This is a genomic window from Aliidiomarina taiwanensis (genome assembly GCF_003987015.1).
In the GTDB taxonomy this organism is placed as follows: domain Bacteria; phylum Pseudomonadota; class Gammaproteobacteria; order Enterobacterales; family Alteromonadaceae; genus Aliidiomarina; species Aliidiomarina taiwanensis.
Map to the genome: position 1 here is coordinate 1 of NZ_PIPQ01000011.1, position 43,057 is coordinate 43,057.

At 49.2% G+C, this 43,057-nt stretch carries 35 protein-coding genes and 1 tRNA gene; 21 read left to right on the forward strand and 15 right to left on the reverse strand.

All coding sequences use genetic code 11. The features are described from left to right. Positions 1-175: 175 nt before the first annotated feature. Entirely contained in the window at positions 176-1,252 is a 1,077-nt protein-coding gene (locus CWE15_RS11010) for a pepsin/retropepsin-like aspartic protease family protein (protein WP_126758146.1), read from the forward strand. A 238-nt stretch (positions 1,253-1,490) separates the two neighbouring features. On the opposite strand, the gene CWE15_RS11015 is transcribed toward CWE15_RS11010, so the two are convergent. Continuing rightward, positions 1,491-1,567 (reverse strand) — tRNA-Arg (locus tag CWE15_RS11015). Positions 1,568-1,740: 173 nt separating this feature from the next. Next, complete coding sequence (locus CWE15_RS11025) at positions 1,741-3,222, reverse strand: amidase (RefSeq protein ID WP_126758147.1); 1,482 nt, start codon at positions 3,220-3,222, stop codon at positions 1,741-1,743. A gap of 142 nt (positions 3,223-3,364) precedes the next feature. Here CWE15_RS11025 and nagB point away from each other — a divergent pair, with 142 nt between their 5' ends. The 3 genes from nagB to CWE15_RS11040 all read left to right on the forward strand — a co-directional run bounded on the left by nagB (position 3,365) and on the right by CWE15_RS11040 (position 7,115). Beyond that, positions 3,365-4,120: a glucosamine-6-phosphate deaminase gene (nagB, locus tag CWE15_RS11030; RefSeq protein WP_126758148.1), complete on the forward strand. Its 756-nt coding sequence runs from the start codon at positions 3,365-3,367 to the stop codon at positions 4,118-4,120. A gap of 100 nt (positions 4,121-4,220) precedes the next feature. After that, positions 4,221-5,498: an acetyl-CoA hydrolase/transferase family protein gene (locus CWE15_RS11035; RefSeq protein ID WP_126758149.1), complete on the forward strand. Its 1,278-nt coding sequence runs from the start codon at positions 4,221-4,223 to the stop codon at positions 5,496-5,498. A gap of 30 nt (positions 5,499-5,528) precedes the next feature. Then, entirely contained in the window at positions 5,529-7,115 is a 1,587-nt protein-coding gene (locus CWE15_RS11040) for a leucyl aminopeptidase family protein (protein ID WP_241971897.1), read from the forward strand. A gap of 61 nt (positions 7,116-7,176) precedes the next feature. Here the strand turns inward: CWE15_RS11040 and CWE15_RS11045 are convergent, their stop codons facing one another. Next, positions 7,177-7,632 (reverse strand): Hsp20 family protein, encoded by a 456-nt coding sequence (locus CWE15_RS11045; RefSeq protein ID WP_126758150.1) that lies wholly within the window; start codon positions 7,630-7,632, stop codon positions 7,177-7,179. 190 nt (positions 7,633-7,822) lie between these two features. On the opposite strand from CWE15_RS11045, the gene CWE15_RS11050 reads away from it, so the two are divergent. Together CWE15_RS11050 and CWE15_RS11055 are read left to right on the forward strand one after the other, a co-directional pair. Beyond that, positions 7,823-8,233, forward strand: a complete 411-nt coding sequence (locus CWE15_RS11050) for an OsmC family protein (RefSeq protein ID WP_126758151.1) — start codon at positions 7,823-7,825, stop codon at positions 8,231-8,233. A gap of 16 nt (positions 8,234-8,249) precedes the next feature. Next, positions 8,250-8,927 (forward strand): alpha/beta hydrolase, encoded by a 678-nt coding sequence (locus CWE15_RS11055; protein ID WP_126758152.1) that lies wholly within the window; start codon positions 8,250-8,252, stop codon positions 8,925-8,927. Here the strand turns inward: CWE15_RS11055 and CWE15_RS11060 are convergent. Genes CWE15_RS11060 through purE form a run of 8 tightly spaced genes read right to left on the reverse strand, consistent with a single transcriptional unit; the run spans position 8,922 to position 18,170 of the window. Next, a complete protein-coding gene (locus CWE15_RS11060) occupies positions 8,922-10,160 on the reverse strand; it encodes a phosphopentomutase (protein ID WP_126758153.1) in 1,239 nt (412 codons plus the stop codon). The two genes, CWE15_RS11055 and CWE15_RS11060, sit on opposite strands and share 6 nt — an antisense overlap. Positions 10,161-10,172: 12 nt before the next feature. After that, a complete protein-coding gene (gene deoA, locus CWE15_RS11065; RefSeq protein ID WP_126758154.1) occupies positions 10,173-11,501 on the reverse strand; it encodes a thymidine phosphorylase in 1,329 nt (442 codons plus the stop codon). Beyond that, positions 11,502-12,314 (reverse strand): deoxyribose-phosphate aldolase, encoded by an 813-nt coding sequence (gene deoC / locus CWE15_RS11070; RefSeq protein WP_126758155.1) that lies wholly within the window; start codon positions 12,312-12,314, stop codon positions 11,502-11,504. It lies immediately after the preceding gene. Between the two features lie 12 nt (positions 12,315-12,326). Continuing rightward, positions 12,327-12,719, reverse strand: a complete 393-nt coding sequence (locus tag CWE15_RS11075; RefSeq protein WP_126758156.1) for a cytidine deaminase — start codon at positions 12,717-12,719, stop codon at positions 12,327-12,329. 33 nt (positions 12,720-12,752) lie between these two features. Further along, a complete protein-coding gene (gene glpK, locus CWE15_RS11080) occupies positions 12,753-14,240 on the reverse strand; it encodes a glycerol kinase GlpK (RefSeq protein ID WP_126758157.1) in 1,488 nt (495 codons plus the stop codon). 58 nt (positions 14,241-14,298) lie between these two features. Next, a complete protein-coding gene (locus CWE15_RS11085; protein WP_126758158.1) occupies positions 14,299-16,545 on the reverse strand; it encodes a sensor domain-containing phosphodiesterase in 2,247 nt (748 codons plus the stop codon). A 51-nt stretch (positions 16,546-16,596) separates the two neighbouring features. Beyond that, positions 16,597-17,682: an ATP-grasp domain-containing protein gene (locus CWE15_RS11090; RefSeq protein ID WP_126758159.1), complete on the reverse strand. Its 1,086-nt coding sequence runs from the start codon at positions 17,680-17,682 to the stop codon at positions 16,597-16,599. Next, positions 17,679-18,170, reverse strand: a complete 492-nt coding sequence (purE, locus tag CWE15_RS11095; protein ID WP_126758160.1) for a 5-(carboxyamino)imidazole ribonucleotide mutase — start codon at positions 18,168-18,170, stop codon at positions 17,679-17,681. The genes CWE15_RS11090 and purE overlap by 4 nt, the downstream gene beginning before the upstream one ends. 250 nt (positions 18,171-18,420) lie before the next feature. Here purE and CWE15_RS11100 point away from each other — a divergent pair, with 250 nt between their 5' ends. Further along, positions 18,421-20,406: a S46 family peptidase gene (locus CWE15_RS11100; protein WP_157980759.1), complete on the forward strand. Its 1,986-nt coding sequence runs from the start codon at positions 18,421-18,423 to the stop codon at positions 20,404-20,406. On the opposite strand, the gene dinB is transcribed toward CWE15_RS11100, so the two are convergent. Further along, positions 20,403-21,476, reverse strand: a complete 1,074-nt coding sequence (dinB, locus tag CWE15_RS11105) for a DNA polymerase IV (RefSeq protein ID WP_126758162.1) — start codon at positions 21,474-21,476, stop codon at positions 20,403-20,405. The two genes, CWE15_RS11100 and dinB, sit on opposite strands and share 4 nt — an antisense overlap. Before the next feature lie 166 nt (positions 21,477-21,642). On the opposite strand from dinB, the gene CWE15_RS11110 reads away from it, so the two are divergent. Both CWE15_RS11110 and CWE15_RS11115 read left to right on the forward strand, forming a co-directional pair. Beyond that, complete coding sequence (locus tag CWE15_RS11110) at positions 21,643-22,074, forward strand: c-type cytochrome (protein ID WP_420807759.1); 432 nt, start codon at positions 21,643-21,645, stop codon at positions 22,072-22,074. 191 nt (positions 22,075-22,265) lie between these two features. Continuing rightward, complete coding sequence (locus CWE15_RS11115; RefSeq protein ID WP_241971898.1) at positions 22,266-24,890, forward strand: sensor domain-containing phosphodiesterase; 2,625 nt, start codon at positions 22,266-22,268, stop codon at positions 24,888-24,890. An 11-nt stretch (positions 24,891-24,901) separates the two neighbouring features. Here the strand turns inward: CWE15_RS11115 and rep are convergent, their stop codons facing one another. Then, positions 24,902-26,926, reverse strand: coding sequence for a DNA helicase Rep (gene rep, locus CWE15_RS11120; protein WP_126758163.1), 2,025 nt, complete (start codon positions 26,924-26,926; stop codon positions 24,902-24,904). A gap of 117 nt (positions 26,927-27,043) precedes the next feature. Between rep and CWE15_RS11125 the strand changes: the two genes are divergently transcribed. Genes CWE15_RS11125 through CWE15_RS11155 form a run of 7 tightly spaced genes read left to right on the forward strand, consistent with a single transcriptional unit; the run spans position 27,044 to position 33,896 of the window. Then, complete coding sequence (locus CWE15_RS11125; protein ID WP_126758164.1) at positions 27,044-27,301, forward strand: accessory factor UbiK family protein; 258 nt, start codon at positions 27,044-27,046, stop codon at positions 27,299-27,301. Further along, entirely contained in the window at positions 27,298-28,575 is a 1,278-nt protein-coding gene (locus CWE15_RS11130; RefSeq protein WP_126758165.1) for a paraquat-inducible protein A, read from the forward strand. Before CWE15_RS11125 ends, CWE15_RS11130 begins: the two co-directional genes overlap by 4 nt. After that, complete coding sequence (pqiB, locus tag CWE15_RS11135; protein WP_126758166.1) at positions 28,565-30,214, forward strand: intermembrane transport protein PqiB; 1,650 nt, start codon at positions 28,565-28,567, stop codon at positions 30,212-30,214. Before CWE15_RS11130 ends, pqiB begins: the two co-directional genes overlap by 11 nt. After that, entirely contained in the window at positions 30,214-30,810 is a 597-nt protein-coding gene (locus tag CWE15_RS11140; RefSeq protein ID WP_126758167.1) for a PqiC family protein, read from the forward strand. Before pqiB ends, CWE15_RS11140 begins: the two co-directional genes overlap by 1 nt. Then, positions 30,803-31,786: an exo-alpha-sialidase gene (locus tag CWE15_RS11145; RefSeq protein WP_126758168.1), complete on the forward strand. Its 984-nt coding sequence runs from the start codon at positions 30,803-30,805 to the stop codon at positions 31,784-31,786. The genes CWE15_RS11140 and CWE15_RS11145 overlap by 8 nt, the downstream gene beginning before the upstream one ends. Beyond that, the gene (locus CWE15_RS11150; protein WP_126758169.1) at positions 31,783-33,186 is read left to right on the forward strand and encodes an ATP-binding protein; all 1,404 of its coding nucleotides are present in this window, start codon (positions 31,783-31,785) and stop codon (positions 33,184-33,186) included. Before CWE15_RS11145 ends, CWE15_RS11150 begins: the two co-directional genes overlap by 4 nt. Beyond that, on the forward strand, positions 33,183-33,896 hold the full coding sequence (locus CWE15_RS11155) for a response regulator (RefSeq protein WP_126758170.1): 714 nt from the start codon (positions 33,183-33,185) through the stop codon (positions 33,894-33,896). Before CWE15_RS11150 ends, CWE15_RS11155 begins: the two co-directional genes overlap by 4 nt. On the opposite strand, the gene CWE15_RS11160 is transcribed toward CWE15_RS11155, so the two are convergent. Beyond that, entirely contained in the window at positions 33,891-34,037 is a 147-nt protein-coding gene (locus CWE15_RS11160) for a lmo0937 family membrane protein (protein ID WP_126758171.1), read from the reverse strand. The genes CWE15_RS11155 and CWE15_RS11160 overlap by 6 nt on opposite strands. Before the next feature lie 252 nt (positions 34,038-34,289). On the opposite strand from CWE15_RS11160, the gene CWE15_RS11165 reads away from it, so the two are divergent. From CWE15_RS11165 to CWE15_RS11185, 5 genes are all read left to right on the forward strand, one after another. Next, positions 34,290-34,865, forward strand: a complete 576-nt coding sequence (locus CWE15_RS11165; RefSeq protein WP_126758172.1) for an EF-hand domain-containing protein — start codon at positions 34,290-34,292, stop codon at positions 34,863-34,865. 1,437 nt (positions 34,866-36,302) lie between these two features. Then, entirely contained in the window at positions 36,303-36,671 is a 369-nt protein-coding gene (locus tag CWE15_RS11170; RefSeq protein WP_126758173.1) for a hypothetical protein, read from the forward strand. A gap of 80 nt (positions 36,672-36,751) precedes the next feature. Then, positions 36,752-38,971: an FtsX-like permease family protein gene (locus tag CWE15_RS11175; protein WP_157980760.1), complete on the forward strand. Its 2,220-nt coding sequence runs from the start codon at positions 36,752-36,754 to the stop codon at positions 38,969-38,971. Then, complete coding sequence (locus tag CWE15_RS11180) at positions 38,968-40,233, forward strand: efflux RND transporter periplasmic adaptor subunit (protein ID WP_126758175.1); 1,266 nt, start codon at positions 38,968-38,970, stop codon at positions 40,231-40,233. Before CWE15_RS11175 ends, CWE15_RS11180 begins: the two co-directional genes overlap by 4 nt. Further along, complete coding sequence (locus CWE15_RS11185) at positions 40,230-40,904, forward strand: ABC transporter ATP-binding protein (protein ID WP_126758176.1); 675 nt, start codon at positions 40,230-40,232, stop codon at positions 40,902-40,904. The genes CWE15_RS11180 and CWE15_RS11185 overlap by 4 nt, the downstream gene beginning before the upstream one ends. A 394-nt stretch (positions 40,905-41,298) precedes the next feature. Here the strand turns inward: CWE15_RS11185 and CWE15_RS11190 are convergent. Continuing rightward, positions 41,299-42,860, reverse strand: a protein-coding gene (locus tag CWE15_RS11190; RefSeq protein ID WP_126758177.1) for an IS3 family transposase whose coding sequence is annotated in 2 segments (ribosomal slippage) — positions 41,299-42,392 and positions 42,392-42,860 — 1,563 coding nt in all. Because the reading frame shifts where the segments join, the coding sequence is not laid out codon by codon here. Positions 42,861-43,057: the final 197 nt, after the last annotated feature.

A 43,057-nucleotide genomic window follows, 5' to 3' on the forward strand; every position in this document is an offset into this window, starting at 1 on the left:
CAGTAATTTCTTGAGCGTAGATGCTTTACGCTCCTCTGAATAACGCGGCATACATCAACCTAAACCGCCCACTGTTTATTGAATAATGGCAAAATCGCCAACTGGACAACTAGGCTGACATAGTGGGTTTGTTTCGTTAAATCAGTTAATTTTAGATATTGGTCAAGAAAGCCGAATGACGGCTCTTTACTTAGACTTTATATGGGAACACCTGGCGTTACCTGAGGCTGACGTAGTAGACATTTACGACTTTATCCCCAGCTGCAATCCACGAGACTCAGATGTCATGGTCTCACTTCAATCTGCATATGCTGATTACAATATTCAGTCGCAACAGTTTTACTTTCCAACGACTGACTACTTTTTACAACAGTGGAGAGAAGGCGATATCCCTGATATTTCAATTTGTGATGAATATAGTGAAGAAGCTTTTCCATTTTATACATGTCTTGCTAATTATCTTGATGTGCTTGAGCTGTATCGATATGCCGAGAATGCTTCAGACCTATTGAGTGGCTTTCCCCTAGAATTCGCACCTCGAATACAGCATCTGACAATCGAAACGGATTATCGTCCAGAAAAAATATCGCCAAATTTTCAAACGCAAAGGTTCTCTTATGACGAGTCTACAGGGTTATACAAAAATGAATTAGGTTATATTGGAGATACTGCATCAGCACTCAATGTAAATGTTGAAAGTGAGTGCATAGAATTCCAACAAGAAGATAGGCCTAACACTGTAACTGTTGGACTCTACTCAGATCAAAGTGAATTTGAATTTTGTAAGTTTTCCCCAATGTATGGTGGCCTATGGGCAAGCGATAAAGTTGATGCCTCGATTCTTGGAAACTCTGTAGTTCTGTCACCCGGCACTAGCTTTGTGAATCATAATCTTAATGGCGCGAGTTCTTTATCTTTCAGTGTTCCTTATATTTTTCAAGGCGGTCTTCCGATAATACAAATGTTCAACCTAGATGGTGTGCGGTTGAACGCCTGCATTGACTCCGGGAGTGCGAGTAGCTTTTATTCACGACGATATGATAGGCGGCTACTTCCTCGTGATCATGGTATTGAGCTTTATTTCTCTGGGCTTGATAGTAGTCCATCAATAGTACTTGGCAGCTTAGGATCCACACATGATGGCCTATTACAATGTGACTTAATATTGGGTGCGGATACTCTATCTAAATTTAACTCGGTTAAAATCGGAGATATGACAATAGAAATAATTATGCCTCGAAAGAGTGATTAACTTCCTCAACCCTCTGGCATTGTAATCCCTGTCTTTGCCCATAAACGCTGAGTCGCAATGGTTTATTAGGCACCCGCAGCCATAGTGCGTCTCTGGGGTATGGCTTCGGAACAGTTATTTTAAAATTAAGGGACAATATGAGATCGAAGGTAAAGGTCAAAGGTGATTTTAAGACGACTTCAACTCATAAAAGTAAAGCAGGGTTTAACTAAGTGAGGGCTGCTCTGAAAGCCTTGTATGGCGCACCCGAGAGGATTCGAACCTCTGGCCTCCGCCTCCGGAGGGCGGCGCTCTATCCAGCTGAGCTACGGGTGCATATCTTTAAATCTGACTTCTGCCTCAAACACTCATTTTGCGATTGACCTCTGCCTCCGGAGGGCAGCGCTCTATCCAGCTGAGCTACGGGCGCGTGGTGTACAAACGAGTGTTTGTCAGCAGGCGAGGATTCTATGGAATTCGGCGGCGCTTGTCTAGGGCCGCCGTGCTTTTTATGCAAAATTAGTGGGTGGGGTGAAGGCGTAGCCTAGGCTTTCGAGTTGTTTGCCTATGGCGAACAGGCTGGCTTCGGCGTGGTGGGGTGCGGCTATAGACACACCTATAGGTAAACCGTTTTCACTGAGGCCGGAAGGCACGGTCAGCACCGGGTGGCCGGTAAGGTTATACAGCACTACGAAGGGTAGGCAGTAGTCGATGTAGGGCATGTGTTCGCCGTCGAGGGGGATGGGCGCATGTTTGGGGTTGTGTGGAAACGCCGGGCCCATGGAAGTGGGGCTGAGTATGGCGTCGTAGGGCGCTAATAGGGCGTTTATTTCGGCGATGAGCTGTTGTCGCTCGGCCATGGCTTCGCTAAATACGTGGTAGTTAAGCGACAAGCCTTTCTTTAAGTCTTCTTTCGCGGGCAGTTGTGACTGGGACAAGGCTTTTCTGAACGACAAGTAAAACAGTTTGCGCATGGGCCAGCTTAAGTTTTGGCCCATCATAAACCCAAATAACCGAGCCCACAGTTTAAACATACGTTCAGTGAGCGGTTTGGGAAGCTCTATTTTTTCCACTTTCGCACCTTGGCCTGCAATGCGCTGGACCATTTTTTCTAGTCCGTAGCGGGCTTCACGACCTGCTTGCATGCCATGTAAACCGTCAAAGTAAGCGAAGCTATAGTCGCCTAAATTTGGGCTCGAACAGTGTTTGCGTTGCACGGGCATGTACTGAAGTTGCTGCCAGTCTGGCTGATAAAGTACGTGGTAGGCGCGCTCGAGGTCTGCCACACTGCGGGCCAAAGGGCCGGTATTGTTTAGCACACTGATACCTGGGGTGCGGCCGCTGACGCTCTTAGGTAAAGGCGGAAAATGTCCGTCGCTTGTGGTTCCGTTTTCAGTTGGCTTTAAGCCAAAGAGCCCACAGAAATTACTGGGGTTGCGAATAGAGCCGCCAATGTCACTACCTAGTTCAAGGGTGCTCAGACCTGCGGCGAGTGCGGCCGCGCCACCGCCGGTACTACCGCCAGGTGTGCGGCTCATGTCGTAGGGGTTGTTGCTGGTGGGGTACAAGGGCCCAGCCGTTTGGATATCGGCCAGCAAGGTTGGCACGTTGGTTTTTCCTAAAATAATGGCGCCTGCGTCGAGAAGTCGCTGCACCAGTACCGAAGTGTTGGTGGCAATGAAGTTTTTCATGGGTGGGTAGTTCAGCGTGGTGGCTGTGCCCACCCAAGCAAAACTTTCTTTAATACTAATAGGAACACCAAACAAAGGGCCGAGTTCTGCGGTGGAAAGCCCCTTTTTTTTGTAGTCGGCTAATATGCGGTCGCACTCTTTCGCTTTACTTAAAGCACCCTCTTTGTCGATAAATACATAGGCATGTAAGTGATTGTTGTATTTGCTAATACGGTTCAAATAGTGGTTGGTCACTTCAGTAGAAGAGGTGTCACCATGAAGAATAGACTCGGCCACCTGGCTGGCTGTTAACCTGTGCATAGCAAACTCCGACTAGATATTTGTACGGGTTGATTGTAAAGTAAACGTGAAATTATAAAGAACGCATAAAGAAAATGTATACTATTTGATTAATATTTGCTCGGGTATTTTTATATCTGCTTAAACTGAAAGTGAATTCCATATGTTTTATGTTTTACCAAATCCACATGCCATTGCCGAGTATTTAAGTAATTTACTGGTACAGAAAATTCAAGAAAACCCGAAGCTTGTTTTAGGCTTAGCCACGGGCAGCACCATGGAGCCTATTTATGCTGCTTTTGTTGTTCAAGCGAAACAATTAGGGCTTAATTTAAATGACATCGTAACCTTCAACCTTGACGAATACATAGGATTAGCGCCAGAGCACCCACAAAGTTACCACCATTATATGCAAACACATTTGTTTAAGCCGGCGGGCATTCGTCAAGAGCAGGTGTCGCTACCGAGCGGCATGTGCCGAGATGTTGAATTAGAGTGTGTGAACTATTCGAAAAAAATTCAAGCAGCGGGTGGGCTGGACTTTCAGCTTCTGGGCATTGGCACCAATGGCCATATTGGTTTTAACGAGCCAGGTACGCCTTTTTCTAGTTTAACCCATGTGGTGGACTTGTCTGAAAACACTCGCCGCGACAATGGCCGCTTTTTTGAAGATAAAAGCCAAGTACCAACCCAAGCAATTACTATGGGTATTGAAGACATTATGTCGGCCAAAGAAGTGGTGTTGGTTGCAACTGGAAGCCATAAAGCCGAAGTGATGGCCAAGCTGTTTGAGACGGCCATTGACGAAGATATGCCCGCTTCAATTATTAAAAGCCACGATAACTTTAAGATTATTGTCGACCAAGCGGCTGCCGAACTGTTGCCAGCCCAAGCGGAGCAAACACGCATCGCCTGCTAGAATGTGCGTTTAAGTTTATGCCAGATCAAGCCACTATAATGCGAAAGCCGTTATAGTGGCTTTTCTCTTTGTACACTTTGCACTTATAAAGGAATAAGTCATGCAGTTTGCAACCGCTTTCGAGGCCGTACAAGGCATTCAAGACAATGAATATATTTGGTGCCACTCTATGGCTGCCACCCCGTACCTGCTACTAGAAGCCTTATGCGAATTAGCACCGCAGCGGAAAAACCTCACCTTAATGCAGTTGCATACAGAGCGCAGCGAAATGCTACAAGACCCTGCTCTGGACGGGCATTTACGCCAACGTGCGTTTTTCGTTGGCAGCGCAACGCGTAAAGCCGTAAATGAAGACCTGGCCGACTATGTGCCTATTTTATTGTCTGAGGTGCCAAAGCTTTTCCGTGAGCGTGTGCAGCAAGTGGACACGGCCCTTATTCAAGTGTCGCCACCAGACCAGCATGGCTTTTGTAGTTTAGGGGTTTCAGTGGAAGCCACGCGAGCCGCGGTGGAAAATGCCCGTCGTGTGATTGCCTGGGTGAATCCTTCAATGCCTCGAACTCATGGTGACTCGGCGGTGCATATAAGCAAAATAGACGCCTGGTTTGAGCATGACGAGCCCTTAAATGCACATACGCCACCTGCGCTAGACGAAACAACGCGCGTGATTGGAGCACATGTGGCCAGCCTTATTAATGACGGTGACTGCCTGCAAATGGGCATTGGCGCTATTCCAGACGCAACCTTAGCCTGTTTAGGCAACCATAAGCACCTGGGTGTTCACACGGAAATGTTTTCCGACGGCTTGCTGCCTTTAATTGAGTCGGGCGTGGTGGACAACTCGCGCAAGAAAACTCACCCAGGGCGCATTGTTACAACCTTTGCAATGGGCAGCCAGAAGCTGTACGACTTTGTGAATGACAATGCGCAAGTGGCGTTTTTAGACGTGGAATACACCAACGACACAGCGGTTATACGAAAAAACAAGCAGGTGATGGCCATTAACAGCGCACTGCAAATTGACCTGAGTGGCCAAGTTTGTGCCGACTCTTTGGGTACTCGCATTTATTCGGGCGTGGGTGGGCAAATGGACTTTGTCCGTGGTGCGTCGCTTTCAGAAGGCGGTCGGTCGGTTATTGCTTTACCCGCCACCGCTGCTGGTGGCAAAATCTCCCGAATAACGTCACTCTTGGCCCCAGGTGCGGGTGTCGTTACCACGCGCGCGCATGTGCATTATGTTGTAACCGAATTTGGTATTGCAACCATGCGTGGGCGCTCTATGCGCGAGCGGGCAAAGTCGTTAATTGAAATTGCTGCGCCACAGTTCAGAGAGCAGCTAGAACAAGACTTTGCGCGCGATTGGGGCATCCGTTTGTAATGGGTTATAACTCAACTGACAGGAAGAAACATGCATTTACCTAAATCGATAAAAACAATAACGCTGGCGGCTATGTTGGGGCTGTTCAACCCGCTTATGGGCTGTGCCAGTGCACATGTAGAAGCTAACTTTGTTGAATCATACTTATCAACTCAAACTCAGCTGGTCACCAACTTTAACGAGCTAGGCGACACCCTTGTTGTGGTGGTGCCAGAAGGCGCACAAGTGAAGCTTGCGGGATGGTCAAACGACACCGCAAACCACGTTCAGCGTGTTATGGATATTGCCAAGTTTGAAGGCAAAGTAGGTCAGACACACACTATAGTGGCCCCGCTAGGGCTGACGGTAGACCGCCTTATTTTAGTAGGTGTTGGTAACCCAGCTGACGCGGCGCGCCATAAAGTGGAAGAAGCGGGTGCTTCATTAGCGGCTATGTTCAACAGCCTTTCAGCGGAAACTGTGTCCATTGACGGCTCGCTCATTGAAAATAGCAACGACAACAGCCGTATTCTAGCTCAGCTGTCCCACGGTATTGACTTAAGAAACTACCGATTTGATCGCTTTAAGAGCGACCCAGCGCCTCGCCCAAGTCAGAACATGCGCTTTTTAGTCAGTGACCGCAGCCAGGCGTCGAAAGAGTTTGCCGACTACCGTGCGCTTGCTGAAGGTGTATTTTTAGCCCGTGAATTGACCAACTTACCAGGCAGTAACGGCTACCCAGCCGCGTTTGCCGAGTATGCTCGCCAAGCTTTCGAGTCGCTTGATGTAGAAGTAACCATTTTAGGTCCTGAAGAAGTGAAAGCCATGGGCATGGGAGCTTTATACGGCGTGTCCCAGGGCAGCCAGCACCAAGCGCACTTACTTGTAGCTCACTACAAAGGCAATAACGACCAGCCCATTGCCTTGGTCGGTAAAGGCATTACCTTCGACACGGGCGGTTACAACATTAAAACCGACTCCAGCAGTATGCGCCGTATGCACACGGACAAAGCGGGTGCCGCAGCTGTGATTGGGTCGGTGCTTACCTTAGCCAGCCAAAAGGCAGACGTAAACGTTGTTGCCGTGGCGCCACTTGCCCACAACATGGTGAGCGACAAAGCGCAACTTCCAGGCGACGTGGTAACCACAGGCTCTGGTTTAACCATTGAAGTTGGGCACACTGACGCGGAAGGCCGCTTGGTACTTTCAGATGGCCTTTGGTATGCACGTGAACATTTCCAGCCTCGTGTAATGGCCGATATTGCAACCCTGACAGGGGCGAAAATACGTGCTATTGGTAACGACTTCTCGGCTGTATTCTCTGACCATGAAGAAGTGTACGAGAGCCTGCGTGCGGCGGCAGAAGCCACCAACGAACGCGTATGGCGTTTGCCACTTGACCCAGTGTTTGAAAGCGCTATTGAAAGCCGCATTGCCGATGTCATTAATACGGGCTCGCCAGGCGCAAGTGCTGGAGCCATGTTGTTACAACGCTTTGTAGGTGACACGCCATGGATTCACATTGATATGGCCGGTAATGCACTGGTTGGTAGCGACAAGGGTATTCACCCGCGTGGCTCCACCGGTTACGGTGTGCGCATGCTGACCGAGTGGGCGAAGAGTAACCCACTGAAGTAATGAGAAAATAAGCATTAAAAAAGCCACCCTCGGGTGGCTTTTTAGTACCGTAAAGAAGCGATTAGTCAGCTTTGTTTTCTAATGCCGGCTCGCTTGTTTTAATGGCAATCGAGCGAGGCTTCATCGCCTCTGGAACTTCTTTCACCAAGTGAATGTTCAGTAAGCCGTTACGCAGTTCAGCGCCGGTTACTTCCACATGCTCAGCAAGGTTGAACTTGCGTTCAAACGCACGGGCTGCAATGCCTTGGTATAGGTATTTGCGCTCGGTTTCTTCGGCTTCTTTTTTGCCGCGAACCGTGAGTACGCCGCGCTCTGTGAGCAGTTCCAGCTCAGACTCTTCAAAGCCAGCTACAGCAATGGTAATGGTGTAGTGGTTTTCGTCTGTGGCTTCAATGTTGTAGGGCGGGTAGCCGCCACCTGCGCTGGTGTCGCCACGTAGGGCATTATCAAGCAGGGAAGCAATGCGGTCAAAACCAACACTGTTACGGTATAATGGTGTTAAATCGATACGTGTCATAGGTATATCCTCCATTGAGCGATATGAAAGTTACGTAGTTCAAGCGCTCTCAGTGAGACACGCCTGCTACAACTTAATATATGGGGACGGCACAAACTTATTTCAAGGGCTATGTGTACTTTTTGCGCTTATGGCTGAATTAAGTTAGCGTGGCTTTTGAAGTTATTCGGACTTTCGAGGAGCATTAACTATGCAAGCAGCAGTGCAGCCAGGCGAAGTGCAGGTAGAAGAAAAACTAGCCCCTTATACGCAGCAAGTGACCACCCATCAGCACATGTGGCTGGCAGATGAACCCACCAGCATGGGGGGCGCTGATGAAGGCCCGGCACCTATGGAAATGGTATTAGCCGGTTTAGGTGCTTGCACGTCCATGACACTCCGCATGTATGCTGAGCGAAAAGAATGGCCCTTAGAAAAAGTGACCGTGAACCTACGGCATGTGAAAGGCAAGCAAGGTGATGAACAGTTAGAGCGGACTATTACCTTGGAGGGAGACTTAACGACCGAACAAAAAGAACGGTTGTTGGCGATAGCCAATAAATGCCCGGTACATAGAACCTTAACCAACCCAGAACTCACCATACCAACAGACATTAAATAAGCAGTAAGGATAAAGCATGACACAGCAATACCTTCCTTGTGTGGAAGTAGAGCCAACCACAGGTACCGCGAACGCAAGTGTAATTTGGCTTCACGGCCTGGGTGCCGACGGCCACGACTTTGAACCTATTGTGCCGCATATTCAATTGCCAGCAGAGCTGCATACGCGCTTTGTATTTCCACACGCACCGAAAATGCCAGTCACCGTAAACGGCGGTATGACCATGCCGGCTTGGTACGACATTTTAGAAATGAGTATAGAACGCAGCGTTGACGAGCAGCAATTGCGCCAGTCGGCGGACTGGGCGAAGGCCTTGATTGCCCGTGAACTAGAGCGGGGTATTCCGGCGGAGCGTATTGTGCTGGCAGGGTTTTCTCAGGGCGGTGCAGTGGCGTATGAAGCGGGCCTCACCTACGAGCATAAACTCGCGGGTATTATGGCGTTGTCCACTTATTTAGCCACCAAAGACACGCTTGCACCCCATACGGCACAAGCAAACACGCCTATTTTGGTACAGCATGGCAGCCAAGACCCAATTGTTCCTGTTAGCCTTGGCGAGCAGGCAAAAGTCTGGTTAGAGCAGCGCGACTATAGCGTGAGCTACCAAACTTACCCTATGGCCCACCAAGTGAGCGGGCCGCAAATTGCTGATATTTCAGCGTGGTTAGGCAAGGTACTTTCGGCAGGGCTATAAAAAGCTTTTACCGTATGCAAGTGGCGCCAGTCCTAAGTGGCTGGCGATACTTTGGCCTATGTCGGCAAAGCTTTCCCGTCGGCCTATATTCTTCCCTTCCAGTCCTGGGCCAAAGCACAGGGCCGGCACATATTCACGGGTATGATCCGTGCCTTCCCAAGTAGGATCACAGCCATGGTCGGCGGTTATAAATACCCGGTCGCCAGGTTGTAACTGCGTTTCTAATTCCGGTAAGCGAGCGTCGAGGGCTTCCAGAGCCCGAGCGTAGCCTGCCACGTCACGGCGGTGGCCGTATTCCATGTCGAAGTCGACAAAGTTTGGAAAAATAATACTGCCGTCAGGAGCGTTCTGCATGGCTTCGAGGGTGGCGTCGAACAGGGCCATATTGCCCGTTGCTTTGACGGACTGAGTAATACCCTGATGTGCGTAGATGTCGGAAATTTTACCAATGCTAATGACTTCGTTGCCCGCTTCTTGGTTACGTACCAATAAGGTAGGCGCGGGTGGTAGCACGGAGTAGTCACGGCGATTACCCGTGCGCTTAAAGTTGCTGGCGTTGCTGCCAACGAAAGGGCGTGCAATAACTCGGCCGACGTTCAAACCTTGCTGATCAAGCAATGCGCGCGCTTGTTCGCACAAACGCAGCAAACGCTCTAGCCCAAAGGTTTCTTCATGGGCGGCAATTTGCACCACAGAGTCAGCCGAGGTGTACAGAATAGGTTTGCCCGTTTGCATATGTTCTTCGCCAAGCTCGGCAATAATAGTGGTGCCGGAAGCATGGCAGTCACCTAAAACACCAGGCAGTTCAACGGCTTGTGTAAGCGCACTGACAAAGCTATCCGGAAAGCTCGGCACAGTTTTCGGAAAGTAGTGCCAGTCAAACAGCACAGGCACCCCTGCCATTTCCCAATGGCCACTGGGTGTGTCTTTGCCGTTGCTTATTTCTTGCGCGTATCCATACAAGCCTTCAGGAGTGCCCTGCAAGTCAAGTCCATGAAAGTTGTTGGTGTGCTTCAGGTCAAGACCCGAAGCTTCCGCGCCTAAATGGGCTAAGCCGAGTCGCACCAGGTTTGGAATATGCAATGGCCCGCTGCGTCCTTCGTCTGCTTCGCCTGCAGCGCAGGCACGCGCAATATGGCCAAAGGTGTTGGCACCTTGGTCGCCAAACAGGTGAGCGTCGGCAGACGCGCCTACGCCGAAGGAATCGAACATTAAAATAATTGCACGGGCCATACCTTACTCCAATTAGTTGTTGCTGCTTGGTTCTAGCAAGTCGTGAATAACCGGTGGGGGGGTTACCGCCTGCTCGCTTATGTTGAAAGCTGCCTGTACGCGGGCTGCTGCAGCCTCAGCGTCTGCCTCTGTGCGTGCGTAAACCTTGGCAATAGGTTGGTCGGCTGCCACGGCTTGGCCAAGACTGGCAAACTCAGTAAAGCCCACACTGTGGTCCACGCCTTGCGAAGGCTCGGTGCGGCCACCACCTAAACTAACAACCGCCAAGCCGACTTCGCGGGTGTCTATATGCTGCACATATCCTGCTTGGTTGGCAAATACAGGCAAGCACACAGGGGCAAGCTTCACATGCTGGCGGGCATTTTCGACCAAGTCGGCTGGGCCACCTAAGGCATGTACCATGGCGCTAAATTTCTCGGTAGCGGCGCCTGAGTCGAGCGCATGGTTTAGTTTTTGCTGCGCTTCTTCTTTGGTGCTGGCTAAACCGCTTAACAATAGCATTTGCTCTGCTAAGGCCATAGTTACAGCGTGTAAGCGCGGGTTGCGGTACGCGCCTGTCAGGTAGTCAATGGCTTCGAGCATTTCCGTGGCGTTACCTGCGGTCGAGCCTAGCGGCTGACTCATATCGGTAATGGTCGCAGAGGTTGGTACACCTGCTTGGTTCGCCACTGCCACAATGCTTTGCGCCAAAGCACGGGCGTCGTCGAGTGTTTGCATAAAGGCACCATTGCCGGTTTTTACGTCCATGGCCAATGAACCAAGACCCGCCGACAGCTTCTTCGAAAGAATGGAGGCGGTGATCATTGGAATGGAGTCCACGGTGGCGGTGACATCGCGAATGCTATAAATGCGTTTGTCGGCTGGCGCAATTTCGTCGGTTTGGCCAATAATAGCCACGCCAATGTCGTTTACTATCTGCTTAAAGTCAGCTTCTGAGGGCATAATGTTGTAGCCCGGTATGCTTTCAAACTTATCTAAGGTGCCCCCCGTATGGCCTAAACCACGGCCGGCTATCATAGGAACGTAGCCACCACAGGCGGCTACTAACGGCCCCAGCATTAAGCTAACCGAGTCGCTGACACCCCCGGTCGAGTGTTTGTCGACCACAGGCCCTGGCATGTCTGGCCATTGCAATACATTGCCAGAGTGCATCATTTCTTCTGTGAGAGCGACACGCTCGTGCATTTCCATGCCCTGAAAGAATACTGCCATGGCAAAGGCAGCAATTTGACTGTCGGTAACAGTGCCCGTGGTCACGCCTTCAACAAAAAAAGCGATTTGTTCGCGCGTGAGTTCTAATCCATTGCGCTTGGCGCGAATAATCTCTTGAGGTAACAACATTTAATACCCTCCTTGGGTGTCGGCCGCTTGGCCGGTTAAAACGTGAACGAGGTGAGCGCGCACAGAGCTAGCCCCAATACGAAAACGGCTTGGGTGAACCGCATCGGGGCCTAAATGATCGGCCACCGCCTGCATATACACAAGCGCGTCGTCGAGGGTGCGAATACCACCTGCTGGCTTAAAGCCAATGGCTTGCACGGGGTGTTCCCGTATGTGTTGAGCGTCATTGGCTGCAATGGCCGCCAGCATGTGCTGGGCAGCTTCTGGCGTGGCATTGACGTCCACTTTACCTGTCGATGTTTTAATAAAGTCGGCGCCTGCCTCAATGGCTAGTTGGCTGGCCCGGTGAATGTGCTCGGGTGTTTGCAGTATGCCGGTTTCTAAAATAACTTTTAGCTGGGCCTGGGTGCCGCATTCACGCTTACAGGCTTTAATAAGTAGCCGAGCCACTGTTTCGTCGCCTTCTAAAAAAGCCTGGTAGGGAAACACCACGTCTACTTCGTCGGCACCGTATGCCACACAAGCGCGCGTTTCTGCGACAGCAATGTCAATGTTGTCGCCGCCATGGGGGAAGTTGGCCACGGTGGCAATACGCACGGAATATAGATCGCGAGCGTCTAAATACTGGCGTGCCATGGGTATAAACCGCGGGAACACACATAAAGCAGCTACCTGCAGGCGCTCGCCGTTGTCTAGGAACAGGCGGGCATTTTCGGCTAAAGCTTCAATGTCGGCTGCTGTTTCCGTGTCGGTCAGACTGGTTAAGTCGAGCAGCGAAAAAGCCTGTGCAGCCTTTTCTTGTAAGTCGTGCATGCTGAAATTCCTTTATAAATGGTCGGGGCCAAAGGAAAGGGGTAACAGGTCATTTAAGGTGACACTTTTACGAATACCTTCCGGGCCGCATATATGCACGCGAGTTTCGGCCGTGCCGAACTCACGTATTTTTTGGCGGCAACCCCCACATGGAGAAACGAGCTTATCGCCATTGCCTACCACATAAATTTCTTGAATTTGGGTTTCGCCTGCGCGCACCATGGCTGAAATAGCACCGGCCTCGGCACACGTTCCCTCAGGGAAGGCCGCATTTTCCACATTGCAGCCGCTAAACAGCGTGCCTTTACTGGTGCGAATAGCAGCCCCTACAGGAAATTGTGAATAGGGCGAGTAGGCGGCCTGCATGGCGTCAATTGCTAAGTCAAACAATGGATCGTGTTTCATAGCTCATTTCTTATAAGCAAAAGGGGAGACATTCTAACGGACTTTACTCACATCAGCCAACCAGCGCTGATAAAGCTGCTGGCGCTGAGCATGGTCGAGCTTGGCCGTGAACCCTTGGTCGTATTCGGAAAGCGCGTGAATGTCTGCTAGTTGGCTAAACAGCCAAGCCTGTAGCCCCGCCAGAAAAGCGGCCCCGCGTATAGTAATTTCCGGGCTGTCGGCACGCAGTATGGTGCGCTGCGACATATCCGCTAAGGCTTGCAAAAACCAAGCGTTTTCTGTCATGCCGCCGTCGACTTTGAGCTGGTGTATATGCTGGCCGTCGTCTTCCATGGCCTGCAATAAGTCGAGGGTTTGGTAGGCCACGCTGCGCAATGCTGCAGCAGCAATTTGCTGTTTGCCCGTGTCGCGGGTCATCCCCACCAGTGCGGCGCGTGCATTGGGCTCCCAGTAGGGCGCACCTAACCCGGTAAAAGCGGGAATAAGCCGTTCACTTTGGTCCCAAGGCACGCCCTGGGCTAAGCTTTCGGTTTCCCGAGCTTGCTGAATAATACCAAGCTTGTCGCGTAACCATTGTACGATAGCGCCGGCCATGAAAATACTACCCTCTAAGGCGTACACCGCTTGGCCTTGATGCTGCCAAGCCAGGGTTGAGAGTAGCTTATTGCGCGACAAAATAGGTTGGTCGCCACTGTTGACCAACATAAAGCAGCCAGTGCCGTACGTGCTTTTGCCTTGCCCTGGTTGAATACAGCCTTGGCCAAGCAAAGCACTTTGCTGGTCGCCCACCATGCCTTGTATGGGAATAGCCGCACCGAGTAAGTCAGGGGCGGTCACGCCAAAGTCATGGGCATTGTCGCAAATTTCAGGCAGCATGCTGACAGGAATGGAAAACAGAGCTAACAGTTCCGGGTCCCACTGACGCGTTTGTAAATTCATCAGCAGGGTGCGAGAGGCATTACTGGCATCGGTTTTATGCACCTTGCCCTGGGTAAAGCGCCATAATAAGTAGCTGTCGACCGTGCCGAAGCACAGCTCGCCACGCTCAGCTCGCTCGCGAGCGCCTTCCACGTGCTCAAGAATCCAATGAATTTTAGTGGCGGAAAAATAGGGGTCGAGCAGTAACCCGGTACGCTCTTGCACTAAGGCTTCATGGTTGCCACCTTTCAGTTGTTGGCAATAGCCTGCGGTGCGTCTATCTTGCCAGACAATAGCGTTATAAATGGGCTCGCCGGTTATTTTGTCCCAAACCAGCGTGGTTTCCCGTTGGTTGGTTATCCCTATGCAGGTTAGGTCGTGGGCTTGAAAGCCGCTGGCGGCAATGGCGTCTTTGCACGCTTGCAAAGTGCTTTGCCAAATATCGTGAGGGCAATGCTCAACCCAGCTGTCGTTTAAAAAAACTTGCTCAAACTCGTGTTGACCACGACCCAGCACATTCAGCTGGCAGTCAAGCACCAAGGCACGGGAAGAGGTGGTGCCTTGGTCGATAGCTAATATAAGCTCTGTTTTTGGTGTACTCATCTTAAGGTATGCTCTTTGCGTGGTTTAACACTAGCTTACCGAGAGCAGGAGCAAAAGTTTATGCTTGTGGCATAAAAAACTCAGTTAAAGGCTTGGGCTTGCCTATGCCGTAGCCTTGAGCATAGTGCACACCTAGTTCGGTAAGCACATCAATTATTTCTTCGTTTTCAACAAACTCAGCAACGGTTTTTAAGTTCATGGTGGTAGCTACCTGGCAAATGGCAGCCACAATGCTTTTATTAACGGGGTTTGTGGCAAGGTCTTGCACAAATGCACCGTCAATTTTTAATTCGTCAAACGGATATTGGCAAAGGTAGTCGAAGCTAGCCAGGCCAGTGCCAAAGTCGTCGAGGGCAACCTTGGCGCCTAAGTCATGAATGTCGTGGATAAAATTTAAAGCTTGCAACGGGTTTCGAATGGTTTGTGTTTCGGTAATTTCAAACATCAGCCGCTCTGGGGCAATTGCGTAACGCTTCATGCAGGAGCCAATAAAGCTGGCAAGTTCAGGGTCAGACAAGGAGGCGCCACTGAGGTTCATAGCGCAATAGGATGTTTTGTGCGATGTGCTGCTATGGAGCGCCAATAACTTAAGGGTGTTCTCTACAACCCAGCGGTCGAGGGTGGGCATAAAACCATAAACTTCAGCGGCAGGTAAAAACTCGGCTGGAGAAATAATGCTCCCATCGTGGGAACGCATGCGAATTAACACCTCAAAATAAAGGCCCGTGTCGGCTGTTGTAAGGGCTTTAATTTCTTGTCCGAATAGCACCAATTCATTATTGAGAGTGGCCGTTTTTAGTTGCTCGAAGCGGTCGGCCAGTGTCAGGTGCTCTTTGACAGTGCTGCTTGGTGCGTCAATATAATGGAAGCTGACAACCATGTCCCGTGCTATCAGAGTGGTATGAGAAGCCGCACTAATATACTGGGTTGGCCCGCCAAGGCTGCCGTCAATGGGTATTGCACCCATAGCAATACGAGTCGTTATGTCGATATTATTTTGCCGCTTGCACCTTAATATTTCGGCATATATTTCTCTGGCTTCAGTTTTGATGTTGGAAGCGGAGCGAGCGAACTGCAAAATGGCAAACTTACCTTGGTTTAGCCGGGCAATCACTGCATTGGGGCATACCTGTCGTAATAGTAAAGCCAGCTTGCTTTCAATGTCTGCTGTGCCTTCGTAACCGAGTAATTCGTTTACAGCGCTTAAGTCGGGTAATTTCACGCACGCTAACCAAGGCTGCTGTGAGTCTGCCAGTGTGTGGGTGCTGTTGAGTACTTGCTGAATCACCTCGTGCAGGCCGCGTTCGTTCGCTAGGCCAGTTAATAAGTCTTCCTTGGCTTGGTTTTCAAAGCGCTCGATAAGGTGAAAGCGGTGACGGTTAACTGAACCCAGCATTTGCGCCATAACCGACAAAATACCAGCTTGCAGTAAAACCCTCAGCAAGTCTTCGAAGTCATTTATGGGCGGCAAGCCACCAATATTATATATAGAAAAACAAACGAAAATAGAGGCAAAAACGGGAATCCAAAAGTGCAAGCTAACTGGGCGAGCGGTAAGGGCGTACCAACAGATAAGAGGAAACAAAGCGAAAGAGAATACTGGAGCATACCGAGCGTCGCCCCATCTGGTTAAAATAATGCTTACGAACAAAGCAGTTGCAGCAAGGAACAACCATATTTGAATTTTCCGCTCTTTTAAGTCGTTTATCACTTCGCGTAGAGCGAGTTGAGGCGTTGAAAAAACTAAGACAAATACAGGTGCAAACAAAATAATTCCCAAGGCTTCAAAAAGCCAGTAGGAGAGCCATAGGTCTTGTAAACTATAGCGTGCAAACTCGGTCGAAAAATTTGTTATGGCAAGAGAACCAAGTAATGAAGACACACCAGCGCCAATAACAGCACCGTATAAATACAGGTTGGGTAAGTGGTTTAGCTGTTTTAAAGGGTGAGACACCTTGGCTCTATGACGTCGAATAAGCCAAGTAGCAAGACTAACACCCACAGTTAAGCCGAGGGTACCTGCAACGGCCTGTACCAACGACATATTTTGTAAGCTAATACTCCACACCAAAAGAGCAGGAATAAGTACCCATAAAGCACGATACCCGAGGGCTAAGCAACCCCCCAGGAAAACCCCGGCGGGCGCCCAAATGGCCGACATCTGGGCGCCGTCAAGCGTAATGCTACGACTCCACTGGGCGAGACCAATGAGTAACAAGGGAAGAAGGAACCAAGCGAAAGCAGGGGGCGTATTAGGCGGTTGCTGCAGCGCTTGGTTTTGCGGGTACGAAATAATAGAGAGCATACTCGCAATACTAAGTACAAATAAAGTTGATAGCTAGTAAAAAGTAGAAAGTTACACTAGTTTTTGCAGCTGCTCAGCGTGACTTTGCACCCACTCATCACCGCTGCTTTGCCCGTCTAAGGCAATGTTTATATGACCGACCTTCCTACCAGGGCGAGCTTCTTTGCCGTACCAGAAGGGAGCTGCTTGGCCGTGTTGCCAAAAGAACGCTGGAATTTCAGGTACGCCTATCACATTCAGCATCAGCGTTGGCTGTGTGGATAAAGGGGGAATGGGTGCGCCGGTAATGGCACGCATATGCAAGCTGAATTGGCTGCAGTTCGAGCCTGTTAACGACCAGTGCCCGCTATTGTGTACTCGAGGGGCTACTTCGTTAATCAGCAAGCTGGCCTGTTCGCCTTCACCCACCACAAAAAACTCAATGGCTAAGGTGCCCACATATCCTAAGTCAGTTGTTAGGCGGGTAAACCAACTTTCAGCGACAGCTTGCAGGTGTGAAGGTAGTTTGGTTATACCAGCGAGGGTGTGGCTTAAAATACCGTCGCGGTGAATGTTTTCTACCAGGGGGTAGCAGTGTGTGTCGCCATTTTTCGTGCGCGCACCCACAATAGACACTTCACAGTGGAAAGGGATCATGGCTTCGACAATGCCAGGTTGCTGACCAGCGGTAGCAAGCAGGGGCTGTATGTCGTCGCCAGGTTGCCAGCGCCACTGGCCTTTTCCGTCGTAGCCGCCTTCCGCCGCTTTAATAACCGCACGGCCTTGCCAGTGAGCCAAAATATCAGCGAGCTCTTCTTTGTTTGCAAAGGCTTGCCAAGGGGCTGTCCCCAGATCTAAGCGATCAAACAGCGACTTTTCATGCTGCCGGTGGGTCAGAGGTTTAATTTGCTCGGGGCGGGTAAGTAACTTGCTTTGTGCAAGGGCAACATGAGCGTCTGAAATTTGCTCGTGCTCCCAGCTTACCACGTCGGCCCAGGCCATGGCCTGTTCAACAGACCAGTCCAAGGCCTGATGTGAGCCAACTGGCATCACCTGGTTGGTGCGGGTGTTAATGAGTAAACACTCGTCGCCAAGTTGAATACTGGCTTGCCCAAGCATTTGCCCAAGCTGGCCATTCCCGAGAATTAATACCTTCATAGGTCAAGTTCCAAGGTGCTATTCGCAATAACAGTTTCGCGTTGGTTGGCGCGGAACTCTTGCACATTGTGTTGAACATCTGGGTTCGTTGTGCCTACTATTTGGGCAGCAAGTAAGCCTGCATTGGCGGCACCAGCTTCGCCAATGGCCATGGTGCCAACAGCAACGCCTTTCGGCATTTGCACAATAGAAAGTAAGCTGTCGAGGCCTTTGAGTTGCTTTGAAGGCACAGGCACACCCAGTACAGGTAAGTGCGTGAACGCAGCAAGCATGCCCGGCAAGTGGGCAGCACCGCCGGCGCCGGCAATAACAACCTGTACGTCGTTTTGCTCGGCTTCTTTCATGGTGGTGGGTAATAAGTCGGGTGTGCGGTGAGCAGACACCACGCGCGCTTCCCAGCTTACGCCAAGATCGTTTAGCATGGTGGCGGCATTTTGCATAACCGGCCAGTCAGATTGAGAGCCCATTAAAATCAGTACTGAAGCCATGTATTTAGTTCCTCTTGGCTTATGAAAGGCGGGAATTATAGCAGCAAATTTGAGCAAAAGCATAGCGGCCCCAATGGCTGTGGGGAACTTCAAGGCAGGTAAGGGGCCAAACCAATAACCAAACAATGAAAGGACAACCATGAAATACACGCTAGGATGCAATAGGTTCACTTCACGGGCATGCTTTTTGGGAGCTTGTGTTTTTGTATGGGCTTTCCTTACACACAACATTGCGTGGGCAGCTGAAGGCATGTGGCTGCCTTCGGAACAGCCCGCATTAGCACGCAACATTCCTTTGCAGGCCGTGGTGCGTGTCGACAATTGCAGTGGTGTGTTTCTTTCGGAACAGGGCTTGCTGATGACCAGTGCCCGTTGTGTGGACAGCAGCCTTGCTTGGAATAGTCACAGGGTTCGGAATATACCCGAGCAGGGATACTTAGCGCGAAGCACTGCGGAAGAGCTACCCGCAGCCCCGGGAGTACGCGTGTTTATAACCCACGCACAGCAGGATGTAACAGCGCAGATGCAGGCAGGAGTGCATGCAGGCATGAGCCCACAAGCGTATTACGCGCAGTTAAGTCAAAACAGGCAAGCGCTTATCCAGCACTGCGAAGGCTCAGCATTCAGCCAGTGTCAGGTGCAAGCGCATCAAGACGGCTTGCGTTACTTGCTGGTGAAAGAGCAGGCCTTAAAAGATGTACGCTTGGTGTATGTACCACCTAGTTCAATTGCTCACTTTGGCGGAGAGCCGTTTCACTGGCAGTGGCCACAATATGCCGCAGATGTCGCTTTACTGCGTGTATATAATGACAAAGGCGAACCCTACCAAGTGGCAGAGCCTGCAACCATTTCCACCCAGCATTACACTTTTTTAGACACGGTACGCGTGGCAGGTTACCCGGGCCATACACAGCGCTTTCGCACCGCCGCTGAAATGCAATGGGCCTTTACCGAACAATACCCCGCCATGCTGGAATACTTGCAAGCTGAATTAGCTATTTTAGAACGCCTAGAGCGGGGCAATACCCAGCAGGCTGCGTCTTTGCGACAGCACGTGGCGTATTTAAGTGCGCAAATGCAACAGTATGAAACAGCTGGCTTGCAACAAAAAAGCGAGCAGACCCAAGAGCGCTTACTTTCTTGGCTAACGTCACCGAACCAGCGCAGCGAATACCGAGAAGCATGGTGGCATATTCAACAGCAGCTGCGTGAGGACAGAGCGCGCATGCCCCAGCAATTATGGTGGCAATTTTTTGAGTCGCTTAATTTACCCGCGGCGGCACTGTTAGTGTATGAGCATGCCCAGCAACCCAGTGAAGCGACGTTAGAGCAATTGGAAGAGCTTGCTGCCACCGCCGACCCAGTGGTGGAACAAGAGGTTTTGGTCTATTTGCTAACGCGCTATCAAGCCCTTCCAGAGCACCAGCGGCTACCGAGTGTCAATGGGTTTTTCGCGCTCGATGAGAATACCACGGAGCAGTCTATTCGCGCGAAGGTAGCGGCACTGTACCAAGCAGACGACGTGCTGCAAACGCAGCAGCGTGCCAAGTGGTTAAACATGCCGCTGGGCACACTGGTAAAGTCGAACAACCCTTGGCTTCAATTTGCCCACAGCACGGCCCAAGAGCGACGTGAAATGGAACAGCAGGAGTCTGTCAGTCGCAGCCGCTTGGCTTTTGCACGACCCCAAATGACGGCAGCTAAACAAGACTTAGACCGAACTCGAGGCCGTGTTATTGCAGCCAACGCTAACCGCACCTTGCGTTTAAGTGAAGGGCAAATTATTGGCTATGGCCCAGACAAAAACCCCGACAGTTATAAGTTACCCGTGGTGTACTTAGACGTGTTTAATGAACAATTGCAGGGCCCCGAGCTTGAAAAACTACCCAGGCACTTCCGCCATGCGTTGAACCAGCCGGAGAATAACTGTTTTCATAACCCGAAACGCAGGTCTGTGTTGATGAACTTTATTTCCAGCGCAGACGCCGCCTTAGGGAGTATTGGTTCGCCCACCTTTGATGCCCAAGGGCACGTATTGGGAATGGTGTTTGACTTTATGGCGGAGTCGGCTCGAAGCGAATGGCTTTACGAGCGTGAACAGCACCGAGTGGTGCACCTCGATGTCCGTTATTTGCTTTGGATTCTTACGTACTATGAGCAAGCGGACACCTTACTTGCAGAGTTAGGCTACCAAATACAAAGGCGCAATGGAGCGGTCCGCTGTACTGCAAACTAGTCGAGGTCTAGTTCAAGCTGCCTATTTTCGTCCGGGTCGGGCAGGGTAACACCCACGCCAATAAGGCGCACACTACGTTCTCCTTTCCGCTGCCAGGCTTCATTGAGTAGTTGGTAAAACAAGGAAGGCGACACCTTATTGGCGGCCCGTGAAACGGTTGTTTGTTGAAAGTCACTAAATTTCAGTTTGACCGTTTGCGTACGTATGCGGGTGTCTTGCCACTGGTCCGAAGGTAAGCGCTTGCGCAATGCAGGGAGTAACTGCTGGGCAAGAATATGCTCTGCCTCGGTGCGGGTTTTGATGTCGCGCGGGAAGGTGTCTTCCACACTAATTTGCTTGCGTATTCTATGCGTATTAATGGGGCGTGGGTCAATACCTTGGCAGCGCTGATGCAGTAAAAAACCGCTGCTTTCACCGACAATGCTTTGCACAAAGGCTACGTCTGCCGCTTGAATGTCGGCTCCTTTATATAAGCCCGCATGGGCCAAGCGCTGTTCGCTTTTGGGGCCCACCCCCGGAATGCGGCCTAAAGGTAACTGAGCAATATAAGCATAAACCTGTTCTGGTGGCACGACCCGTTGACCGTCGGGTTTGTTTTCGTCGGACGCTATTTTGGCCACCATTTTTTGGTTTGAAATGCCCGCCGAGCCAGTAATGCCTAAGGCTCTAAGGTCTGTGCGAATGGCCTCCATAATGAGAGTGGCACTGCCATGTAGTAGGGTTACGTCGCTTAAGTCGAGATAAAACTCATCGATGGAGGCAGGCTCTACAATGGGGGTGTACTTGTGAATAATCTCAAGCACTTGTTTGGACATGGCTTTATAGCTGGGCATGTCGGGTTTGACAAAGACCAATTGGGGACACAAGCGCAAAGCTTGAAACCCCGACATTGCGCTGCGCACACCGAACTGCCGAGCCAAATAGTTGCAGGTAGCCACCACACCGCGTTCGCCGCCACCACCCACCGCAAAAGGCACCTTGGCCAACTGTGGGTTCTTGGTTATTTCGACGGCCGCAAAGAAGGCGTCTAAGTCGAGTAACGCAATTTTTCGGAGGGGAGGCTGAGTCACCTGAAAGGCTTCCTTGGTGTAAATTGCTCTGAACTATAATAACACAGCTGAAAACCCGAAGGGTTGTATAGAATTCATTTACCAAAGCAAGGAAACTTCGTATAATAATATAACAAATTAAAGTGAGACGAATTATCGCACGGGATAATGAGTTCAGGAGCACATTGTGAAAGTACTAACCACAGTTAAATGGAAACATCTTTTAGCCCTTATTATCGGCGTTACCACAGCAAGTAGTGTTATGGCATTTAGTCAGGATATGTCACGTGAAGCGATCGCCGAGCGTATTCAGCCAGTTGCTAAGGTACGTATTGCCAGCGATGCAGCTGCAGGGCCTGCTTCAAGCCAAGCTTCTGCAGGTCGTAGTGGCGAACAAATTTACAACCAAGCATGTGTGGCATGCCATGCAACAGGCGTTTTAGGCGCACCGAAAAAAGGCAGCGCAGAAGACTGGGAACCACGCTTAGCTCAAGGAATGGACATTGTGCTTGAGCACTCTATTAATGGCTTAAATGCAATGCCACCACGTGGTACTTGTATGAATTGTTCAGACGAAGAACTATTGTCAGCAATTGAGTTTATGATAGAAGGTATTTAATTCCTGTATCATCATCAACTTACGTAAAAAAGCCGCCGTTGGGCGGCCTTTTTATTTGTAACATAATTTACAAAGCTTCCTATATGACGTTGCTCAAGCTATACTCAAACCTGTACCCGCAAAACAACAAAAAAGCAACAATGCGTACTGTAAAGGTACGTCGCAGATGAACAAGGGAAGCGAGAAGCACATTGAGTTCGTCGAAGAATACACGTTCACATGGGGTGACAGTTAGTACAGAAGAAAAGCTAAAGCGTTTAGAGAAAGTTGTTGAAAGGCTCAAAGCGCTCACCCAAAAATACCGGCAGGCTGAAGTTATTCAGCAGGCCCTTTTTCGTATTTCAGAACTTGCCTCGTCTGCTCAAAGTATGGATCAGCTCTATGCTTCGGTTCATCGTATTGTCGGCCAGCTAATGGAAGCCCGTAACTTCTATATCTGCCTGTATAATGAAAGCCGCACCTCCTTTAACCTGCCTTACTTTGCCGATGAGCATGACTCAGCTGAAGATGTGGCAGAAATACCCGTTGAAGTGCTTTTACGAGGGTTAACAGGCTACATTTTACGCACAGGCGAACCAATGTTGGCGCGAAACACGGACATCGACAACCTTATTAAAGAAGGTCAAATCATGATCATGGGCTCGCTGCCTGTGGACTGGTTAGGTGTTCCGCTGGTTTTAAATGACGAAGTGATAGGTGCCATGGTGGTGCAAAGTTACGTGGAAGACGTGCGCTACCAACAAGAAGACCTAGAGCTTCTTACCTTCGTTTCCCAGCATGTAGTAACGGCGCTTGAACGCTTTAAGCACCTCGAGTGGATGGAAACGGAAATTGAACGGCAAACCTCTGAATTGCGTTTTGCCAACGAACACTTATTAAAAGAAGTGACGGAACGAGAAAAAGCCGAGCTGCAAACTAGTGTACTTTACGCTATTTCCGAATTAACCAATACCGCGGAAGACATGAACAGCTTCTACCAAAACTTGCATAAGCAAGTTGCGAAGCTATTGAATGCCGACAACTTTTATGTGGCCCTCCTAACCGACAACGACCAACAAGTTTATTTCCCTTATTATGTTGACGAAAGCGGGTATGTTGCGCGTCAGCGACGCTTAAAGAAAGGCCTGACAGAATATGTTCTTCGAACCGGTCGTTCGGCATTTATTGACAAAGAAATGCGTGACACCTTGATAGCTAAGGGCGAGCTGGTTATGAAGGACTCACGCGGAAAGCCCGCTCACCAATGGATTGGGTCGCCGTTACATATGGAAGGTGAAGTGTTTGGCATGTTGGCGGTGCAAGCCTATTCCGAGCAACACAGTTATACAGAAGATGCTGTTGAAATTCTGAACTTCGTTTCCCAGCACGTGGCGGTTGCTATTGAACGCCGCCGCTCGGCTGAGCGGCTAGCACGCGCAGACGTTTTCCTTGAAAAGCGAATTGCGGAACGTACCGAAGAACTAGTCGAAGAAATTGAGCGCCGGAAAAAAATAGAGGCGCAGTTATTCCACGACGCTCACCACGACAACCTTACGGGGCTACCTAACCGCACCATGTTTGTGGATCGTGTAACTGAGGCGCTAAACGCTCAGAAACGTCGGAAAAAAGAGTTTTTTGCTGTTCTTTTTATTGACTTAGACAAGTTCAAAAACATTAACGACACCTTAGGTCATTCTGCAGGTGACAAGTTTTTATATGAAGTAAGCCAGCGCTTAACCAGCACCATTCGTGAATACGACTTGTTAGCGCGTATTGGCGGTGACGAGTTTGTTATTTTACTCGACCGTATAGTGCACCTCGACGACGCCAAAGACGTTGCTTCGCGGATTGTGGAAGAAATGCAAAAGCCCTTTAGGCTGAAAAACCAAGAGGTGTTTTCCGGTGCAAGCGTGGGCATTGCCACTTGGCGTGACGAAACAGACACGGTTGAACGCTTGTTGCGCGACGCCGACGCTGCCATGTACCAAGCGAAAAGCCAAGGGCGCAGTTGCTATGTGGTGTTCGATGAAACCATTCGAGACGGCTTAGTAGCTGCGGTGAACAAAGAAACGGCCTTACGCCTAGCGCAGATTAATCACGACTTCTCTTTATGGATGCAGCCCATACTTGACTTAACCGGGACGAAAACCGCAGGCTATGAATTACTCTTGCGTTGGCAAAAAGGGGAAAACTTACTTGCGCCGCCCGACTTTATGGAGCTGGCCGAGCGTTCAGGTGCCATTTTAGACATTGACCGCTGGTCGCTCGAGTGTGTGTGTCGCTACCTTGTGGAGTCGGAGAACACAAGCGCCGAGCAAGCCCTGCTGCATTTGAATTTGTCGGTACAGCATTTGCTGCGCTCCCGCCATGTGCAAAGCCTGATCGACATTGTGCAAAGCCGAGGCGTCAACCCTGCGCGCATTGTTTTTGAATTTGCTGAAAATGACATTTTAAGTGTGACCCCGAAACGTGTATTGGCTAGTTTGCGGCGCTTAAGTGCCTATGGCTTTACACTGGCACTGGACGACTTCGGCCGAGGCTCTGGGCCACTGCAGCTGTTATACAATTTCCCATTCGATATTATTAAGCTCGACGAAAATTTTGTGCGCCAAGTAGACACCAAGCCTCGGGCGCAAGCCATGGTGCGACACGTGGTGACCTTATGCCAAGAGCTTGATATTCAATTGACAGCAGAAGGTGTCGAAAACGAGAAACAGCTCAAAGCCCTGAAAGGCTTAGGGGTGTTCTTTGGACAAGGCACCTTGTTAGCTAAACCAACAGAATGGCACATAGACACCCACAGCGAAATTTCGGGCGCTGAAGACACAGGCACCTAGCCTGCGTTACATCACGCGTCTTTATTCAACATGGCGCGTATGCGTGCAATATGCGCAGCGTTGCGCTCTTGCTTTGCCTCACCTGTTAAGGGTTTCTTTTTCTTATCTTCCCATTCCACATCATCTTGCGGCAGCTCAAGTAAAAAACGGCTAGGTTCAGAGCGAATGACTTCACCGTATTGGCGCCGCTCACGGGCAATAGTGAAGGTAAGACGCTGCTGTGCACGGGTAATACCCACATAAGCAAGGCGACGCTCTTCCTCTATGTCGTCGTTATCTATACTGGTTTGGTGGGGTAACAAGCCTTCTTCCATGCCAATCATAAACACATAGGGGAACTCGAGCCCTTTGGAAGCATGCAGTGTCATAAGTTGAACTTGGTCACCATCGTCGTCATCGTCTTGACGCGAAAGCATGTCTCGCAGAGCCAGCCGTGCCACCACTTGTTCTAAGGTCATAGCTGGGTGTTCAGCGTCACCTTCCAACATGCCCACAACCCAGCGATAAAGTTCGTTAATATTACGAACGCGCATTTCTGCAGCAGCAGGGCTTGGGCTGCTTTCAAATAAGTAGTCTTCGTAGCCGGTACTTTGAATGAGTGACTTGACAGCGTCTATCACGTCTTTGGTGTCGCCAGTGGCAGCTCGGCGGGCAGTGTCTATCATGTGCACAAAGGCTTGCACGTCGCCATAAGCCGCCGGCCCGAGCATGGTTTTTAAGCCCGGGTGTTCGCAGGCTTCAAATAAACTCATGTTTTCCATATGGGCGAGTTGACCAATGCGCTCGAGGGTCTGCGGCCCTATGCCGCGGCGTGGTACGTTAATAACCCGCAGTAAGGCATTGTCGTCGTCTTGGTTTACTGCCAAGCGCAGGTAGCCCATGATGTCTTTCACCTCGGTGCGTGCGAAAAACGATTGACCCCCGGTAATTTTATAGGGAATGCGGTTGGCCATAAGCGCCTTTTCAATGACCCGAGACTGGTGGTTGCCGCGGTACAAAATGGCGTACTCACCATAGCGAGTTTGATGCAAAAAGCGCTCGCGTACAATTTCAGCCACCACACGCTCGGCTTCGTTTTCTTCATTGCGGCCAAATAGAACACGTAAAGGCTCGCCATATTCCATTTCTGAAAATAAGCGCTTTTCAAATACGTGGGGGTTGTTTTCAATCAGAATGTTAGCGGCTTTTAGTACCCGTCCTACGGAACGATAATTTTGCTCCAGCTTGGTGACATTCAAGCTAGGGAAGTCTTTTTGCAGTAAGGCTAAGTTTTCAGGTTGGGCCCCACGCCACGAGTAAATACTTTGGTCGTCGTCGCCAACCACAGTGAAGCGAGCACGCTCGCCAACGAGTAGCTTCACCAGCTGGTACTGGCTGGTGTTGGTGTCTTGGTATTCGTCTACCAATAAATACTGAATGCGTTGCTGCCAGCGCAGGCGTACGGGCTCTGACTGGGCCAGTAGGAGTGTCGGCAGCAGTATCAAGTCGTCAAAGTCAACGGCGTTATAGGCTTTTAAGTGGCGCTGGTATTCTTCGTATAAGGTAGCAAAAAGTTGAGTGTCTGGGTCGTTCTTAGTGTCTACAGCGTCGGGTAAAAGCATGTCGTTTTTCCACTGCCCAATTTGCTGCTGTAATCGCTGAATAAGGGCTTTGTCCCCTTGGAGCGTTTCTTCACTGAGCGCATTGAGTAGGGCAAAAGTGTCTTGGTCGTCAAACAATGAAAAGCCCGGCTTGTAGCCAAGTTGCATGCTTTCACGACGAATCATGTCAAGGCCTAGGGTGTGAAAGGTCGACACGCGCAGGCCTCGCGTTTTGTCGCGACCTAAGCGCTGGCCTATCCGCTCGCGCATTTCGCGAGCTGCTTTATTAGTAAAGGTAACAGCAGCAATGTTGCGGGCGTTATAACCACACTGAGTAATTAAATGTGCTATTTTTTCAGTAATAACACGGGTTTTACCACTCCCTGCGCCGGCCAGAACAAGCATTGGGCCAGTGGTGTACTCCACAGCGGCTTGCTGTTGAGGGTTTAATTGCATGATCTTTACTCACTCAAAATAGGGGGCGAATTATACCTGAAATTCAGTCGAAGCTGAACGATGCCGCAGGCTCGTGTTATAGTGATGGCACGAAACAAAATACAGTAGGAGCAGCACATGCTAGACAGTAAAAAAATAGAACAGCTAGCCAAACAAATAACCGACAGTATTCCAGCTGGTGTGCGGGATGCGGCTGACAACATTGAAAGCCGGGTGAAACAAACCCTACAGCAACAACTAGGTCGTTTAGACGTAGTGACACAAGACGAATTAGAAGTACAAAAGCAAATGGTACTGCATTTACGCCAACGTATCGACGCCCTTGAACAGCGATTAAACGCATTAACCGACGCGGAGCCGCCACAAGAGTCATGAGTAGTCGGCGCTGGCGGGCCTGCCCAGAATGTGATTGGGTTTCTGCACTGCCAGTATTAAAGGCGGGTGAGTCGGCTCACTGTCCACGTTGTGAGCGAGTACTGGTGCACCGCCATCATGCCCCAGCGCAGAAGGTATTAGCCTATGCCTTAAGCGCCTTTATTATGCTGTTGCTGACCCTACCTTTCCCACTTATGTCCTTTTCCATGGCCGGTATTTTCCAAGAGATTGTACTGGTTGACGCTGCCCAGGCCATGTTTAACAACGACTGGCCAATTCTTGGCCTGCTGATTGCTTTGACCATTGTTATTCTCCCCGGAATTTTTCTGCTTGCCGTACTTTATTTGTATGGCGCGGTAGCCCGCCGGAAAACATGGCCAGGAGTGCGCCTGCTTGCCCGAATGTTAAGCCGGCTAAAGCCGTGGCTTATGACAGACGTATTTCTTCTAGGTGTGCTTATTAGCATAGGCAAGCTTATGAACATGGCGCATGTGAACCTGGGCTTGTCCTTCATTGCTTTTTGTTTATATGTACTTTTCTTAGTGCGTACCGTCAGTTTAGTAGACGCAGACTGGCTTTGGTTTGCATTATGCCACGAGCAACAACCACCTCCTCAGGCGCACACAGGGGCAACCGCTGCAAGTCAGGGGATTATTGGGTGCCCTGTTTGTGGGCTACTGAATGAACAGCAGAACCATCATTGCCTTCGGTGTGAAGCGCATTTGGGCTTTCATTCTAACTTCCGCTTGCAAGCAACGTGGGCTTTTCTTCTTGCCTCCGTGGTGCTTTACATTCCGGCAAACTTATACCCCATGATGACCACAGTAACGATTGGCGGCACAATTTATTCCACTATTTTGGGTGGGGTGATCCAGCTCGTCGACACCGGAAGTTATGTGTTAGCTGTCATTATTTTTACAGCCAGCTTTGTTGTGCCTATCGCAAAAATACTGGTATTAAGTTATTTGTGCTTATTAGCCGCGCGGCCCAGGCCTATGGCAACCAAGCGCCGTATGCGGTTGTACCGGATAACCGAGATAATTGGGCGCTGGTCCATGATTGATTTATTTGTGGTGTCGATTACCGTAGCGTTAATGCAAGCAGGCGTCATTATGAGTATATACCCGGGCGCAGCGGCAGCAGCTTTTGCTGCGGTTGTGATACTCACCATGATAGCTGCCATGGTATTTGACCCACGTTTATTGTGGGCTTCGGCAGACAGTACCTATGAACCCTTGAACGAACAGGAAAGGCAACCTCATTATGGGCTCTAAAAGCAATTTCAATGTGGAACGGGCAGAGCGGCGTGTAGGACGCAGGCTTAGTTCAGTTTGGTTGGTGCCAATTGTCGCCATCGCCATTGGTGTTTGGATGGCATACGACACAGTAACCAGCCGGGGTGAACTGATCACCTTAGAGGTAGCCCGCGCAGAAGGCATTGAGGCCGGTAAAACGTTAGTGAAAGCCAAAGATGTGGCCGTAGGACGGGTAGAGTCGGTGCGCTTAGCCGATAACTTCGACTACGCCATTATTGATATTCGCATGTACCGCGACACAGACCGCATGCTCAACAGTGACTCGCTCTTTTGGGTTGAAAAACCACGCATTGGTGCCGGCGGAGTGAGTGGTTTAGGAACGTTACTTTCGGGAACTTACATTCAGTTAGAGCCAGGCACGGCCGACGACAGGCAAACTCAGTTTGTTGCGCTTGACGCACCGCCGGTAACGCCTGCGGGACAAAAGGGCATTCGCATTCAACTGGAGTCTGAAAGTGCGCAGCAAGTGGGAATAGGCGACCCCGTGCTATACCGAGGTTATACAGTGGGCCGGGTTGAACAGGTCACCTTCGACCCAGGTACGCAAACCATGCAACATCAACTGTTTATTGAAGCCCCTTACCATCGCTTAGTTACGGACGATGTACGCTTTTGGATGCATTCAGGAGCGCAACTCGACTTAAGTTCGCAGGGTGCGCAAGTGAATATTGGCTCGCTAGAGTCTTTGATTAGTGGCGGCATTACTTTCGCCTCTTTGAGTGATAACGCTGGCGCAGAGCCGGTGGAAAATATGAGCCGCTTTGTGTTGTACGCGAATCAAGAAGCAGCTGAGCAGGCCCGCTTCACCCAAGTTATTCATTATGTGGTGTTGCTTGAAGACAGCGTACGCGGGCTGAATAAGGGCGCACCGGTTGAATACCGTGGGGTGCGGGTAGGAACTGTGGAAGAAGTGCCCTTCCACGGCATGGAAGGCAGCGCCGACTCCCTATTAGATATGAAAATACCTGTGCTGATACGCTTTGAGCCGGAGCGAGTGAACGCTGACGTAACAGCTGCAAGCTTGGCCACCTGGGAAGCGAACCTTGAAGCCTTATTTTCAGAAGGCTTACGCGCCAGTTTGCGTGCTGGGAACTTGCTAACGGGGGCCTTATTTGTTGACCTAAACCTGTATCCGGACGAGTCCTACCAAGGTGTGGCAAATACACATGGTTATACGGTGTTCCCTTCGGTAACAAATAGCTTTACCCAGTTAGACCAGAAACTTACGGCCTTGTTAGACAGCCTGAATAGCGTCAAGTTTGCAGAGTTTATTGACACAGCTACCTCAACGCTGGCCTACTCAGAAGAAGTGTTGGGGGGGATTCATGCAACCAGCGAGCAGCTGAACCGCCTGTTGACACAAGCGAGCACGCAAGAGCTTCCGGGGGCGTTGGTGAATGCATTAAATGAGCTTGAACAAACCCTTTCCGGCTATTCGGCCGATGCGCCTGCCTATTCAGAACTAACTCGTTCCATTGAGCGTTTGCACAGTATATTGCGAGAGCTTGAGCCTTTAAGTGAAACCTTGCGCGATAACCCCAGCGCTTTATTTTTCGATGCGCGCATACCCCGTGACCCGAAAGTAGGGAGTCAATAATGAGAGTCTGGTTTATTTTGTTAAGCGTGTGGTTGTTGTCAAGCTGTGCCAGCCATACGCCGAAAGTGCATTATTATTTACTAACCGAGCCAAGCTATACGGCACAACCCGTAAGCGCAGCAGCGCCGGTTGCCATTGGAGTGGTCAGCTTGGCCGACTATCTAGGTGGTACAGGTTTGGTGGTTGAACAAGCGGGGGCAGAAATTGTTTTGACGCGCCAACACCGCTGGGCGGAAGCCCTCGACCGGCAGCTACAACGTCAGCTACGACAAGGGCTCGGCCAGCTTTACCCCGGTGCTGCGTGGCGCTTGCATTCACAGCAAGTGGGCACTTACTATCGGCTAGATGTTTTAGTGGATGCTTTTCAGATAACCGCAGACAACACCGCTCGGGTAGACATTCAATGGTACATTCAGCATCGCGGGCAAGGGGTTATACACACAGCCCGCCTAGAGCACAGGCTGCCACTGACAGGTGAAGGCTATGGTGCTGCTGTGGCCGCTTTAAGTGAAGCGTGGCACCACGTACTGCAACAAATGGCTGCAGACGTTCAAGCACATGTGCTAAAGCAAGAGCGTGTGGCCGGCCATGACTAGTCTTCCGCACTTCTCTGCTCAGCGTATATGGAGCCAGGCCGAGCATAATGCCTTTACGGATCTTGCTTGGTTTGAGCATGCGTGGTGGTGTGTTTTTCGAGAAGCAAATACGCATGTTTCAGGCGACGGTTGTATTCGTTTGCTGCGCTCGGAAGACGGCACCCATTGGCAGTCAGAACAGCTTTTTGAAGCGGCCGGGGACTTGCGCGACCCCAAGCTGATGGTAAACCCTGAAGGGCAGCTTATTGTGTTTGCTGCATTGAAAGTGTCACGGGAAACCTTTGGTTACTCTCACCAAGTGTATGCCTGGCAACGAATAGCTGCGAATAACTGGCAGGGACCAACAGCCATTGGCGAACAGGACCTGTGGTTATGGCGGGTCACGTTCCATGGCAAGACAGGTTTGGGCGTAGCGTATAAGGTGGGAGGCGACAGCCATACGCGCTTATACCAAACAACGGACGGCGTGAATTACCAGCACGTGTTGGAGCGACTTCGAGGCAGTGACCTGCGAGATGAATACAGCAATGAAAGTGGGCTGTGCTTTGACCCAGACGGCACGGCTTGGTGCTTGTTACGACGAGATCCTGAGCATGGGCTATTGGGCTCGGCTAAACCGCCATATACTCAATGGCATTGGCATACGTGCAATCAACGAATTGGCGGGCCCGTTATGGTGCGTTTAGACGACGGCCGCTTACTGGCCGTGGTGCGCTTGTATGGATACACCGACGGCGAACTGACCTCGGCCCGCACGAGTTTTGTTTGGGTGTGCAGAGAAACCGGCCAGCTAACAGAATGCGGCACGCTGCCTTCGGCAGGTGACACCAGTTACGCAGGGTTGGTAGTACGCGACTGCGTGGCCTATGTCAGTTACTACTCGAGCCACGAAGCCGACAGTATTGAAAACAGCCCAGCTATTTATTTTGCAGCTGTGCCCTTGCATGAGCTCGCTTCTGCGGAGCCAGCCCTGTGAAAGGCTGGCGTTATTTAAGCACGGGCTGGCAGTTTTTTATTGCCATCGCCGGTACCAGCTTAATTCTTGTCGCTTTGGTTCTTTTGGGGGTCCGAAGCTACTTTTCATATAACTTTATGAGTTATTTGGAAGCACAAGAGCGTGACCGAATGAGCCAAGTGGCGATCGTGTTGGCCGACTATTATGAGCAAGAGCAAACAGCCGAAGACAGGCTTGGTTCGGTCCGAGCGTGGCGGCGTGCGCTACAAGCTATTCAGCGGGATGTGTTTTTTAACCCAAGCAAACTAAACATGGATGCGCAATTGGTGTTTGAGCAGTTACACCTAGAAACACCCGCGGGCCGAACGGTTTTTGGCCAGCCCATTGCGGATAACGTGGCAGTGTATATTTACCTTGCAAACCCATTCGGCGAGCCCCATGTCATTGGTCGGCTTTCGGCTCCAAAGCCCACTGGAACTCACGGTCCTATTGACGAAGTGTTTCAAGCACAACAAACCAGTGCTTTTGTGTATGCAGGAGCGTTGGCGCTGTTACTGGCAGCAGCGGTGGCAAGTATTGTCAGTATTGCCTTACGAAAGCGGTTACTTTCCTTAGCCAAAGTAAGCAAGTCCTTGGCCCAAGGCAATTACACACTAAAAGCTGACGCCCGTGGCCGAGACGATGTGAGTGCACTGGCTGCCAACATGAACGAGCTTGCTGGTAGCTTGGCGGCAAGCGAAAAACATCGACGCCAGTTACTGGCCGATGTGGCCCATGAACTACGCACGCCGCTGACTGTTTTACAAGGAGATATAGAGGCAGTGCAAGACGGCATACGCCCAGCCGATGCCGCTCACCAAGCACGACTGCACCAGCAAGTGTTGCACTTAAGTAGGCTAACGAACGACTTGTACCAATTGTCGCAAGCAGACTTAGGTGCTTTGGTGTACCACTGGGCGCCTTGTCATATTGCCAGCCTATGTGCCACCTGGGTGGACAACTATCAGCATAGAGCCAGCGAATTGGGGTTGGTGCTTACTTACCAGGTGCAAGGTGAAAATACGCAGCTTGTTGCAGACGCAGACAGGCTCCAGCAAGCGCTGACCAATGTGCTAGAAAATAGCTTGCGCTACACCACAGCGCCGGGGCACGTGGTATGTACATTAGATATGCGTGATGCACATAAGGTACGTATTCGAGTGGAAGACTCAACTCCAGGGCTAACCGTACAGCAGTGTGCGCGCTTAGGTGAACGTTTATACCGGCCAGATCCTGCTCGGAGCCGCAGTGCGGGCGGAAGTGGCCTTGGGCTGTCTATTGTGCAAAGTATTGTGCAGGCCCACCACGGCCAGGTGCACTTCAAGCCGAGCGCACTCGGTGGCTTACACGTTGAAATAGAGTTGCCAAGGAACCCAGTATGAGACCACAAGTAACCAATGCGGCTGTTGTTTGGCTTGTCGACGACGAGCCTGAAATTCGAACCTTATTTAGTGACTACTTACAGCACGGTGGTTATGCCTGCCAGGCGTTTGAAAACGGCTTGGCCATGCTTGAAGCCTTCGAAACAACGTCGGCAGAAAACCAGCCTTCCCTTATTTTACTGGATATTATGATGCCCGGAATGGACGGTTTAGAGGTGTGCCGCCGGTTGCGGGAGCAGAGTAAAGTACCTATTTTGTTTTTAACCGCACGTAACGACGAACTCGACCGTATTTTAGGCTTAAAGCTAGGCGCCGACGACTACTTGATAAAGCCAATAAGTCCGCGCGAAGTCGTCGCGCGGGTCGACGCCATGCTGCGCCGCATACAGTGGCAAGGGGAAGCCCAGCCACAAACAGCCGAAAGCCCTTTAAGGCTTAATCACCAAGCATTTAGTGCACACCTTAATGGGGCCCCTTTAAACCTAACGGTTGTTGAGTTTCGCTTATTAGCAAAGCTGCATGAACAGCCTGGCAAAGTGTATAAGCGCGAAGAGCTCATAAACGCCGCATACGACGACCACCGCATAGTCAGCGACCGCACCGTAGACAGCCATATAAAAAACGTACGGGCAAAACTGGCTGAAGTGGCCCCTGCGGTAGAACTTATTCAGTCGGTTTATGGTGTAGGCTATAAATTAGTTGTGTTATAACCGTCGACCTTGAATAACACGTACCAACAGCATAATCACTGCAATAACCAGCAGGATGTGGATAAAACCACCAATTGTGTACGAACTAACAAACCCTAATAACCAAAGCACAATAAGAATAATCGCTAAGGTGCCTAGCATGGTATAACTCCTTTTATTATTGAAGGTACACCGACAGCTTAGTTCATATATGCTGACCTGCAAGCTTGGGCTTTGTCTTTACACTATGTTTAAGTGGCTGAATTTGCTCATAAACAAAATGCTTTTGCAGATATAAATAGCAGCTTCACAATGTCTCCATATTTGCCACAAACTTGCTGCACACTTGGCAGGCATACTGCGTACTGTGAGTACCAACCGTGTGTGAGAAGTTCCTGTTAAGGAGAAAAGAAAATGAAATATAACGTATTAGCACTAACCATGGCGTCGTTAGTAGCTGGCGCCGCCTTGCCAGCCCTAGCCGACACCGAAAAAGAAGAAGTAGTGATTGAAGTAGAGGCAGACACCCCGCGCTCAGACCGACACCGTATGATGTGGTTCGAGCATATTGACGGTGAATACCAAGGGGAGGGGCCACGCCCGCCTATGCCACCTCGCCCTCATATGCGTGCCGAGTTTCAGCAAATGCGAGCGGAGTTTTTACAAAAGCAGTTTACAGAGTTTGACTTAAACAATGACGGGTATGTTTCGCTTGACGAAATGGTCGAAGTACGTGAGCGCCAAGCGCGGGAAAGCGCTGAAAAACTTTTTAGCAAGCTGGATCAAGACGGTACCGGCATGCTGGATGAAAATGCTTTCAAAGAAGGCATGCAGCGCATGCGTGATGAGCGCCGCGATGTCATTATCGAGCGGATTGAAATTCACCGAGATGAAGAAGGCAAAGAGCACATACGCCACCACGAAGAGCGACGTCGCCACCACCAAGAGCGCCGGCGTGAACATCAAGAACGCACAAACAGCGGGAACTAACAAAACGGGCCAGATGGCCCGTTTTTCGTTTTAGTTTAACGGAATTTTCTACTTATAACTGCTCCGATTTTCCGGGGGGATTACAATTTGACTTCAGTTAGCGTATTTCTGTCTATTCAAAGGTCAAAAATGTTATCAAAAATAACATGAATGGGATTCCAAATATAATTAATCCGATAATAGTAATTGCTAAGTTAATCCTGTAGAGAGCGATCCATGCTCTATTAGGCAAACGAATCTCCTTATTATTTTTGTCTCTATATAACAATAAGCTAGAAATAGCTGTTGTTAGAGCAAAACCTAATATGAGAGGACTAATTTGAATCACAAATATGGGCAAAAGCATACCATATCCGATAACTTCATCATTGCTTCTAGCTGACCCACTAATAAAGTTTATTATAACTAGTACTATGAGGACGCTGAATATCGGGCCTAAAATTTGCCCCGTTTTCAAATAGAGCATTTTCATTATGTTTTACTCATGTTTAATTGGGATCGTTGTCGTATTTTGGTTCTCTATAGCAATCTTCACCTGGATCGCAAATCGAACCAAACAATGGAAACTGTATTGAACCGCCGGCAACAAAAGGTCTAATGAACGAATATTCGCCACCACCGCCACCGCCTGTTGAAGGACTGGGTTGTTGTGTTGCCGGCTCTCTCGAACAAGAATCTTTCACGTCACCCCTATTTGGGTCGCTTTTGTACACATCTCTATAATAACTAATCCCCTCTTCAATAGAATCCTTATCCGTCTGGTTTTCGAAATGCGTTAACCCCGCAAGTAAAGCCTCCTAGATTCAACTAATAACTGCAACACTCGCTCGTTGCGTACTGCAATTGCTCTTTAAAAATAACATCGGGTTGTTTAAACCCTCTAGATTCAACTAATAAGTGCAACACTCTCTCTACTCGTACTGCATTTGCTTTTTAAAAATCACAATTTACTGAAACAGAGAGCATTGCGGTCTTGAAGAAAACGGAGACTGGCATGAGTCCGAATCAGAGCGAGATTATTAGCCCATGATGATACGAGCAGGCACCTTGATAGGCTCATCATTAACTCAGTTTGATTTGTTGCAAAAATGTAAACCCGTGATATAGTTTTAAACACTTCGCTAAAAGGTGAAGGCTAATTAACCTGTAACATTAAATCAGGGAATTAAAAATGGGCATAATAAAAAAAGTATAATTACAATTGCTGCTCTTGTGTTTTCATCTGTTGTAGCTGCCGATGCGTATGCACGTTGTGTGAGTATTTGCGGTTATTCGTCATCACCATGGGGCGGTATTGATAAAGTGTATGTTTGCGATGAAAATGGTGAAGTTTGCCGAATCGTATACGTAGAAAAATAATTGTAGAAACATGGTGCATTGCGCCGCAACTGCGCGGCGCTCTTTTTTAATAGTCACTGCGAGTTATGGACTGTCATAATGAAACATATCCGATTTTTTTTATTAACTGTTTTATTTTTAAATATTAATTTGGCCAATGCTGCCGAGGTGCCTCTTATTTCCACAGAGAAGTTTAACTCTGAATGGACCATCACAGAGTTCCCCGAGGTTTTGCAAACTGAAGACGGCACACCACTTTTCAAGCTTAATGTGACTGTTACCCTTGAATGGGAGCTAGATAGTGATGGTCAATTAGCGCGTGTTTCTGTTATCGAAGAACTCCCTTCGAATCATGGTTATGCCGATATCATCATTACAGCCATGAAAAATTCAAAGCTTGAGCCTCGTGTTAGCCAACCAACCTTACCGGTGAGAGTGCGCGGAACATTTGAATTTCGTGCTCTTTAATGGGAACTTGGCCGTTTATGTTCAGTTCCTTCTGGCGCCGAAATCGGCGTCATCTCTCAATTGTGATCTTGCTCCCCTTCATGGCACCCGTATTTACGGTGCTCGGCGCGAGCCTTATTATCGCATTCACGATAAACAGCCCTTTTCCGGCTGGCTCAGAGCCAAGTGGCAAGTGGATATCCATTTTCTCACAGCAAGACACGGATAGCTTTCAAGAACTGAATTTAGAGCTACTTTCAAAGCGTCAAATTGACACACTCAATCGAACACCTCAGGCTACCTATTTACAAGCAAGTCACTTCCGTCGTCAGGTCACTCATGAAGGTAGAGCTCTGGACAGTCAAGTGGCTTTTGTCAACCCACAGTTCTTTTCAATACTTGGTGTGAATTCACCACTCCATGAGATTAAGCCCTTTCAAGCACTCGTGCATAAGGAGTTTGCAAACAAACACCGCATAGTCGAAAACGACATGCTGCTTGTTGGGAACGTACGCTTTATGGTGGCAGGGTTGCTTGACGGGTTTGCGGGTCTGAACAGAAAGACCGATATTTATTTTCCTATAAAGCACCTAGACGAGGCAATTTACCATGGAGTACCAGAACATCTTCGAGACTTGATAACGGCAGATCTTCCTCTGTATTTTTACGCTCAGCAGATTAAAAATGAAACAGCAGACTACCCAAGTAGCGCATCGCCCTCGTTCTCTCATATTGAGGGGATTATATATGCCCCTCATGAGTTCGCGCGTTTGCAGGAATTGAATAATTACATATTCTCAGCGGCTATTTTCCTTGGTCTTTTGTTCGTTCTAACTGATTACGCGCTTTCAAAGTTCTGGGTACAACACAGACAAGGTGAGTTGGCATTAATGACGACCGTTGGTGCTACGCGCCGTTCACTTATACTTTGGCTTTTAAAGAAGTGGCTAATAATGCGAGTTGTTGTGCTTAGCCTTGTATGTGCTTTGCTTCCAACCGTTGCAACCTATCTCCTTCAATTAATGGGATTTGAACGGATCAGAGTGGATACAGCCGTTTTTTTTAAGTCAGCCGTTTTGCTTGCTGTGCTATATTCGCTTGTATTGGCTCTTTCCGCGAGAGCTTTAATAAGAAATTTAACAAACCTATCAAGTTCTTTAAGAACTATTCGAGCAACTACCAGACGCTTCACATCCCACCATTTACCGTGGGCCGGAGGCGCCTTAATGCTACTAGTCGTCATTACAGCGGCTCTATTTTCAGCCATACTCCAGTTTCAAGATGCACTCGAAAAACCAGATTATATTGATAGTGAGTCCCTGTATGCTGTCACGTTTACACTCGCTTCAGGATACCAAGTTGATAATGCAACTTTACGTAGACGCACACAAACTGTAGACACTGCATTACAGCACTTTAGCAATAAAAACGTGAGAGCCGCAGCTACGAACATGATACCGATGAGAGAGCCCATCTATCGAGGTAACGTGAGCAGTATCGGCGGTCGAAGTTTGCGCCAGCCAGTCCCCATATCGATAGCGAATGTCGGGAGTAATTATCAAAACCTCGTTCACCACAAGATGATAAAAGGTGAATGGCCTCGCGCAGCAAATGAAGTTGCGGTGAACGAATCCTTGCTAAGTAAGTTCGGGCTTCGCTTTGACACCCTGCCAGAGCTATGGATTGAAGGCATTAGATATCAAGTTACCGCAGTCATAAAAGATAGCTACTGGCTTGATCCATTGTCTTCTCCAACCCCTGTAATTTGGCGGCTCACAGCTTCTCCATCATCGAGTTTACTGGTGAAATGGGATGGGGCTTATTCAGAGTTAGAAAAAGAGCTGTTTAATATAGTATCAAACCTTAATAACGGTATTATTTTAGATAATTTAAAGTCTATAAACGCTTTGCGTGCTGAACGCATGCAACGGCCTTACCTTTTACTTCATGTTTTGAGTGTTGTTTCTCTTACAATAACAGTCATCGCAGTTCTTAGTTTATGGGTGGCAATGAGTCATTGGTTAACTGCAAAAAAGTGGGCCTTTACGGTTCACTTGGCTCTTGGGGCAACAACAAGTCACCTAAGGCGAGAACTGCTAAGTCAAGTGATTTGGCCTTTAGTTGCATTTCTGCCATTCAGCGCAGCTTTTGCCCTATCCATTGCCAAAGTGATTGATCATGAAATTGAAGTGAGTGTGGCTTTTCAAACAACCTTGCTCGCTCTCTTGTTTGTAACACTCATCGTTTTTGGAATCGTCACGAAAGCATATCAACACCTCGTACGGCTGGATCCAGCCTCACTTTCCAAGGATGTCACATGAGTCGTATCAAAACATCGCTCGATAAAATGAATAGGAAAAAGCCATTAATAAATTGGCCCTTATGGCTATTCGTTGCCGGTTCTATGACATTCGCTTTTACCAGTCTATTTATCGCTGGCGTGTTTGACAGAACACTCCGTTATTCCGAGCTTCAACTTGCTTTGCCAGAACAGCGGACTATTACTCCTCATTATAGACTCACCGGAGAAGTTCACCTGCATCAGCAACGCATTTTAATTGCACGCACTCCGGGAACCGTTGAAAGTATTTTGATCAGTCCAGGAAGTAAAACGACAGCGGGAACAACGTTGGCTAAACTCATTAATTTAGAACTACAGGAAGAAGTTGAGCTGCTAGAAATGGAATTATCTGCGCTCAAGTCAGAGCTTGCTTTGCGTATTCAGCGAGCGGAGCAGCGCTTGCAGAGTCAAATTTATGAAGTTGAGCTGGCTAGGGGAAATGCTGAGATGGAAAGAGCTCGACTTGAGTCAGAGACAACACTGCATGAAATAAACCTCGTTTCTGACATCGACTTTAATGTAGCAAAACTACGCGCTAAGCAGGCAGAGATTGAGCTTCTTCGTCAACAGCAAGAGCAAAGTCTTGCCAAACAAGAACTCACCCTCAGCCAACAGAGTGCTGATGATGAAATTAGTCGCTTGGAAAGCAGAATTGTCTTTAAACAACGAAAGTTAAGCGAGCTTACCATTATCGCACCAGAGGAAATGACAGTACTCGAGCTCGATAGTAGATTGTCCCTCGGAGCTGCGCTTGACGCAGGCGCTCCTTTATTAAGTTACTACAAAAGTGGAGACCTAGGAATTCGTGTGCTGATACCCCCCAGCATGCTTTCGCGAATTAACGTTGGCCAACAAGGTGTGTTTTCTGTTGGCAACCTCACTCTCTCTGCCACAGTAGTTCGTATTGGAGCTCGTGTCGAGGGCGGCTCTCTTCCTGTCTGGCTTGCCCCTGTTGAGCCTGTAGAAAATTACGCTACTGAAGGGCAGGATGTTCCAGTAGAACTTACCCTTAGCTCATCCACTGCACCCTTTGTTATACCAACCCCTGCTTGGTATCGGGGCCCTGGAAATTACGAAATTTATTGCTATCGGCACGAGCTCATTACACCTTGCGACATTGAACTTGGATATACCGATGGAGAACTCGTTGAAGTTCTCACTGAGTTAGCGCCCGGCACCTTATTAGAAGTCACCTCCGCTCACCGTTGGCTTGGAGATGCCCCACGCGAGGTACAACAATGATCATTGCTCAGTTAAAAAACATATCTAAAGAGTACAAGCAAGCAAATGAAAACCACCCTGTTCTCCAAGAAATCAATGTGGCAATTAACGAAGGCGAATTTGTCGCCATATGCGGCCCATCCGGTCACGGGAAGTCAACCTTGTTGTCTATTCTTGCTCTTCTAGAGCCTGCAACAAGTGGTGAATATTTACTTGCCGGCACTCCCGTGGCGTCACTACATCGAGACCAACTTGCGGTCCTCCGCGGGCGTCATGTCGGTATTGTTTTCCAGTCATTTAACCTTATCGGCGATATGACCGTACAAGAAAATGTGCAGCTACCTTTAAAGTTTGCCAGCCATATTAAAAGTGAAGAGCACGAAGCGTTGGTGAGACACGCCATAAATTCAGTCGGGCTTGCCGGTAAAGAAAATTTTTACCCCGATATGCTCTCAGGGGGGCAACAACAGAGAGTCGCCATTGCCCGAGCTATTGTGCACAAGCCAGACATTCTGTTTGCTGATGAGCCTACCGGAAACCTTGATTCTACAACCGGTGAAGATGTAATGAAGTTATTAGAGGCACTACATAAGCAAGGCATGACGCTATGCCTTGTCACACATGATGAAACTATTGCCGAAAAAGCACAACGGCGTTTACTTATACATGACGGGCATTTAAAAGAAATATAGTAACGTTTCTTAAGGAGATGACTGTGTTATAAATGGGGTATTTACAGTCCTGTCCTATTGCTATCTGGCGCTCCAAGTATTGGAGCACCGAAGGTACCAAATTACGAATCATATGCTAGCTCAGGCCCATCATGAGCTATTTGAGGAAACCACATGTGTTTAAAAAAGATGTGGGGATCCCTTAGCTTGAAAATTTGGTGTTATTTCAGGGGAAACGTCACCCCGCTGAAAAATTGAAAATAACGACGGTCTCTGACGGCATGGCTCATGAAGTTAAAGTTTATAACGAAGATGGGAATCAAGAAGACCGTCTTCAAGTTGGAATTCAAGAATTCGATAAGGCTGTATTTACAAACTTCGGTGTTTTTCAAGATAGTTGACACTTTTTTGTCATTTAAGCGGCCTGTTTTTCATCCTGTTTAACTGACGGCTTTTCCGGGTTCAATGTTGTCGGGCCGACGGGTTTGCAGTTGCGAACATTGCGTTTACCCCAGCGGCTTGGGTTGGCTGCTTTTGCTTTTTCCAAGTGCTGTTTACGCTTAGCTAATATGGTTTCATCTTGTCCAGTATGACGCTGATGCGGCGTTACGAAGCATAATTTACTGTGCTTATGCTCGTAGTTATACCAGCGTGTAAACTTAAGTACCCACTCACGAGCCTCTTCTAGGCTTTTAAAGCCCTGAGAAGGCCATTCAGGCCGATATTTGCAAGTTCTGAACAGCGATTCTGCAAACGGATTATCGTTGCTCACACGCGGCCGGCTGTAAGAGGTCGTCACACCGAGATCATAAGCTTTAGCTCGCATGGTCTGTGATTTCATCGGCGCGCCATTGTCAGAATGCAATACAACACCAGAGTGTAAACAGTTTTCACGTATCAGCGTGCGCTGTAATAATTCAGCGGCAAGCTCACCAGATTCTTGTTCGTAAACCTCATGACCAACGATTTTGCGACTAAATAAGTCTTCGAGCATATACAGGTAATAAAACTGCCCGCGGACGTTACTCGGCAAATAAGTAATGTCCCAACAAAACACCTGGCAAGGGCCTGTGGCTTCAAAAGTCGCTGGTGCTTTTGCGCCCTTCGGGGCAACACTACGGCCACGATGATGTAACTGTCCATGCTGCTTCAATACGCGATAGAACGTTGATTCACAGCCATAATACTGGCCTTCATCCAACAATGTCGGCACGATTTGCGTGGGCGGTAAACTCGCGAAGCGTTTTTCGTTACACACAGCCAAAATACTTTCTTGCTCAGCCGGTGAGAGCTTGTTCACCGGCTCTGGACGAATAGCATCTGGACGCTTATCAGCAACCACGTTGCCGCCTTTATACCAACGTTTATAAGTACGTAAGCTAATACCTGCTTCTTCGCAGGCCAGTGGCAGCCGAGCACCAGACTCTTTTGCTTCTCGTATCCACATGACGTATTGCGCGCGCTCTGAGACCGAGGTCAATCGTCCTCGCTGTCGTTCTCCCAGAACGCATCCAGCTTTTTTCGCAATACCAATAACGCTGCGGTTTCAGCCAACGCTTTTTCTTTTTGGCGAAGCTCGCGCTTAAGCTGTTTAATCTCTTTGCGATCTGCTTTACGTTGTTGCTTCGCTTCGAGCTCTTGCTCACGCGAGCTCACGAAGCCTTTTAATGAGTCTGCTTTCCACGCTTTCACTTGCTCAACATAGAGACCTTTGGCGCGGCAATACTCACTTAGTTCGGCTTCATTCATTGAGCCGGTTTCAATAACGACGGCTAGCTTTGCTTCTGCGGACCATTGGTCTGGCGTTGGTTTATTTCCTGGCACTGGGCGCCCCTGTAATTTGGCTTTATCTCGCCAATTATACAAAGTTTGCAGGCCAATGCCTTCAACTCGAGATACTTCTGCTACCGTCATATTTAGCGGCGGTAATAATTTACTAAGAACTGTTTGCTTACGTTCTTCTGAATAGCGTGGCACAATCAAGCCTTAACGCCCCAACTGGTTAATTTTTAAGTAGTGACAATGTAATCCCCCCATTTTAAGCAGCAGTTATTCGTAGAATTAATGAACCGCTTGCGTTAATTGTTTGGGCGGAATGCCTCCGATGGCCGTGTTAGGCCGTTCGTTGTTATAAAGCCAAAGCCACTGAGTGGCAAGTTCTTGTGCATGTTCGA

Bases quoted from the DNA above. Each gene is read 5' to 3' on its own strand.
- CWE15_RS11145 (WP_126758168.1), top strand. From the start codon at position 30,803: ATGACTAGTCTTCCGCACTTCTCTGCTCAGCGTATATGGAGCCAGGCC.
- CWE15_RS11025 (WP_126758147.1), bottom strand. From the start codon at position 3,222: ATGCACAGGTTAACAGCCAGCCAGGTGGCCGAGTCTATTCTTCATGGT.
- CWE15_RS11165 (WP_126758172.1), top strand. From the start codon at position 34,290: ATGAAATATAACGTATTAGCACTAACCATGGCGTCGTTAGTAGCTGGC.
- glpK (WP_126758157.1), bottom strand. From the start codon at position 14,240: ATGAGTACACCAAAAACAGAGCTTATATTAGCTATCGACCAAGGCACC.
- CWE15_RS11140 (WP_126758167.1), top strand. From the start codon at position 30,214: ATGAGAGTCTGGTTTATTTTGTTAAGCGTGTGGTTGTTGTCAAGCTGT.
- CWE15_RS11075 (WP_126758156.1), bottom strand. From the start codon at position 12,719: ATGAAACACGATCCATTGTTTGACTTAGCAATTGACGCCATGCAGGCC.
- deoA (WP_126758154.1), bottom strand. From the start codon at position 11,501: ATGTTGTTACCTCAAGAGATTATTCGCGCCAAGCGCAATGGATTAGAA.
- CWE15_RS11130 (WP_126758165.1), top strand. From the start codon at position 27,298: ATGAGTAGTCGGCGCTGGCGGGCCTGCCCAGAATGTGATTGGGTTTCT.
- CWE15_RS11050 (WP_126758151.1), top strand. From the start codon at position 7,823: ATGCAAGCAGCAGTGCAGCCAGGCGAAGTGCAGGTAGAAGAAAAACTA.
- CWE15_RS11180 (WP_126758175.1), top strand. From the start codon at position 38,968: ATGAGTCGTATCAAAACATCGCTCGATAAAATGAATAGGAAAAAGCCA.
- rep (WP_126758163.1), bottom strand. From the start codon at position 26,926: ATGCAATTAAACCCTCAACAGCAAGCCGCTGTGGAGTACACCACTGGC.
- CWE15_RS11040 (WP_241971897.1), top strand. From the start codon at position 5,529: ATGCATTTACCTAAATCGATAAAAACAATAACGCTGGCGGCTATGTTG.
- CWE15_RS11175 (WP_157980760.1), top strand. From the start codon at position 36,752: ATGGCACCCGTATTTACGGTGCTCGGCGCGAGCCTTATTATCGCATTC.
- nagB (WP_126758148.1), top strand. From the start codon at position 3,365: ATGTTTTATGTTTTACCAAATCCACATGCCATTGCCGAGTATTTAAGT.
- CWE15_RS11125 (WP_126758164.1), top strand. From the start codon at position 27,044: ATGCTAGACAGTAAAAAAATAGAACAGCTAGCCAAACAAATAACCGAC.
- CWE15_RS11085 (WP_126758158.1), bottom strand. From the start codon at position 16,545: ATGCTCTCTATTATTTCGTACCCGCAAAACCAAGCGCTGCAGCAACCG.
- CWE15_RS11100 (WP_157980759.1), top strand. From the start codon at position 18,421: ATGTGGCTGCCTTCGGAACAGCCCGCATTAGCACGCAACATTCCTTTG.
- purE (WP_126758160.1), bottom strand. From the start codon at position 18,170: ATGGCTTCAGTACTGATTTTAATGGGCTCTCAATCTGACTGGCCGGTT.
- deoC (WP_126758155.1), bottom strand. From the start codon at position 12,314: ATGCACGACTTACAAGAAAAGGCTGCACAGGCTTTTTCGCTGCTCGAC.
- CWE15_RS11185 (WP_126758176.1), top strand. From the start codon at position 40,230: ATGATCATTGCTCAGTTAAAAAACATATCTAAAGAGTACAAGCAAGCA.
- CWE15_RS11055 (WP_126758152.1), top strand. From the start codon at position 8,250: ATGACACAGCAATACCTTCCTTGTGTGGAAGTAGAGCCAACCACAGGT.
- CWE15_RS11090 (WP_126758159.1), bottom strand. From the start codon at position 17,682: ATGAAGGTATTAATTCTCGGGAATGGCCAGCTTGGGCAAATGCTTGGG.
- CWE15_RS11155 (WP_126758170.1), top strand. From the start codon at position 33,183: ATGAGACCACAAGTAACCAATGCGGCTGTTGTTTGGCTTGTCGACGAC.
- pqiB (WP_126758166.1), top strand. From the start codon at position 28,565: ATGGGCTCTAAAAGCAATTTCAATGTGGAACGGGCAGAGCGGCGTGTA.
- CWE15_RS11170 (WP_126758173.1), top strand. From the start codon at position 36,303: ATGAAACATATCCGATTTTTTTTATTAACTGTTTTATTTTTAAATATT.
- CWE15_RS11010 (WP_126758146.1), top strand. From the start codon at position 176: ATGACGGCTCTTTACTTAGACTTTATATGGGAACACCTGGCGTTACCT.
- CWE15_RS11035 (WP_126758149.1), top strand. From the start codon at position 4,221: ATGCAGTTTGCAACCGCTTTCGAGGCCGTACAAGGCATTCAAGACAAT.
- CWE15_RS11060 (WP_126758153.1), bottom strand. From the start codon at position 10,160: ATGGCCCGTGCAATTATTTTAATGTTCGATTCCTTCGGCGTAGGCGCG.
- CWE15_RS11045 (WP_126758150.1), bottom strand. From the start codon at position 7,632: ATGACACGTATCGATTTAACACCATTATACCGTAACAGTGTTGGTTTT.
- CWE15_RS11160 (WP_126758171.1), bottom strand. From the start codon at position 34,037: ATGCTAGGCACCTTAGCGATTATTCTTATTGTGCTTTGGTTATTAGGG.